We start from the raw sequence: 57,671 nt of genomic DNA on the forward strand, positions 1-57,671 counted from the left end.
TTTGGACTCATCAGTCCGATTTGACGTAGAGCCTAAAAAAGCAGTAGATAACATTTCATTAGATATTGAATCTGGTGAATTTATTGCCTTTATTGGGACAAGCGGTAGCGGTAAAACGACAGCTTTACGAATGATTAACCGAATGATTGAAGCCACTGACGGCACAATTGAAATGAATGGGAAGAATGTTCGAAATATGAATCCAGTTGAATTACGTAGAAGTATTGGCTATGTTATTCAACAAATTGGATTGATGCCTCATATGACCATTAGAGAAAATATTGTCTTGGTACCAAAGTTGCTTAAATGGTCTAAAGAGAAGAAGGATGCTAAAGCAAAAGAATTAATCAAGTTAGTAGACTTACCTGAAGACTATTTAGATCGTTATCCATCAGAATTATCAGGTGGTCAACAACAACGTATTGGTGTCGTGCGTGCATTAGCTGCAGAGCAAGATATCATCTTAATGGATGAACCTTTTGGTGCATTGGATCCAATTACGAGAGACACTTTACAGGATTTAGTTAAAGATCTTCAAAAGAAATTAGGGAAAACATTTATTTTCGTGACACATGATATGGACGAAGCGATAAAGCTCGCAGACCGAATTTGTATCATGTCTAAAGGGAAAGTTGTTCAATACGATACACCGGATAATATTCTTAGAAATCCTGCCAATGATTTCGTTAGAGAATTTATTGGACAAAATAGATTGATTCAAGATCGTCCGAATATGAGAACGGTTGAAGATGCGATGATTAAGCCTGTTACGGTAAATGCCAACGACACGCTCAATAACGCAGTCAACGTTATGCGACACAGACGTGTCGACACAATATTTGTTGTTAACAATCATCATCATTTACTTGGATTCCTAGATATTGAAGATATTAACCAAGGGTTACGTCAACGTAAGGAATTAATCGATACAATGCAACGAGATGTTTACAAAGTCCATATTGATTCTAAATTACAAGACTCCGTACGTACGATATTAAAGAGAAATGTTAGAAACGTACCAGTCGTTGATAATGACAACGCACTTATAGGTCTAATTACACGTGCTAATCTTGTCGACATTGTCTATGACTCTATTTGGGGTAAAGAAGATGATGAGATGACATTGTCTGATTCGCACATGAATGATGTCGAACGCGAAAATGAGTTAGGTAACATCGAAAAAAATGAACATGCCGAAGACCGTCCAAATGACGCTACAACAAAGCAAAAAGATGTTACAGATAGATTAGATACGCATGATGTGAAGAATTCTGATCATTCGGGAGTTGATCGTTAATGCGCCAATTTTTCCAAGAATATGGAAGCCAACTTGTATCGAAAACGATAGAACACTTTTACATATCAATTATCGCGTTATTAATTGCGATTGTAGTTGCGGTTCCGTTAGGCATTTTATTATCTAAGACGAAACGTACTGCAAATGTAGTGTTAACGATAGCGGGTGTGCTTCAAACGATTCCGACGTTAGCAGTATTAGCCATTATGATTCCAATCTTTGGTGTAGGTAAGACGCCAGCGATTGTCGCATTATTCATTTATGTATTGTTACCAATTTTAAACAACACAGTTCTAGGAGTACAAAATATTGATAAGAATATCATCCAAGCTGGAACAAGTATGGGTATGACAAAGATGCAGTTAATGAAAGATGTCGAATTGCCATTAGCCTTACCACTTATACTTAGTGGTATACGTTTATCAAGTGTATACGTAATCAGCTGGGCTACATTAGCTAGTTACGTTGGCGCTGGTGGACTCGGTGATTTAGTCTTTAACGGATTAAATTTATATCAGCCACCAATGATTATTAGTGCTGCAATTCTTGTAACGTGTCTAGCTTTACTTGTCGATTTCATACTTTCTTTTATTGAAAAGTGGGCCGTGCCTAAAGGGCTTAAAGTATCTAGATAAATACAAAGGGAGGATTTTAAAATTATGAAAAAGTTAAAACTTACTTTCATACTTCTTACTATGTCTCTCATCGTATTATCTGGATGTAGTTTACCAGGTTTAGGCGATGGTGACGGTAAAGATAGTGTGAAAATTACTGCCACAGAAACTAGTGAAACAAAAATTATGGCAAATATTGAAAAATTAATGATAGAACATTATACAAATGGCAAAATTAAACCTACTATTGTTGGTAATTTAGGTTCCAGTATTATTCAACATAATGCATTACAACGTGGAGATGTGAATATGTCAGCAGTAAGATATACTGGAACAGAATTGACGAGTGTACTTGATGCCCCACCAACAAAAGATACTAAAAAAGCAATGTCAGAGTCACAAAGATTATTTAAAGAAAAATATAATCAGAAATATTATGACTCATTTGGGTTTGAAAATACGTATGCATTCATGGTTACTAAAGAAGTAGCTGAGAAATATCATTTAGAAAAAGTTTCAGACTTAAAAAGATATAAAGATGAATTACGTTTAGGTATGGATACACAATGGATGAACCGTGCTGGTGATGGATATCCAGCTTTCCAAAAAGACTATGGGTTTAAATTTGCGAGTGCACGCCCAATGCAAATTGGTTTGGTGTACGATGCTTTGAAAAATAAAAAATTAGATGTTGCTGTTGGTTATTCAACAGATGGACGTATCGCTGCTTACGATTTGAAAATCTTAAAAGATGATCGTAAATTCTTCCCACCATATGATGGAAGTCCATTAGCCACTGAAAAATTAATCAAAGATCACCCTGAAATTGATAAAGCACTGAAAAAATTACAGGGACAAATTAGTACTAAAGAAATGCAGAAATTAAACTATGAAGCGGATGGAAAAGGTAAAGAACCTGCCGTTATTGCAGAAGAATATTTGAAGAAACATAATTATTTTGAAGATGACAGTAAGAAAGGTGGTCAAAAATAATGAAAGGTAACTTGTTAAGCTCACTTTATGAATACTATACCTTGAACTTTGGCTATCTTATGGAACTCTTTTTCAAACATTTATTAATGTCTATTTATGGTGTGTTATTCGCTTGTATTATTGGCATTCCGATAGGGATATTAATTTCAAGATATACGAAGTTATCATGGCCTATTATTACTATCGCGAATATTATCCAGACAGTTCCAGCAATCGCAATGTTAGCAATACTTATGCTAGCACTTGGGTTAGGTCCTAATACTGTAGTGTTTGCAGTATTCTTATATGCGTTACTTCCAATTATTAAGAATACGTACACTGGCATTACCGAAGTAGACTACAATATTAAAGATGCAGGCAAGGGGATGGGAATGACTAAGAATCAAGTCATGCGTATGATTGAATTGCCATTGTCATTATCAGTGATTATTGGTGGTATCCGTATTGCTCTAGTTGTAGCGATTGGTATCGTGGCAATTGGCTCATTTATTGGAGCTTCAACACTAGGGGATATTATTATACGTGGTACAAACTCTACTGATGGTACGGTTTATATACTTGCTGGTGCCATTCCAATTGCGTTAATTGCGATTATTATAGATTTAGGATTGCGCTTCTTAGAAAAGAAACTTGATCCAACAAGTAATAGTAAGAAACGAGACAATAAAGTTCAAAGCATCAATTAATGATTGCAAACCGAAAAAAACCTGAACACAACATTGTGTTCAGGTTCTTTTTAAAATGTTTAGAATAAAATTGAAGCTAATGGTGGAACAATGGCAACGATAATTACGCCAACGATAACAACGGCGATACTACCCATTGACTCTTCAGTTTCACCAAGTTCTTTGGCTGAAGCTACGCCAAGTGTATGTCCACTCGTACCAAGTGCTAAACCACGAGCAATTGGATTTGAAATTTTAAACCACTTAACAATTTTAGTGCCTAATGCAGAAATAACAACGGCATTTAGAATAACGGCTAATGACGTTAACTCTTTAACGCCGCCAATACCTTGTGATACTGGAAGGGCGATCGCAGTTGTAGCAGCTTGTGGTAGCATTGAAGCACCAATTTGATTGCCTAATTGGAATACAATAGCTACTAAGTAAATTAAGATAAGTGCGATTAACGTTCCAATTGCGATACCACCAAAAATCTGTAGCCAATATTTTTTGAGTACATCACGTTTTTTATATAAAGGGATGGCGAAACTAATTGTTGCTGGCTCTAAGAAGAAGTTAATAATGTCTCCACCTATTTTGTAATTTTCATAACTAATACCTGTTACTTTTAAAAATACGATCCCCGCAACCATTGCTACAAAAAGTGGTGCTAGTAAGAAGAAACCGTTCGTTTTTTTATAGAAATATTGTGCAATGACAAATGGTATTAATGAGACTAATATACCAAAATACGGTGTTGTAATTCCTAAATGATCTACCATTAGTTACCCTCCCCAAGTTTAGTTTGTTCATTTTGTTCTTTAGATGGGAATAATGTTTTTGTTACGAACAATTGTGAGACAAATCCTACACAGATAAGTAGTAATAACGTTGAAATAATAATTAATAACAATATTAAAATTGGGTGTTGGCTTAATATTGGTAAAGAATTGATAACCGAAATTCCGGCCGGTACGAATAAGAAACTAATATTATTCGTTAATGCTGTGCCGACACCTTCAACTTGACCCAATTTGACAACACCAGTGCATAATAGGATGAATAGTAATACGAGTCCTATTACTGACGCTGGCATAGGAAATGGTATGAAACTTTCAATAATTTTAGATATAAATAGTACGATAGCAATCGTTAATGCTTGCTGAAAGAAATTATACGTTTTTGCTAACTTATGATTTCCTTTATGAGCATTACTTTGTGATTGTTTATTTGCCATATTTTAACGCTCCCTTTCTCTTTCCCTTACAAATAGAATATTATGGAAACGCTTACTATTGTGAGTTTTGTCTGTGACTTACAAAAATTAGGACGTGAGTTACAATATATTCAAGTTGAAAATCAAATAGACAAAATAATAGCAAATGGTACGGCGTTTTTCTATAAATAAAAAGTATTTAACCTAAACTTGCATAACGAAAAATGTTATTAGCAAGTGGCTAAATACTCATTAATGAAATTATATATAAGTTAATTATTCGTTCGTTTATGCAAGGCCAATTTCATGTTTAAATGCTTTCATAAATGAACGACTGACTTGAAATTTGTCTCCAGAAGTCATGGTTACTTGATAAGTATAATTGAACCAATGTTCAACGCTATCGATATGCGTTTTATTAATAATAGTCGCACGATGGATTTTAATAAATATGTTATTCGATAATTTCTTTTCATAATAGTTAAGTGGTTCATTTGTTTGGTATGTGCGATTGATAGTATTTATCGTTGTTATCCCATTGTTGACTGAAACTGCCGTGATGTCGTCTTTTTGGATTACATAGATACGTTCATTCATTTCAATTGGCAGTACGGTTTGGTCTCCGTTATCATGACGTTCATCTCGTTGCATTGATTGAGTAGATGATTCACTTGTTGCATGATCTATCTCATTACTATTAGATAGTTGATGCTTAACTTTATTTACTGCTTGCTCTATACGCTCAAGTTCAAAAGGCTTGAGTATATAATCAATTGCATCAAGTTCAAAGGCTTTAACTGCAAATGTATCGTGTGCAGTGGCAAAAATAATATGTGGTGGCTGTTTCATTTTCTTTATCTTTTGTGCTAAATCTATACCACTCTCATCCATAAGATTGATATCTAAAAAGACTAAATCATATGTTTCTGATAAAAGTCTTTCTAACGTTTCTTCAATGTTTTCAGCCTCATCAATTACGTTAAATCCTGAGATCTCATTTAATAAGTAATGAAGCTCATTTCGAGCTAATGGTTCATCATCAACGATTAACGTCTTCACCTAAATATCCTCCTTTATTGTATATGATGGTATATGACAACTTACCGTCGTTCCTATTTCTGTTGATTCAAAATGTAAAGCGGCCTTAGTGCCGTAAAGTCCTATTAACCGTCTGTTTAAATTTTCTAAGGCACTACCAGTTCCTGTCTCTGAATCAACACTCATTTGTCCAATCAATGGTAACTTATCATCATCAATTCCACTTCCATTATCACGAACGGTTAGTGCTAATTCTTCGTTGTCATGATGTGCAGTCACATCAATAATATTATCTTTACGGCGATGTTTAAAGGCGTGTTTAATAGCATTCTCAACTAGGATTTGAATGACGAAAGGTGGGATGAGCACATGTTTACAAGATGAATCAATATGATATTCAATTGTGAATCGATCAGGGAAGCGTGCTTGTTCTAATGCTAAGTAGGCCTCAACTTGTTGCAACTCTTTCTCCAAAGTAATGGTGTTATTTCGAGCACCTTGCAGATTTGATCTAAAGAATTGGCTTAACTGCAATAATAACTTTCTTGCCTTTTCACTATCAATACGTACGAGGGCTGAAATGGTATTAATCGCATTAAAGAAGAAGTGCGGATTAACTTGTGCTTGTAATGATTTGATTTCAGCATCTTTTAAAAGTTTACTTTGCATTTCGGCCTGACCCAATTCTAATTGACTTGAGAAGATATCTGCTAAGCCACGTGCGAGTTGTTTCGTTGATGTCGTATTATCATATTCATTTGTAAAATAAAATTTTAATGTGCCGGCTACTTCTTGATTAATCATTAAAGGAATGACGATTGCAGATGTTAAAGTACAATTTGGATTGTTGCATCCGATTTCTTCTTTAGAGTGTGCCTCTTTTAATTGACCAGTTTTTATAACATCTTTTGATAAATCAGTAATGATCGCTTTTTTTGCAACATGATGGTCACTTGCAGCACCTACATGCGTTAAAATATCTGTTCTGTTTGTGATAGCAACTGCCGATACGTTCATCAATTTCAGAATGATTTCAGCAACGGAACGTGCAGACTGTTCAGTTAAACCAGACCTAAGATACGGCAACGTTTTATTCGCTATTTCGAAAACATCATGCGTTTGAATAGCACGGGTTTGCTCTTCTTGTTTTAATGTTGAAAGTATTATAGATAAGAAGATAGCTGTCCCAATACTATTGATTAAAATCATAGGTAAAGCGATGAATTGAACAAGCGACCATGCAGACGCTGTATCGTTGGCAAAGAAGAGAATGCATGCCATTTGAATTGCTTCATTAAGTGCACCAATAATGGCACCCATTAAAACGGTTGGGTAAGTATAGTGACGCATTGTACAATAACCATAAAACCCTGATATGAGTGCGATGAAAATAGATGAAATGAGATAGGTGTATGCATTTGCACCGCCAATATAAAGGCGTGACAACCCTGATACAATGCCTACTATAATTGCGACGAAAGGTCCGCCAATTAAACCAGACATCCCTATTGTTAATACACGTGTATTTGCCATAGATGCATCGTCATTAAGGTGGTAATAAATGTTACTAGTTACAATATGTCCATTTTCAATTTCAATTCCAGTGAAATTTGAAGTTATAGCAAATAGAGCGAACAAAATTGTTAATTGCCATTGAGAACGCAATTTTTCGCGTTCACCCATCATCGTTTTAAAGTGATTAATATTCAGTAACATATAGGCGATAATAATGATTAACCCTACACGTTCAAGCAATAATATAAATAAATTAAACATAGTAAGCACCTATTCAATGTAGTTTCAGTTAAAATAATTATCCTTTCTTTAATTATAATATGGATAATTTTAACTTAATAGTTTAAAATTAAAACTTATAATTTGTAGGTATCTAATTATTGATTTATTGCACTTTTGAGTATGTTGTTAAAAATATTTATTGAAAAAGTTAGAGTATATTATTAAGTCATTTCTTCTTAATTATGATAAGGTTTTCAATGTAAACAAATTTCTAAGTGAGTGTCGTATCAAACATAAGCTAACGTCAAATAATGTAAGTCATGATGCACATGTTAATAAATTATAGAAATAAGGGACTAATTGATTAAAGTCATAGACATAAAAGGTATGACACTTATTATGGTTGCTTCATTATGACGTATATCAATTTGAGTAGATTAGTTTTAGGGTAATTTAGGAGGAATTTTTCGAGATGGAGTCATCAAAACAATTTAGGGGAGATAATAAATTACTAATTGGTATTATAATCGGGGTACTTACGTTCTGGTTATTTGCACAATCATTAGTGAACGTTGTTCCAACGTTACAGTCTTCATTTAACACAGACATGGGTACGATTAATATTGCCATTAGTTTAACTGCATTGTTCTCTGGACTATTTATTGTAGGGGCAGGAGATATTGCAGACAAATTAGGCCGAGTAAAAATGACATATATCGGCTTAGCATTAAATATTATTGGATCATTATGTTTAATCATCGCACCTGTCGCATGGTTGTTATTAGTAGGTCGTGCGTTACAAGGTTTATCAGGTGCATTAATTATGCCGTCTACACTTGCAATAATAAATGAATATTACATAGGAAAAGAAAGACAACGCGCTGTCAGTTACTGGTCTATAGGTTCTTGGGGCGGTAGTGGTATTTGTTCATTATTTGGTGGTTTCATGGCCTCAACGATCGGATGGCAGTGGATTTTTATTGTTTCAATTGCACTTTCAATTTTATCCTTTTTCTTAATTAAACATGCACCCGAGACTAAAGTTGAACCGAATGCGAATGAAACTAAAACTAAATTTGACGTTACTGGTTTAATACTATTAGTTATTACACTATTGAGTGTTAACGTGATGGTTACGCAAGCTGCAGATCGTGGACTATTCTCACCAATGATTTTATCACTTGGTGCTGTATTCTTAGTTGCGGGTATCCTGTTTATTATTAGAGAATTAAAAGCAGAGAACCCGTTAGTTGATTTTCATATTTTCAAAAATAAGGGTTACAGCGGTGCGACATTATCAAACTTTATGTTAAATGGTGTTGCCGGTGGTACACTTATTGTTGTTAATACGTATTATCAAAGTCAATTAGGATTTAGTTCACTACAAGCAGGTTTAATTTCAATTACGTACCTTGTAGCTGTGCTAGTCATGATTCGTGTTGGTGAAAAATTATTACAAAAACTTGGTGCTAAAAAGCCATTACTAATAGGTAGTGGATTTGCATTCTTAGGATTATTACTATTATCTTTAACATTTTTACCAAATGTTGCTTATATTATTTCAAGTATTATAGGTTACTTATTATTTGGTATCGGTTTAGGTACATATGCCACACCTTCTACTGATACAGCGGTTGCGGAAGCGCCTGACGACAAAGTAGGGGTAGCATCTGGATTGTATAAAATGGCATCATCTTTAGGTAATGCCTTTGGTGTTGCGATGTCTAGTACCATTTATGGTTTTGGCGCATCATTAATGAATTTACAACTAGGTGGCGCTGCTGGTGTATTATTCAATGCCGGAATTGCTTTAACCGCATTTATAGTTATCTTGATTTTAGTTCCTAAGAAATTAAGAACAAATTAATATAAATATTAGTTTTTAAAAGATAGAGATATCGAATTCAATAAGAGTTCGATATCTTTTTTAATAAATTAAAGAATAATTTATATCAAATTATCTTAAAATTGTGAATATTCCGTTTACAATATTGACTCTATAAATTTAAAGTAGTATTTTAAAAACATCATTAGAAAAAAGGGGTCGTGACTTATGAAAATAGCAATTGCAGGTTCTGGCGCGTTAGGAAGCGGATTTGGTGCGATGTTATACCGTCAAGGTTATGATGTAACGTTAATTGATGGATGGAAGCCACAAGCGAAAGCTGTTAAACAAGAAGGTTTACATATAGACATCAATGGTGAAAATCATCATCTTACCATGACGATGTATCAACATAACGATATTCCTCAAGATGCTCAATTTGATGTTATCTTTTTATTTACTAAAGCGATGCAGTTACAAGATATGCTGGAACATATTAAAGCACACATTCATGACAATACAATTATGGTTTGTACTATGAATGGTTTGAAACACGAGCGTTTAATTCAACATTATGTTGATGAATCACGAATTGTGCGCGGTGTTACTACATGGACTGCAGGATTAGAATCTCCTGGACATACGCATTTAATGGGTTCAGGTCCGGTTGAAATTGGTGCACTTGTATCTGAAGGTCAAGCTAATGTTGATGTCGTGTATGAACTGTTAGATCAATCTGGTCTTAATCCATATAAAAGTGAGCAGTTGCAACAATCAATTTGGAAGAAAATTTGTGTGAATGGTACTGCTAATGCACTTTGTACGATTTTAGAATGTCGTTTATCAAATTTGAATGAGAGTGATTATGCGAAACAGCTTATTTACAAGATTACACAAGAAATTGTACAAGTAGCAACGGTAGATGGCGTACATTTAAATGGAGATGAAGTTTACAATTATCTCATCGATTTAAATGAAAAGGTAGGCCCACATTATCCATCAATGTATCAAGATTTGATTAACAATAATCGACTTACAGAAATTGATTATATTAATGGAGCAGTTGCTCAATTAGGTAAAGAACATCATATAGATGCTCCAGTTAACCAATTTGTAGCGAATCTGGTACATGCGAAAGAACAACAACGACATGCAAAATAATGTCCACTTAGAAGGTGTGAAGGACATGTTTTCATCTAATATGCTAATACAAAGTATGTTAGTTGTGACTTAAGATTGAAATATGAAACCAATTTAATATATAAGGCTTGGAGTGAGATGTTGAATTCAAATTGAATTCGGTCTCGCTCCATTTTGAGTCGAATAATTATATCTTTGTGATTAAAATTGATACGCTAAATCCTTAATTTAATATGAATGATTTTAAATTTTTCATAAAAGGGTAGAAGAAAGTTAAGTGAATTTGAAGGAGCTGTTATTAGAATGAATCGTTCAACGAAACGTGTCATCATTACGAGTATTGTAGGTGGATTGCTAAGTGGTGCAGTTAAGATTGGTTGGGAAGCTATCGTTCCGCCTAGAACACCTGACCGTGAGAAAGAAACCCCTCCAATGACATTATTGAATCAGGTGGGTTTACCAGATTCGATCAAAAAAGCAACCTATCACTATAATGGTAATGATATTCCAATAACGGTTATGGGTATTCATTATGGCTTCTCTGTAGCAAATGCTTTAGCATATGGCTTATTAGCTGAAAAATTCCCAAGAATCACAGCATTGAAAGGATCATTATTTGGCGTTGCTATACATATTGCATTTCATGAATATTTATTGCCAAAGTTGAATTTGACACCTCAGGTTAAAGACTTACCTTATGAAGAACGATTTTCAGAGTTGTTCGGTCATATTGTTTGGATGAATACTATTGATATGATTAGAGATTCAAGTAAGTAGGTTAGATTGAGATATTCATTTTCAGAAAAAGAGAAATAAAAAGGTGAGTACAATAAAGACTAAAATATTAATACAGGCGCAACAGGATTAATCGGAACAAGATTAACACAACGTTTGATTGAAGAAGGACACGAGGTTGCCGGATTTACTACATCTGAGAGAGGTAAAGAGAAATTAGAAGGACTAAACGCTAAAGCGTATATTGGCGATATCTTAAAAGCGGATACTATTGATGTAGCAATTGATGACTTTCGTCCTGAAATTATCATTAATCAAATTACAGATTTAAAAAATGTTGATATGGTAGCAAACTCAAAAGTGCGTATAGAGGGCGGTAAAAACCTAACTGATGCGGCACTTAAATATGATGTTAAAAAAGTAGTAGCTCAAAGTATTGGTTTCATGTATGAACCAGGAGAAGGACTTGCTACTGAAGAAGCACCATTAGATAATCATTCAGATGGTGACAGAAAAATTACGGTAGATGGCGTGATTGGACTTGAAAAAGAAACCGCTCGTATGGACCAATATGTTGTGTTACGTTTCAGTTGGTTATATGGACCAGGTACTTGGTATGGTAAAGACGGTATGATTTATAATCAATTTAAAGATGGAGAAGTAACATTATCAGATGGTGTCACATCATTCATTCATTTAGATGATGCTGTTGAAGTATCTATTCAAGCGATGAACTTTGATACTGGTATTTATAATGTTGCAGATGATGAGCCAGTAAAAGGATCAGACTTTGTAGCATGGTATTCAAAAGAAGTTAGTGCGGATCCTGAAGTCACTATCCAACCTGTACAACCATTTGAACGTGGCATCACCAATGACAAGTTTAAAGAACAAGGTGGTACACTAATCTACAATACATGGAAAGATGGTATGCATCCTTTAAAATAAGATTGTAGAAATGAAATAAAGAGGCTGGGATATTATTCCTATAGAAATAGCTAGTAAATGAGTCTTAAAAACTTCATTTGCTAGTTTCTTTATTTACAATACTTCGAATTATTGGCTCGCTTTCTTAGGAGTTAGCCTCACCCTGTAGTCTTCAGCTTGTCCTATTTTCTCAAGAGTCTCGCCAAAATACTTAGTATTTTTTATTCTTATACAAGAACTTAATATCCCAGTCTCTTTTTAGTATGTTTTGCTCTTTTTTGAGTTAGTCATTGTGATTTGTAGACTTACTTCTACGCTGTTCTTCAATTTGTTTACGTAACTGATCTCCAGCAGCTTTGCCTACTTTTGCATAATGGCTATGTGCAAAATGCATTTGAATAATTAAAAACGTTGCACTTATCGCCCAGTATAAACTTAAGGCTGAAGCAGATTGCAGTGATGCATAAATAATAAATAATGGAGATAACACCATCATGACATAGTATGTGCGGCGTTCTTCTTTTGGATAATGCATTGCATTGACCAAAGGTTGAATGAGGTAAAGTAAAGCTGCTATAAATGTCATGATTAAATCCGTATGCATTAAATTGAACCATAAAAAGTGAGGGTGCTCGATAATACCACCACTCGTTGGATATTTAATACAAGCGTATAAACCTAATAAAATAGGGATTTGGATTAATATTGGCAAAGTTCCAACTAGGCTTTTGAATGGATTAATACCATAGTTGTTGTACTTTTTCATTAATAATTTATTAGCTGCAGTACGTTCTTCTTGTGTATCAGCATTCTTTAGTTTATCTTGCAGTTTCTCAATTTCTGGTTTAACTACCTGAGTTTTACCTCTCATAATGTGAATGTTTTTCACTTGGATAAACATTAGTGGCATTAGTACAAGACGTATGATAAGTACAATGACAATAATGGCTAATCCATAATTCTCATGGAATGTTCGACCTAAGAAGTGAAGTAACATATCCATTGGCTTAACAAATATAGTATAAAAGAACCCATGTTGATCTTCTTTATGAGAATAGTCACATCCACCCAATAATATGACAACACTCATTATGAATAAGGACCATTTTTTTCTCATTTATAATCTCCTATATGCTTGAGGTCTTTAATAATCTTAGTCTTTAATATGTTTAGCTTAACATATTCGCATGATAAGCGTAGCGGTTAATCTCAATTTTATGACTTTGATTTATTTGTAACTGTAATTATTTTTAAAAGAGTCAAACCAAAAAGACTCGTTAATAAAGTGATGAAACCTAGTATAGTGACTTTAGCTGGTGCCGGTAGCCAAGACATAATAAATTGCCAATCAGAGCCATTTAGTAACAATGAAGGCAATACATGTAGAAGACCTAAAATTAAAATAAAGCCGATTGAAAGTATGAGTATTCGATATTTCGTGTTTCTATGTTGAACGCTTAATAGGATCAGTTGATGACTGGTGATATGACGATATAAGTAAATCAAAGTTATAGCAACCATGATCCAAATCACGATTGTAACTACAATAATCATAGTTTTGTATTGATTGATGTAGTATTGTACCGTATCAATATGCTGTCCTTGACTTAATTGCGTATTTAAATGTTTGGCAAGCGTTGGAGTATGACTAGAATAAGCATTTGCGAGAACAACAATGCCATAGTCTTTCTTAGGATTCAAAATAATATAAGAAGAATAGTTCTCAAGCGTACCTGGATGATAGATAAGTGTTTCTTGATTATCCTTAGTGACAAACCAGCCTGTTGCATATTGAGAATCATCATCGTCATTTGTTTTAACCTTTGGTTTGTGTGTAGCTTCAACTAAAGATTTTAAATGTCTTGGGGGATGAAGTTGAAATTTTATCCAAGGTTCTAAGTCATGTGTGCTAGCCATTAAATAGGCTGACGGGTTATCACCGATATTAAACTTTGGATTATCTGAGTATGCTTTATTATGTTGAATATCATACCCCTGAGCATCATCTCCGCCCTTTTTATTACTCTCTTTAGTAGAAATATGTTTCATATTTAAAGGTTTGAAAATATGTTCACTCATATAAGATGAATAGGGAGAATGAGATATATTCTGAACAATTAAACCTAAAATATCGTAATTCATATTAGCATATTCGAACTGTTCTCCTGGTCGATGGTTCAGTGAACGACCATTAATACTGTTAACAATTCCATCTAGACTATCCGTCTTTTTTGTAATTTTATCATTGTCAGTGATATCTCCTGGAATACCACTAGTTTGAGATATTAATTGATTAATAGTGATTTCTACTTTTTTTCCTTTATATTTCATATGAAAGTTAGGTATGTATTTACTTATAGGGTCATTTAATTTGATTTTCCTTTCATTGACGAGTTGCATAATGGCATATCCCGTCATTGCTTTGGAATTAGAAGCAATTTCAAAGCGTGTATTAGAGGTTACTTTTTGTTTATTTTTAATGTTTGCATACCCATAACCTTTATTGAGTAACATTTTATTATCTTTAATAATTAATACAGAGACGCCTGGAATGTGACCATCATTCATTTCGTTTTCGACAATGCTGTCCAAATAATTTTGAGAAGTAGGGCTAATCATTGAATAGTTGGGTTGCCATTTAATCATGATTGAACAAATAAATAAGATAATAACTAATACGACTCCACTGAAAAGAAATGTCTTTTTCATTTTTAATCCTCTAATCATAAGATTTAAGTAGTGAACAATTTATACGTTAACGAAAATAGTATAGCAAGTTTTTTGATAAATTGCTCTTGTGTTTCTTTTGTGTTGCTATCTATTGATTTAAATTATTAATAATAGAAATTTTACAAATAAATATAACTGTAAAATGTAACTTTAATGGTAATAAATCACATTAAAATAGTGGGGCCATCTATACTTTTTATCAAAATGGGAGTATATTTTATCCATTGAATTTGAATATAAAGAGGTAAAGAGTATTATGTTCACTCAATTTAAAAGACTTTTAATTGGTAAACCTAAAAGAAATCGCGATTTGAAAAATGAAAAAATCAGTAATTTCAAGGCTTTAGCAATACTTTCCTCGGATGCATTGTCATCAGTAGCCTATGGTCCGGAGCAAATTTTGATTACACTTGCAGTCGTTGGCGCTATGGCGTCATGGTACACGTTACCAATTGCATGTGCAGTATTAGTACTATTAGCAGCTTTAATCTTATCATACCGCCAAGTCATTTATGCCTATCCTAAGGGCGGCGGTGCTTATATGGTTTCTAAGACTAACTTAGGAGAAAAATGGGGACTAGTAGCTGGTGGTTCATTACTTGTTGATTATATTTTAACTGTAGCGGTAAGTATTGCTTCTGGTGCAGATGCGTTTGTAGCTGCATTTCCGTCACTGTATCATCACAAAGTATTGATTGCATGTTTACTAGTACTATTTATTTTAATAATGAATTTACGTGGATTGACAGAATCTGCTACAGTATTGTCTTATCCAGTCTATTTATTCATTATCGGGTTAATTATTATGATTGTTGTAGGAGTATGGAAAGTTGCAACTGGCCAAGCTGAACCACATATGCACGCAACAGTGGGAACAGCTGTGCCTGGTGTTACGCTATTCCTACTATTAAAAGCATTCTCATCTGGTGCTTCATCTTTAACAGGTGTCGAAGCTATATCTAATGCGGTGACTAATTTCAAAGATCCTGGTCCGAAAAATGCTGTTAAAACATTAGTTACAATGGGTGGCATCCTTGCATTTCTATTAGTAGGCATTGTAGGTTTGGCCTATTGGTACGGCGTAATGCCTGAGACTGAAACGACCGTATTGTCTCAATTAGCAATGAACATTCTAGGACACAATGCTGGTTATTATTTTGTTCAAGCAACAACAGTAATGATTTTAGTTTTAGCAGCGAATACCGGTTTTACCGCATTCCCAATGCTTGCTGCTAGCATGGCAAAAGATAAATATATGCCTCGTATGTTTAGTGTTCGAGGAGATCGCTTAGGTTATTCGAACTCTATCATTACTTTAGGTGTTGGGGCTATCTTGCTTATTATCATTTTTGATGGTAAAACTGAGAACTTAATTCCACTCTATGCTGTAGGTGTATTTATTCCGTTCACATTAGCTCAATATGGCATGGTGCTAAAATGGATTAGAGGCAGAGAAAAAGGGTGGTCTCGTAAATTGATTGCCAACGCGATAGGTGGAACAATTACATTTATCGTATTTATGATCTTCTTGATCACTAAATGTAGCCATGTATGGCCAATATTGATATTTTTACCTTTAATTGTGACTGTATTCCTACGTATCAAAGGTCATTATAAAGATATTGCTAAACAGTTGAAATCGACAGCGATGGTGCAAGATATGCCAATCGTTGATAAAAATTTAGCGATTGTTCCTGTAAGTACGATTACATCAGCCATTGATAAGTCAGTGTATTATGCTCAAATGATTGCTGATGATGTTATAGCAGTACATGTTTCCTTTGGTGATGAAGCGGATAAATGCTTTGCTGAAAAATGGCAACGTCATTATCCAGATGTGCGTTTAGTCATCTTACATTCTGAATATCGTAGTGTCATTAGACCAATTTCAAGATTTATTGATAAGATCAATAAAAAAGCGAATGATAAAAATTATGTCATTACAGTTGTTGTGCCTCAGTTTATTACAAAAAAATCTTGGCATAACTTCTTACACAATCAAACGAGTATTAGATTAAAAATGCACTTGTTCTATCAAAAGAATGTTATTTTGGCAACTGTACCATTTAAATTACACAAATAAACTTATAGAAAAGCCCATAGATAATGCAAGGTTACATTATCTATGGGCTTTAATTGATTTTAGTGAGCGTTGCTTACTTCATGTGCTAGAACGATTTCATTGTAATTGATGTTTTCTCGTAATTGGGTTGCAACTTCATTAGTTACTTTATTTCGTGAAATTAATTCATCTAAAATGGTGCGTTGGATGTATAATGCTTCCAATTTTACATCTTGTTGTTGCTGTGTAGTAAGTTCATATACTTCTTTGTTTTGATTTCTTTGTTGCTTTTTATTCTTATTGTGACGAATCGTACGAGATAGATTGTGATATTGGTTAATAATTAAACTCACTTCTAAGACATTTGAACTATTTTGTTCTTGACGCATTTTCATAATAATATTGTGATTAACAACACGCATTAATTGTTGCACTTTGTTAAAGCTATTTGTAAATTCTTCTCTTTGTGCCTTTTTATCGTCTTTTACTTTTTGACGTTCAGCTTTATATTCTTCACGCTTAGCTTTAATATCCATTTTATTTTGTTCAGATGTAGCATGATGTTCTTCTTTTAATAATGCACGGTTTTCTTTATGAATGCGATGTGCCTCTTTTCGTGATTCTTTACGAGCTTTAAATCGTAAGCCAATCAATTTAAAGAAACGACTTATTTTTCTTAGAATAGACATTTCACGATAAGATTGACTGAATTCCATAATATTGCGATAGTCTGTTAAATCCTTCTTAGTAATTCTTTCTTTTTCGATTAATCGTTCTAGTGTTCTTGTTTCTTCTTCTTCAGCTATTTCTTGAAGGCGACGTAATTCCTTCGTATTTTTATTGTCCGGTTCCATATTGATTAAGAATGATAACTCATTAAAATATTGATTTAATATTGGTCGATAATCCATACTTTTTTCTTCAGAGTTTTTCTTTTTAAAAGTATCAAGTACTTGTTGAACCATAAATATTTTAGCTGATTGATAGGACATACCTTTAAATTCTGAGACCTTTTCAGATGGTGTGATAAACGGTAGAACAACTTGGGCGAGAATTAAGCTAGTTAATACCATAAATGAAGCGATGAATAATAGATCATTACGATATATAAACTCTTGGTTACCATCCATCATATATGGAAGTGTTAATGCCATTGATAAAGAAATGGTACCGTGTATCCCACACATCGTCATAATAAAGGCATAGTGATTACGCTTCGGTGGTCCAGCATCTTCTTCATCATCTAAATAAGATTGAACGTTGTTTGGATAGTAAAAATCTTTAAATAATAAGTACACCCAAACAAATCTAAATACATAAATCGCTAGCGCAATTAATAGAGCGGTTGTAATTAAAAATACAATGTTTTGTGGTTCGTCATGAATAATTTCCATAACTACTTCGGGAACAATATATCCCAACACTACAAATACAAAGCCATTTAATGCATAACTTAGCGTATTCCATATTTGGTTATAGTTCATTTGTAATTCCGTTTGGGCACGAATTAAACGGTCGCGTTCTAAACCATGGATTAAACCAGCGACAACTACAGCTATAATTCCTGATGCGTGAAGCTCCTCGCCAATAAAATAAACGGCGAAAGGAGTAAGTAATTGAATGAATGTTAACGTATTACTATCTTTCATCCCTTTATTGGCAGTTAAATAAACTCTTAAAGTTACGACTAGTGCGCCAACAATGATACCAATTAACACACCTAAAATAGTTGAAATAATAAATTGGCCTATTGCATCAAACGCTGAAAAACTACCAGTTACAAGTGCAGTAACTGCAATTTTAAATGAAATGATACCTGCAGCGTCATTAAGTAACGATTCACCTTCAAGAATTGACATTGACCCTTTAGGTAATATCTTACCTTTAGTAATTGCGGAAACTGCGACTGCATCAGTAGGGCACAGAATTGCAGCAATTGCAAATGCGGCTGGCATTGGTAAATCAGCCCAAATCCAGTGAATAAAGAAACCTACACCAATAACGGTAGTAAATACAAGGGCCATTGCCATAAGAACAATGGGTTTATGATACTCAAGTAACTTTGTTCTGGAAATATGAGTACCTTCCACAAATAGCAGAGGGGCGATAACAGCCATCATAAAGACTTCCGATTCAAATTCAAAGTGCATTGGAATAGGTAGCACAAATAAGCAGACACCCAATGCGATTTGAATAAAAGCAGTAGGAATTTTAGGGAACCTATTATAAATAATAGAACTAATAATAACTGCGAATATAAATAATAAAAATGCTTCTAATAGCTCCATGAATAACTCCTTTATAAAATGAATACTAATAGTTTACCATGTGACATGATAAGCTACCAAAAATGGCAACCTATTTACCATATTTAAGTGTCTATAAACGGATATATGAATTAAAGTGGTTATCAATATAGAGTTGTTTGAAATGTTTAAAAGTGGGAGTAGTTGAATAAAGTTGTATTATAGTGAGAACAGAGTTAAAATCATAAAAATATAAAAACTGAGAAAAGCTTGATTTAAGCATCTTCTCAGTTTAATTTGCTTATATAAATTGAAAAATTTCGTTTATCAATTAATTAATGTGATGATTAATAATTAATTGAATTACGACCTTGACTACGAGTTCGTTCTGCTAAGTCTTCTGCATTAGACTTGTATTTTCTATAAAAGATGAACAAGAAGATAAACCAAATTGGTGAAATGAAAATGGCCGCTCTTGTATCTTCGCTAAAGAATAGTAGTACAAACACAAACGCGAAAAATGCGAGTACGACATATGCTGTCTTAAGTCCGCCAAAGAGTTTAAATTTATTCTTATGGTGTTCTTCTGGATTCTTTTTAACGAAAACAATATAAGAAATGATAATCATTGCCCATACTACTAAAAATAGAACAGTTGACAGTGTTGTAACATAAATAAATAATTTAATGGCATCTGGGAAAATAAAATTAAGCAATGCTGCTGCTAATAAGGTACCAGATGATACTAACATAGATAAGTAGGGAACACTGCTACCATTTGTTTTGCTTAAAACTTTAGGTCCTAAACCTTGTTTAGCAAGTCCGAATAAAATACGACTATTAGAATAAATACCACTGTTTGTTGCTGATGCTGCGGCAGTTAATACTACAAAGTTTACTAGTCCGGCAGCGAATGGTAAGCCGATTAAACTAAACATCGTTACGAATGGACTACTATTTGAGTCTATTTTATTCCAAGGAATAACCGACATGATGACTAATAAACCACCGACGTAAAATAATAAGATACGTATAGGCACGTTATTAATCGCTTTAGGAATTACATTTCTAGGGTCTTTCGTCTCACCAGCAGTTACCCCGATAAGTTCAATACCAATAAATGAATAAACGGCAATTTGGAATGCCATTAAGAATCCAAATGGTCCATTAGGGAAGATACCGCCGTGATTAGTTAAGTTACTAAACGATGCATGACCATAAGATGTTTTAAATGAGAAGAATATCATGACAAGTCCAACGATGATCATCGCAATAATAGTAACAATCTTGATAATTGAGAACCAAAATTCCAATTCACCGAATAATCTTGCACCTAACATGTTAAAAGAGATTAACATTAATACTATGAACAAGACGGTAATCCAATGTGGAACTTGTGGGAACCAAAAACTAAAATATTGTCCCATTGCTGTTAAATCTGACATACTTGAAGCAATCCAAGCGAGCCAATATGTCCAACCAATGACAAATCCGGCAAAGGGACCTATGTATTCGTTCGCAATATCTACAAATGAATTAAAGCGTGTATTACTTAATAACAATTCTCCAAGTGCTCGCATGAATGCAAACATGACCATACCAATAATCATGTATGTTAGTAAAAGGGAAGATCCTGTTAAAGCAATTGTTTGTCCTGAACCTAGGAATAATCCTGTACCAATTGCGCCCCCAATCGCAATTAATTGAATATGCCTGTTGTTTAGTTCTCTTTCCAACTGTCTAGCCATATACTTCCTCCTTAGAAAGCAATGATGCGATTTTTAATTTTTAGTTGTAAACGCTTTCTTTTTATGCAAAAAATTTTTTCTTTTAACAAAGTATAGCGTTTGTTCAATAGCTGTTAAATTTTAGATAAAAAGCGATTTTGATACTAATTGTTCACAAATTATGTAACTTTGCTAAAAGGTAATTTTATTATACTCTTTATTGTATAAAATATAAACAAATTTCTGAAAATTTAATAAACAGATTTATTTATTATTAATAATAAATATGACATAATGATTTCAATTCAAAACAAGTAAGAGGGAAGACATTAATGAAGATAGGTACAATTTCAGATTTACATATCGATCGACATCCTAAACTAGAGCCACAAGCATATCTTGATGCACTCGCCCATATTGTGGAACAAAGAAGTGTTGATTTATTATTAATTGCAGGAGATATGTCTAATCATTTTCAGCAAGGTTATCAATTTATTCAAGACTTAAAAGAAAAATGTCGTATACCAATCTTATTCGTGCCTGGTAATCATGACTATTGGACTTCAGAAGCATCACTCAGTTCAAAGCAAATTTATGAATTTTATGCTAGCAAGCCAGATTGTTTAATCGGAAAACCTTATATTATTAATAATAATTGGGCAATTGTTGGACATACAGCTTGGTATGATTATAGCTATGCGGATAGCAAATTTGATTTGGATCGAATTAAAAGAGGGAAATATTATGGTGCCACATGGCAAGATAAAGTGAAAATTGATTGGGATATTGATGATAGAGTGTTATCTAAAGAGGCGGCTAAACAAATACAAGAAGACTTAGAACAAGTGAAAGATAAACATGTTATTTTAATGACACACATTGTTACGCATCCTCAATTTATAGTACCTATGCCGCATCGCATTTTTGATTTCTTTAATGCTTATATTGGTACTAAGGACTTTGATGAATTTTATTCAACCTATTCCATTCGTTATAGCATTATGGGGCATGTGCATTTTCGCAAGATGATTAGTGAAAATGGCATCACATATATTTGTCCCTGCTTAGGGTATCAACGACAATGGAGAACGAGTGATATTAATCAAGAAATCAATAACGCTTTAGTAACATTTGATATTAGTGATGAATAAAATATATGTGAGATCGGGAAGTGTCTTAAATTATCTCGACCTCACTTAACAGTAACTATTAATCATTGGTGTTTACTTTAAGATAAATACATGTACGACCAGGAGCGTTAAAGCTACGTTCTAATTTCGACTTTGCAATTTTAATAATTTGAAAGCGATTAGGAACTATAGCAGGAAAGATAACAAATTTAAATAAATGACTCCATAAGGGATCTATATAGTAGTAATATTTATCATCATATCCAATTAATAGCGTAACATGAATGTTAGAAACGAGTGCTTTCTCATGATCATCAAATGTAAAGTGTTTTCGAAATGGTTTACGTCCTAAACTCGTGTGGTACATGATGACCGGTTGACCTGAATCGATTACGGTCTCTAACGATGTTAGGTCAGTACCTGTGCCATCAACAATACGTGAATCAATTGTTTGTAAATATGGAACATAAGCATCTGGAAAGATGGTTTGATGATGACCCAATTTGACAAGTAAGTGATGACCCACATAGCCTTTATAGGGATTATTAGGATGTTTGGGCCAATGTTTCATAATTTCAGTTGCTTTAATATTATGACTGTTATATTGAAGTAACATTGCTGCTGAAACACCTTCGCAGCCCATGACCATTGGAATTGGAAATAATTGGCTAATTGGTTTGATTGATAATATCGTTCTTTTCATCCTTATTCTCCTCAAAGACACTTTTATGATTTACATCACTTAATTTAAGTAAATTTATTATATACCTTAGTGGTCATCTCGTATATTAATATGGATTTTGACTTTATTGATATAGAATAAATGAAAAAGGGGACATTTGAATGGCAATACAATATAAATTGGAACAGTTAAATCATGTTCAACTCATCGGTGTCTTAAGAAAGTATGAGAGTGGCGATGAGATGCAAAAAGATATACCGTCATTTTGGCAAAAAGTAAATAATGATGGGGTTGTAGATGATTTAATTGAACTTAGTAATCAAACATTATCAGGATTGTTAGGCGTCATTTTACAGAAAGAAGATAATCATTTCGACTATTTCATTGGTGTACCTTGTGATAATTCGAATAATAATGATTCTCACTTTAATACACTCGAATTGTCAGCTCATAAGTATGTTGTTATAGATGCGAAAGGAAAAGTTCCCGAAGCGATTAAATCGATAATGCCTAAAATCTATCAAGAGTTATTACCTCAAGCTAAATTTAAGACGATTAGAGCACCTATGTTTGAACATTATTTACCAGGAAATACCCAAAGTAGTGATTATATTACGGAAATTTGGATTCCTATAGAGGATCAGACAAAAGATTTAGATAAAATAGGTATTACAAAACTATAAAATACTGTAATTAAAAGAACTGAGGAGGCGCTCTTTTAAGCGTTTCTCAGTTCTTGTTATACTTTCACAATTTATTTTCTAATTGCATGAACGATATAATTCATATTCTTTTTATGTTTACGCATTGTTTTAAACATTTTGATAAACATTTTGCGATTAGTTAATTTTAGAGCGTTTTTAATAATTTTTAACGTACCAAGGAGGCCTTCATCTCGAATCATGCCTATTGGAGTCATTAAAGATAGTGGACCTACTTTAGACTCAATATTTGAAAAACCAGCTTCTTGATAGAGTTGATACCAATCTTCAGGCGATAAAGGTGTAACTTTCATATTGATGGCGTTACTTAATTCATCAATGACCGTTGTTGCCTCTTGTCTATTAATAATTGCAATGTCATGTGTAAGTATAATGCCATTCGGCTTTAATACTCGATAATATTCATTTAGCACTTTTTCCTTAATCTGATAAGGCAACATTGTTAGCATCGCTTCATTTAAAATAATATCAAAACTCTTATCTTCAAAAGGTAATTTCATAGCATTGGCTTGCGTTAAATGAATAAGCTTATCTAAATTGTGTTTCGAAACATTTTGTTTACCTTTTTCTAAAGCGGTTTTATTTAAGTCTACGCCCTCAATGTGGCAATTATATTTTTGAGCTAATTCAATAGAAGTTGTACACATATTACAAGCTACTTCTAAAACACGTTTGCCACTGGTGAAGTGTCTTTTATTTATAAGCCAATTTGTTGCTAACACACCCCCTGGTCGTAAACGTTTCTTTCCTAATTGTGCTAAAAATGTATGGCCGGCTATTTTAGTTACCGTAGTCAACACTTCCTGTTCTAACTGAATTTGTTAAAGAGTACGTGATTTTCTAAATGTACATGTTCATGAGTTTCACGTTCTAAATTCTCTAGACGATGATATACTAACCTCCAAGTTTGGCAAGCTTCACTAGGAGGTTGATATTGGTTAGTTAATTCACGCATGTCTTCAAGTAATTGTCCTGTTTGAGTGTGGTCGTCAACTAAGCTTTGAATGATATCAGATGAATGATCTACTTGTTCACCATGAGAAAGTTTAATTAACGCTGGGAAATCATGTTCATCTTCTTGAGCCATATGCTCAAGCATACCATCTCGATATTGACGATATAAATCTTGTAACTGAATTAGAAATGGATGGTTCGGTCCATGAACTTTAGCAATTTTTGTAACATAAGGGGATAGATTCTTAAATTCTTCACGTATTGTTTCGTGATAGCGAGATTGTATATATTGAATTAATGACGGTGCATCAAGATATTTCACATTAATGTTTCCTTGATCATGGTTTGGAAGTTCATTAATTTCATCTATTAAAGTTTCTGCATCAACTTTTTTATTTTTAACTGCCTCATTTATAGATATATTGCCACCGCAACAAAAGTCGATGCCATATTTTCTGAAAATATCAGCACTTAGTGGGATATCAGTAACAATTTCTGCAACGATAGATTCATTTGTAATCATTAAAACTCCTCCTTTATTTACTTTCATTATAATCGTTAATAATAATTATCAATTAGAAAAAATATAGCTGTCACCTATTTGTTGGAAAGTTATTAAAATATTGTGAACGAGTAACTTTGATTTTAAATTAATGGCCTCATTTTAAAATGAAATGCAAAAAACTGAGAAAAGCTCGATATGAGCATCTTCTCAGTTTAGTCGACTACTGCATGATTTTATGTAGCATTTTAATCCTTTGTCTTAATCTTCTAGTTATATTGAATAAAAGATTTATTATGCTGGGTTACGATGATTTCTAAAATAAATCACTTGTAGTGTTATTAAAATGACTGCTGTTATCATAATAACGAAAATGTATGGGGTTGTGTCATATTGTCCTTTGAGTCCTACAATAGGAGAGATAATACCACCAAGTATAAATTGGAATAGTCCTAATAAACTAGACGCATTACCACTACCACCAGTACGTTCTTCCATTGCCATTGAAAAACCAAGTGGCCCAATAGACGTAACAGGACATACATTTAAGAAAAATGCGATAAGTAAAATCCATAAGGGACCATGAACTGCAAGTGTAATCACAATTAAAATGACACCTACAACTTGTATTAAGGTTAAATAAATCATAAGTTTGAAACGATTAATATAAGCTACAAGAAGTGCGACGATCTGACTCACGATAATTAAACCGACACCATTAACAGCGACCATGATACTGAATTGTTGAGGTGTCATATTATAAATTTTTTGCGTAATAAATGGAGAAGCGGATGAAAAACTAAATAACATTACATACGTTAACCCCTGTAGAAACATTGGAATAATGAATCGTGGTTTTTTCATTAGACTACCGAAATCTAATAAAATGTCTTTAAAGTTAAGTGATTTGTGTTCCGATTTATGTGTCTTTGGCATCATTGTAGCGACGCCTAATAGTACTAATAGACTTATAAATGTTAGGATAATGAATACAATTCTCCATGATCCAAGTGCTAATGATAGTCCACCGAGTAATGGCATGATGATAGTAACAATACCATTCACGACCATTAATGATGCTAGAAATTTTGCTAATAAATCGCCCTCGTATCTATCTCCAGCGAAAGCTTTGGCTATAACGATAATACCACCGGCTGTAAACCCTTGGGTAAAACGAATACATAAAAATAAAATTAGGTTAGTAGCGAATACGCCACTAAGTGTGGCTAAGAAAAATATACATAATATGATAAGACCTATTCTTTTACGACCATATGCATCAGATAATGGGCCAAATAGGAATTGGCCAAGTGCTAAACCTATCATTGCAAATGATAATGTAAGTTGTATTTCAGATGTCGATGACCTAAATTGATGTTGTACTTCAGGTAATGCGGGTAAATACATATCAATAATCATAGGTCCAAATGCAGTCATTACACCTAATACTATTAGAAGCAATAGGGGTAATTTTGTATGAGTTGAAGGTTGCATAATGTTTCTCCTTAAAAAGTTTGCAAACTACATTATAAAGGTTTTTTGTATATTTGTAATTTACAAAATAAAAAAGCGACACAGAATTCATTGTGTCGCCTAATATAGGTTGATTAACTTTCAAAAAGTTTTGAATATAAGCTTTCTCAATCAAGCCAATTATTGTGAATTTGTATCACTTGAATTTCCAAGAATACTATTTAATTTCTCTTTAATTTCATCAAATTTTGTATTTACATCGTTGAGTAAGTCATTAACTTTACTTTGGCTTTCGTTATTTTGTTGAGCATTATTAGCTTCTTTTAATTTATTGACTTGCTCTTGATAAAATTTAGTTAATTTAGAATCTTCACCAGTTTGTTCACTATTTTTTAAGTTATTAACATCCTCTTGAATTTGTTTAATTCTTGAGTCAGTATCTACTTTATCTTTAATGTCATTTTTAGCATCTTCTACTTGTTGTTTGATATTATCAGTTTGATTTTGTACTTCATTTTTATAATCTTTAGATACATTGTTGTCATTAGAAGCATTATTCGTTTGTTGGTTATCACTACTATTGTTATTAAGTATTGCTCTTGTGGCAAATACCGCTACGATAATCAACAATATTGCAATAATAGCAATTAGCCATTTTTTAGATTTCTTATTTTTTTCGTTCTCTTCTTCTAACTGTTGTTCGCGTCTAAAGTCACGATCGTTATAGTATCTATTACCATCTTCATCGTATTCATCATTACGTCGGCGATAATCCTCACGATAATCATAATCATCTTGATATCGATGGTCATCATTACGATATCTCGGATCATCATCTCGATAACGTGAATTGTTACGATTGTATGCTTCTTGACTTTCGCGTCGTTCATGACGCGCACGTCCATCCGCGCTTTGTCGGTTACGTTTGCGATATTGTTCATCATATTTGTAAGAATCTTTATATTTGTCTGTTCGTTTCAAGATAGTCACCTCATATTTTAAATAGTTAGTTTGAATAGTCTTGCAATATTTTCAGCAGTATGTGTCATGTTTCGTTTAGCGTTATTTAATAATGAAGGCAATGATTCTGGTTGCTCAATTAAACTAAATGCACTGTCAATGCCATGCTTATAAACATCTTGGTATCCTTCGGCAAGACTACCACAAATAGCTATAACAGGAACGTGATGTTCTTTTGCTGCTTTAGCTACTCCGATAGGTGTTTTACCAAAGACTGTTTGAGCATCCATCTTTCCTTCACCAGTTATGACAAGATCTGCATCCTGCACTCTTCTCGAAAAGTCAATTTCTTTTAATATAATATCAATACCGTTAGAAAGTGACGCATTGAAGAATGCGAGGATACCTGCACCTAATCCACCAGCAGCACCGGCACCTGGGATATCTTTGACACTTACATTTAGTTCTCGTTCTATCATATCATGATAGGTTGTAAGTGCGGAATCCAACTTTGGTATCATCTTAGCGTCAGCACCTTTTTGAGGACCATAGATTTCAGTTGCGCCATTAGCACCTAATAACGGGTTTGTCACATCACAAGCAACTTCAAATGTGACGTGCTTAAGTCTTTGATCTAAGTTTGAAAAGTCAATTTTTGCTAGCTCAGATAAGTAGCCGCCACCGAGTTTTAAAGGTTGATTTTTAGAATCAAGAAATTGAGCGCCTAATGCACATAACATGCCACTACCGCCATCATTGGTAGCACTTCCTCCAATGCCTAAAATGATCTTAGTAACATGATGATCAAGCGCATCTAATATTATTTCTCCAACACCGTAAGTAGATGTAATAAGTGGATTACGTTCTTCATCTGTCAATAAATCTAGTCCTGATGATGCAGCCATTTCAATGATAGCTACTTGATTATCCTGGGAAAGTGCATATGAAGCTTCAATGTTTCTATGCAATGGGTCATGAACTGGAATGGTGTACGTCTTAGCATTAAGCGCTTCCTTTAGAGCATCTGTTGTACCTTCACCACCATCTGCCATTGGGATAATGTCATAGTGAATATCTTCATGAAATATTTTCTTGAAACCATCTTGTATTGCTAAACCAGCTTCTTTAGCTGACATGCTCTCCTTAAATGAATCAGTGGCAATGACTATTTTTCTAAGATTCATCTTAGTAGACCTCCAATAGTTTATATATTTAAAATTAGTATAAAATAATATTTGAATGTATAATTAATAAAAAAAGAATATAATATAATTAGTTGAGCCAAAACGAGTGCTAATTTAATTAACTTTATGACATAAAGGAGTTCGACATGCATAGACTTAAACATCATGAATTTTACATCTGGATGATTGGATTGATCCTATATTATGGCTATTTAGGCTACATTATCCCTTTACATAGTACAGATTGGTTTTGGGGTAGTGGCCACGGTATGCAAGTGGTCAGAAATGTTTTTAATAATTTTAATGGAAGATACATTAGCAATTTATTAGAATTTGCAAGTGTCCATTCTATATTACTTCGTACATTATCATTTGCGTTTATATCAATCTTTATCGTGGTACTTTTATTAAGATTATTGAATCAGTTTGGTGACACAAATTATTTAATATTAAGCACTGTTTTATTATTTATTATACCCAATTCCTTGTTTGCACAAAGCTATGGTAATTTTGAATTTTTTTATACATATGTTTTTGGCACATGTTTTTCTTTATATATCTTAAGTTTTATAATAAAAGTATTACTTAATAAAGATGAATTTAGTCGTATTGAAGTTTTTATATTTTGGCTAATATGTACATTGGGACAGTGGTTTGCTGAGCCTTTAGCTTTTTATAATGCCAGTATATTACTTGTAGGAATGATTTATTATGCCATACGCAATCATAAGTTTTACTATAGTCTGGTACTTGGTTGGTTGCTTTCATTATGTGGGGCGATGGTGATGCTATTAAATGATAAATATATTTATATCTTCTCAAGTGTTGAGGCATTAAGAGGACACTTAGACATGCTTGGGTTAAACCATAAGTTCGAAATATCACTTCTAAAAGATATTCCAAGATATCTCTTTTTTAATAATATTATTATTTTATCCTTAATAGTGATTATTCTAATGATATTGCTATTAAAAAGTAGCGCGTTCTTAACTTTACCTACAATAAAGCGAATCATTTTACAAATAGGTATTTGTATATTGCCTATATATAAAATCTTTATATATGAACCTTTTAATTTGAAACAATTGTCAGAGACATTTACGTTTGAAATCATTAATACTCTATTGTGTCTTATAATGATGGTTAGCATTGCAATTTCATGTAAGTTAGTCATTCAATTACCATATAATCGATTGTTGGTTTTTATGTCACTTGTTTCTATTACAATTAGTGTGTTACCAGTTATTTTAATTACTGAAGTTTCAGTTCGACAATTTTATTTAGCATATTTACTTTGTATAATTGTACTCATTAGTTTAATTTCAGAATTAGGCATTTTGACGTTGAACCATTATAATCTTTTAAAAAGTTGTATACTTATCTTTGCAATTATAAATATAATTATTTTCACTGATGTACATATTCGTAGTGAACAACGACTAGAAGATGTAAAATCGCAAATTGATAGCAATAAGCGTCACATAACATTATCACATTTACCTTATGAAACTTACCTATTTGAAATTACACCAGCAGATGAAGCAGATTTAACTAACTTCAAAGAGTTTCATCATATTTCAGAAAAATATTCGTTTAAACTACTGCCGTTTGAAAATTAAAAAAGAAAAAATGACGACAAAGGAGAAAGACGATGAAATTGAATCAAACCCACTTTGAGATTATTAAATTTATAATTGTGGGGGGGATTAATACCCTTAATTATTATATTGTGTATTTATTATTATTAAAATTATTTCACGTGAATTATATGATTAGTCATATTGCTGGTTTCTTAGTAAGTTTTGTTATTTCTTATTATTTAAATTGTTATTTCGTTTATAAAGTAAGACCAACGCTTAAGAAATTTTTAAGCTTTCCATTAACTCAAGTTATAAATATGGGTATGCAAACATTATTATTATATGTCTTTGTTAAGTGGTTTCAATTTCCATCTGAAATCGCACCATTTGCAGGTTTAATTATTACTATTCCAATTACATTTATTGTTTCAAAGTGGATTTTAAAGGATTAAATGACGTGCAACTTTAGGTGATTTATTTTTATAATACGAAACTTCAAATGACTTTAAAGAGTGACAATTTTATAGCTTTAGCTAAAGTGAAATTTAGGTTTTGCTAAAAATTTAATTAGATTAATTATACGGATTTTATAGAAATCAAAAAACGTTGTCATTCATATTTTGATAGTACATACTATTGATATTAAAGCATTTAAGGTGGTTAACAAAATGTCTCAAAGTGAAAATCTTAAATTGGCACAAAGAGGCGCTTATTTAAGTTTAGTAGTATACATTATTTTATCTGTTTCTAAATATATTACTGGATTTGTTTTTGATTCAGCAGCTGTTAGAGCAGATGCCTTGAATAATATGACAGATATTATTGTATCTATAGCTGTTATTGTTGGGTTGAAAATTTCAATAAAACCAGCAGATAAAAATCATCCTTATGGTCATTTGAAATCTGAAAATATTTCAACGTTGTTGGTTTCATTTATTATCATGTTCGTGGGTATTCAAGTTGTGATTGAAAATGCACCTAGAATATTTACAAATGAGCACAATACACCAAATGTAGTCACAATATTTGTAAGTTTAATAAGTGGGTTAATTATGATAGTTGTGTTTGCAATAAATCAGAGATTAGCTCATAAAACGATGAGTAGTTCGTTAAAGTCCGCTGCAAAAGATAACTTATCAGATGGATTAGTTAGTATGGGTACGGCAATTGGTCTGGTATTTACTCAACTTGGTTTACCTATTGTCGATGTTATTTTAGCAACGATTCTAGGATTTTTAATTGTTTATACCGGATTTGGTATTTTTAGAGAGTCAATTTTTGCTCTTAGCGATGGATTCAATGAACAGGATCTTGAAGAATATCGTAATGTTGTATTGGAAGTGGATGATGTCAAAGATGTGAACAATCTTAAGGGACGCTACCATGGAAGTAGTATATTTTTAGATGTTACGATTGTTGTTGATGCACATTTGTCTCTTCAACAAGCACATGATATTTGTGATCGAGTGGAAAATCACTTGCATAGTAAAGGTATATCATCAGTATATGTACATCCAGAACCGGATACTTTGTAAAAGTAAGATGAATAGATTCTGAACAAAAGCATTGTTAATCTTAATGATTTTTTTCTGAAAATAGTGATTACGAATAAAGAAGCCAGTAAATGAGTCTTAAAAACTTCATTTACTAGCTTCTTTATTTATAATACTTCGTATTATTGGCTCAATTGCCTAGGGGACTGGGTTGTAAAGAAATTCTTAGATGAATTTTTACTCATTATAGTTGCGACACTTTCTTGCAGGAAAGGCTCGTGCCTGTATTCCTCTAAAGGCGTTCGTTAGATAGATGATTACTCACATAAGCTGCTTCGCGTTCCTGGGATGCCGTCTCAGCCTGTAGTCTTCGACTGGCACTGCTACCCTAGGAGTCTTCGCAACTATGTTTTGTATTCTATCTTAAAACGCCTTATACAAGTGCAACAGCACTTGTGTTCAATAATTAAAACGCCAAGAGTCGCGCCAAAATACTTTGAATTCATATGGAATTCTACATTAAAATAAAAAAGACAATTCCTATATTATTTCAATAGAAATTGTCTGTTATACTTATCCAGAAAATTTATGTCCCGGACGCTTTTCGAGTTATTTAAACATAAATTCTAAGCGTTCTGCCTCAGAACTTAAGCTCTGTTAAATTTTACCACCAACCGTTAGATTCACGGAAACTAATTGCAGCTTCAATTGAACCATAACGTTCTTTAGCATATGAAATCATGCCTTTTGTTTGCGTTTCGACAGAGCCATAGCCCCAAGATTGATTTGTCTGTCCTAAACCATGATATTGTCCATTAGACGCATTAGGATCTCCACCTGATTCAGGTAAGACAATTTTCTCCCATAACTCTTCTGTTCCACCAGCTGCGATAAATTGTTTGTATACTGAAGATGTACTTTCACTTGATGAGCTTTCATTAGATGAATTGTCATCACTTGAAGTGTTACTAGATGAGCTATTATCGGCCGTAGATTCGGAGTTACTTGATGATGTATTAGTAGTAACATTAGTTGTATTAGCTTGTGTAGTTGCAGCTGATGTTACATTAGAATGTTGACTCTGATGAGATGGTTGATTGTGTTGTAATTGTGTATGTTGATTATATTGACAAGATTGATTTTGTTGACCATGTGTCATTTCACTTGCATGTGCTTGACCGGGTTCTAATCCTGCGGCACCTAAAGATACCATTGTCATTAATGCAAAAATTGATTTCTTCATAATAAATAATCTCCTTTAGAAATTGGTTTTTTGTAAGCAATCTAAAATTGCTATTAAATTAAGTAAAGTCATAATTACTTATCTTTTAATATCCTTTTAGATTATGCATCCCAATACGTCTTGCCGTTGATTACGGTAGAATCATTATAACACCTCATTTAATGACATAGGTTACTACAATATCAAAAGATAGTATCAAAAATGAACTGAAGATAACGAACATGACAAACTAACGTCATTTATGCCAAAAATGGCGTGAATTTAAGATATTATGAAATTTAACGAAATAGTTTTATAATAAATGTAATAGAAAAAGAGTAGGTTACTTGTTGCAAAGCATAGGGAAGTAAGTTTAGAGTTAGTGATTGGTTTTAAGTCATTTTAAACAAAATCATTCAATTAAAACTAACGTATAGGAAGGTGTTTTGATATGCCAAAATTAATATTATGTCGTCACGGTCAAAGTGAATGGAATGCTAAAAATTTATTTACAGGATGGGAAGATGTTCAACTATCTGAACAAGGACGAAATGAAGCAATTACTTCAGGACGTAAATTAAAAGAAAATGGTATTGAAATTGATGTGGCGTTTACTTCATTGTTAACGAGAGCATTAGAGACAACTCAATTTTTATTAGCTGAATCAGATCAAGAGTGGATTCCAGTGCATAAAAGTTGGCGTTTAAATGAGCGTCATTATGGTAAATTACAAGGTCTTAATAAAGATGAAGCGCGAAAAGAATTTGGTGAAGAACAAGTGCATCAATGGCGACGTTCATATGACGTTAAGCCACCAGCACAAACTGAAGAACAACGTGAATCATATTTAAAAGATCGTCGTTATAGACATTTAGATCATCGTATGATGCCTTATTCTGAAAGTTTAAAAACAACGTTAGAACGTGTGGTACCTATATGGACAGATAAGATTTCTCAACATCTATTAGATGGAGAAACAGTTCTAGTAGCTGCACACGGTAATTCAATCCGTGCATTAATTAAATATTTAGATAATGTATCTGATGAAGATATCATTGGTTATGAAATTAAAACTGGTGCACCACTTATTTACGAATTAGATGACAATTTAAATGTAATTGATCATTATTATTTATAATTATTAAATTAAAGTAGTGGGAGCGGGGCAGAAATTAAAATAAATTCGTGGTCCCATCCCGACAAGGATGAGTAAGTTTGAAAAAACTTGATTTAAGCGCATTTTCAAATCAATCAACTACTGCCAATATGGTAAAAGAAGGCTGAGACATTTTATTTAGTCACAGCCTTTTTTCTTTGTAGGAGTTATTTATGGAAGAAATAGATAACATTAAGCTGATTTACGATTACGTTTGTATTGTTTAATTATTTTTAATGCACGTTTGCGAGTTTTGATATTAGGACTATTCAAATTTCGACGTGCTGTTTGTAAATCTTGTTTCATATTTGATTCCTCCTTTTTAAAAAGGATAAAGGAAAGTAAGCTAAAAGTAAATAGTAATTATTACGATTTACAAAATAACACAAAAAATTTATATGAAATTTAAAATTATATATGTATAATAGTCAAATGTATCTATTGAAAGCTTAGGTAGATAGGAGGGGAATAATATGTCACATAAACAAAAATTAGCAATGATATTTACGATGTTGTTAGGTGGCTTTTTCGGGTTGTTAAATGAAACGCTACTCACTACAGCGTTGCCGAGAATAATGAAAGATTTTAACATTGAATATTCACAAGTACAATGGCTAACAACTGCATTCTTACTAACTAATGGTGTAGTCATTCCATTATCTGCATTCATTATACAGCGATACTCAACAAGACAAGTGTTCCTAACTGGAATTCTGATATTCTTTATCGGGACGATGTTAGGCGGTTTTAGTCCAAACTTCACAATCCTTTTAATCGCGCGTATTATTCAAGCATTAGGCTCAGGTATTATGATGCCACTGATGATGACAACAATTCTAGATGTCTTTAAACCACATGAACGTGGTAAATATATGGGAATGTTTGGATTGGTCATAGGTCTTGCACCAGCAATTGGTCCTACATTATCGGGTTATTTAGTTGAATATTTTGACTGGAGATCACTTTTCCATGTCGTAGCACCGATTTCAGCAATAACATTTCTTATAGCTTTAAAAATTATTAAAAACGTTGGAACAACAGTTAAAACTCCTATTGACCTCATTTTTATAATATTATCTATATTAGGATTTGGTGGATTATTATACGGTGTTAGTTCTATTTCAAGTGATGGATGGGATGATCCACTAGTATTAATAACGATAATAGGCGGTATACTATTAGTCGGAATATTTATTTGGCGTCAAGAGAGACTTGAAACGCCATTACTAAGTTTCAAAGTATTTAAGAATAAAGAGTTTGCAGTTGGTTTAGCGATTATGGCTGCAACAATGATTTCGATGATTGGTTCTGAAACAGTATTGCCTATGTTTGTACAAAATCTTTTAGGAAGAACGCCTATCGATTCAGGACTCATCTTACTACCTGGAGCAATTGTTATGGCTATCATGTCTGTGATTTCAGGTTGGTTATACGAAACATTTGGTGCTAAAGTGTTAGCAATAATTGGTATGTCTATTGTTCTTATAACTACTTCTTACTTTGTAGTCATGGATGAACATACATCTACGATAATGTTGGCAACTGTTTATGCTATTCGTATGATTGGAATTGCAATGGGCTTGATGCCAATAATGACGCATACAATGAATCAGCTAACACCAGAACTTAATGCTCATGGCTCATCCATGACAAATACCATTCAGCAAATTGCTGGTTCAATTGGAACAGCAGGTTTAATAACAATATTAAGTACAGCAAGTAAGAATTTCCAACCGACGATGAGTGATTATCAAGGTATGGATAAAAAAGAAATGGCAGGACAAATACAAATTGATGCCATGCTTCATGGTTATCATTCAGGATTTTTATTTGCCGTTATTATTACAGTCATCAGTTTATTGCTTACATTTTTAATTAAAAGTAAGAAAAAGGTTAAGGCAGAAGCTAAATTACAAAATAATTAAATGAACTTTATATAGTTAAAATAAGAGATCAAGACGAACGTTGAAAATGTTTAAGCATTTTTTCATAGAAGGGATACCATAGAGGGCTCCTTTAACAAAAACGTTCTATGTCTAGGTCTCTTTTTTATTTTATTAATATCCAAACATTCTGAACACTTAGGCAAATGTAAAATAATGTTGACTATTCCCACCCATGAGATTAGAATTAATTTATTCTGACTAATCTAATAGGAATATGGAGGACAAGGTAGATGAAAAGACTTTTATTTGTTGCTTTAGCACTTATCTTTGTGTTAGCTGCTTGTGGTAATGGAGGATCATCTGATAAAAATAGTGATTCTAAATCAAGTAGTAGTAACAGCGATAGTAAAACACTGAAAGTGGGTACTGAAGGTACATATGCACCATTCACGTTCCACAATAAACAAGACAAATTAACTGGTTACGATATTGATGTAATCAAAGCAGTTGCAAAAGAAAAAGGTTATAAACTTAAATTTAATGAAACATCATGGGATTCAATGTTTGCTGGTTTAGATGCGAAACGTTTTGACGTTATTGCTAACCAAGTTGGTGTAAACAAAGATAGAGAGAAAAAATATAAATTCTCTACACCTTACACTTATTCAAGCGCAGTTTTAGTAGTACGTGAAAATGAAAAGAACATTAAATCATTTAATGACGTCAAAGGTAAAAAAATGGCTCAAACATTCACGTCTAACTATGGTCAATTAGCTAAAGATAAAGGTTCAGATATTACTAAAGTTGATGGCTTTAACCAAGCGATGGACTTATTATTATCTAATCGTGTTGATGGTACATTCAACGATAGCTTATCTTACTTAGATTATAAAAAACAAAAACCAAACGCTAAAATTAAAGCAATCAAAGGAAATGCAGAGCAAAGTAAATCAGCATTCACATTTAACAAAGATGTTGATGATAAAGTTGTATCTGATTTCAACGATGGACTTAAAACATTAAAAGAAAATGGTAAATTAGCGGAAATTGGTAAGAAATGGTTCGGTGAAAATGTTTCTGAGCCTAAATAGTCAACAACAACATGCATTAGATGCGGCAGGGCAAGCATTTGGACCAATGTTGGAAGGTTTATTAAAATATTCTATTCCAATAACAATAGTTACATTTATCTTAGGTTTGATTATTGCTTTATTTACAGCGTTAATGCGTATTTCAACGAGTAAAGTTTTAAAAGGTATCGCAAGAGTATACGTTTCAATTATTCGTGGTACACCGATGATCGTACAGTTATTCATAATCTTTTATGGTATTCCTGAATTAGGACGCTTAGTAACTGGTAATGCTGATGAACAATGGACATTATCATCAGTTGTTTCAGCTATCATCGGTTTGTCACTTAATGTTGGTGCGTATGCATCAGAAATTATCCGTGGTGGTATTATTTCTATACCTAAAGGTCAAACAGAAGCGGCTTATTCTATAGGAATGAACTATAGACAAACGATTCAAAGAATTATTTTACCTCAAGCGATCCGTGTTTCAATACCAGCTTTAGGAAATACATTCTTAAGTTTAATTAAAGATACATCATTACTTGGCTTTATCTTAGTTGCAGAAATGTTCCGTAAAGCTCAAGAGGTAGCGTCTACAACATATGAATATTTCACAATTTATATTCTTGTAGCGGTTATGTATTGGGTAATTTGCTTCATTATCTCAGTTATCCAAAGCTTCTATGAATCATATATTGAAAGAGGGTATAACTCATGATTGAATTAAGTGGTATCCATAAATCATTCAATGATAAAGAAGTCATTAAAGGCATTGATTTAAACGTAGAAAAAGGGGAAGTCATAACACTTATTGGACGATCTGGTTCAGGTAAAACGACATTACTACGTATGATTAATGCTTTAGAAATTCCGACTGAAGGTAATGTTAGTGTTAATGGTGAAAGTTACACCGCTAATAATAAAAAGTCTCAAATGAGCGTACGCAAGCAATCGGGTATGGTATTTCAAAGTTATAATCTATTTCCTCATAAATCTGCATTAGAAAATGTAATGGAAGGATTAGTAACTGTAAAGAAAATGAGTAAAGCAGATGCGAAAGAAAGAGCAATGGGATTACTCGAAAAAGTTGGTTTAACAAGTGTTAAAGATCAACGTCCACATACACTTTCGGGTGGTCAACAACAACGTGTAGCAATTGCTAGAGCACTAGCTATGAATCCGCAAGTAATGTTGTTTGATGAACCTACTTCTGCATTAGATCCAGAATTAGTTAATGACGTATTAAGAGTAATTAAAGAATTAGCTGATGAAGGTATGACAATGGTGATTGTAACGCATGAAATGCGATTTGCACGCCAAGTCTCAAATAAAATCGTCTTTATACACGAAGGACGTATTGGTGAACAAGGTACACCAGACGAAATATTCGAACATCCTAAGACAGAAGAATTACGTCGTTTCTTAAATGTAATTAATGAAGATTAATAATGAAAAACACTTTTCTAAAGTTCATAAAGTTGAACTTAGAAAAGTGTTTTTTGCTTTATAGTTATTTACGTTCTAATAGTTGTTTAACTTTGTATGCAAGTGGGTGTATCGGTTTAATGAAATCTCCAATGTATTCGTAAACATTAGCATTGAAGCCTTTTTTAAATTGTTGCACACCATAATCTTCAGCATCTTCACTAAAGTCACCTGTAATACCGTAGAAATTATAACGATCTACATTATGTTCTTTTGCGAATTTAATCATATCCCATTGTAAACGATATGCGCCCATATACGCATTATATCTAGGATTTGAACCACTGGATAAATAATAAACTTCATGTTCATTATATAAGTATAAAGCCGCAGCTAGATTAAGTGTTTCGCCTTCTTCAGCAATTTTATCTTTCGTTTCATTTAATTTGCGTTCATTACTATCAACTTGTTGTTGTATTTGTGTGCGTTTATTTTTATTTTTCTTAGAGTTAGGGTTTTCCTCTAATACAGCATCGACTTCGGATAATTGTACTGTTAATGAATCGTGTTTTTGTTGGAGAGTAGATAAGTAATCCTTTAAATCAATATAGGCAAGTTTAAGCATTGCATGGTCTTTATACGTTTTTTGCATTTCATAAAAGTATGGTTTGTCTCTAAATTTGAAACCATGTTTTTCTTCGGCCATTTGGAATAATTCAAAGAACGTATCCGTTTCATCCATAGGTAGCGTTCTTACTTTTACGCCCATTTCATACGTTTTTTTAATGTTACGACGTGTTTGATAGTCCATTTCTTTTAATAATTGATCTTCTGACTTGTCTTTTAAATCTAAGACAGATAACCAACGTATTTGACTCATTGTGCTATAACCTACTGTCCATCCTTGATGTTTGTAACCTAAATCTTCCAACGTTTTGATGACTGCTCGGTTATCGTAACTTTCTAAAATTTCTCCATCAGCATTACGTAGGTTCTCCAAAATATAAGGATCAACTAATACATATAAGCAATTATGTTTTTTTAAATAACTTGTTAGTGATTTAAAGAAAAAGTGAACCAATTCAATATTACTGTAGTCCATGACAGGTCCACGATGTGTATAAAAGTATTTGAACACTTTTAAAGCACGTGCCTCAGTCATTAAAGTTGCAGCGATGACATTGTCGCTGTCATCTTTGACACCTACAACATGCACATCACCTTTTAATTCATTTCTGTTTTCAAAGTGAATTCGAGATTGTGTGTAATGAGAGAAATGACTGGATGTAAATTTCCCAAATTCCTCCGGTGATAAAGTTACGAATTTCATATTCATCTACTCCTCTGCGTTTTTAAGAATTATCCTTTATTTTAACAAATAACTACAACTATTACACAAGATAAGTTATTAAATCACACCGTACTTTAGTTGTGGGTTAAAATATATATTTAATTTATAATAATAAATATTTTTAGAAAACTAAATTTTTATGAACTAGCGCATATTTTAAAACCATTGTATGATAGTATTTGCAAAAGAAGTATTATGATAGATAGAGAGAACTGGGCAATAGGAGTGAATATATGAAACGTATATTAGTTATGTTAAGTGTCGGTATATTATTGCTAGCAGCGTGTGGTAACGATAAATATGTCGATAAAATAGATAAAGCTGTAAAAATCCAAGATCAAAAGCAAGAACAAATGTCTAAGAATGATACAGGAGATATGGTTAAACACTTTGATAAAAAAGATGCGAATATTTATGTTTATGAAGATGGAAAGTATGTTGTCTTAGCGTATAAACCTTTAAGTAATAATGAAGAAGTTCATTACTACACTTATCAATTTGATGGTAAAAAAGCGAAACGCATTGATAACTTTGATACAAAACAATATATCGAATCACATGATGCTGATTATAAGGAAGAAAATATGAATTAATATGTTATTACAAAGGAGCATCTATGAAAAAGAGAATTTTGTTAATAAGTATGATGATGGTTTTAATAATCATCATAAGTGCTTGTTCTAATGACAACAAGGAAAAGCAGCCACCTAAAACTGAGAATGGCAAAATTTTAATCGTTGAGTATGGAGACTTTAAATGTCCATACTGTAAAAAAGTGGAAAAGAATGTAATGCCAACAATTAAAAAAGACTATATTGATACGAATAAAGTAGAGTATCAATTTATTAATGCTGGATTTCTTGGTAAAGATTCAATCGTCGGCTCTAGAGCCGGAAACGCAGTGCAAAAAGTTGCACCTAATGAATACTTAACTTTTCAACGTAACGTATTCGCGAATCAAAAAGACGAGGATAAAAAGTGGTTAACAGAACAATTTTTTGATAAAGAAATTGATAAGTTAGATATTACGACGCAACAAAAATCTGACATTAAAAAGCAGTATAAGACTAAGAACAGTGAAGCTTGGAAAAAAGCAGAAAAACAAAAGGAACTAACAGAAGATAATAATATTGATACTGTTCCAACTGTTTTTATAAATGGAAAAAAAGTGAAAGATCCTTATAAAGTCGAAGAATGGAAGAAATACTTATAGTCACGATGTCATAGTGAGTAACGCTGACATTCATTTTGTGTTATATTGTAACCACTAAAGAGAAGTGGAATAAATTTAATAATGTTGATTCAAATAAGAATTGTAGTGTACTTCACTATGATTCTTCTTTTTTTAAAAATTTAGAAAGGTAGTAACTTAATCAATGATAGATATTTTTAATAAAAGATGATTTTTATTAAATTGAAAATAAAAAAATAAAAAACTATTGTAATTTTATACAAATAAAGTTATGCTTTTAAATCGTAAGTATTACTATTTAGGAGGTATAAAATGAAACGCTTTTTAAGTCTTACTGTTTTGATAACTATTATTGTATTTATATTAGTCGCTTGTGGAAAGGAAGATCGTTCTAATAAAGATTCTAAAGGTGATAACAAAATGAATGTGTCTACAACTGTATATCCTTTGCAATCCTTTATAGAGGAAATAGGTGGTAACCATGTCAATGTATCGTCTATTTATCCTGCTGGCACAGACCTACATGATTATGAACCAACTCAGAAAGACATGTTAAAGGTTGATCAATCTGATTTATTTGTATATACAGGTGATGATTTAGATCCAGTCGCTAAGAAAGTTGCAGCCACAATTAAAAATGATAAAAAGAAAGTTTCATTACAAGATAAACTAGATCAATCAACACTACTAACAGACCAACACGAACACGGTGATGAAGAACACGAGGATTCACATGGACACGAACACCATCATCATGGTGGGTATGATCCACATGTATGGTTAGATCCTGAGAAAAATAAGGTGTTTGCTAAAGAAATTAAAGATCAGCTAGTAACTAAAGATCCAGAACATAAAGATGAATACGAGAAAAATTTTAAAAAATTAGAAAAAGAGTTAAATGATATTGATAATAAAATGAACAACATTACTAAAGATAAACAAGGTAATGCTGTATTTATTTCTCATGAATCTCTAGGTTATCTCGCAGATCGCTATGGCTTTGTTCAAAAGGGAATTCAAAATATGAATGCTGAAGATCCTTCTCAAAAAAAACTTACAAACTTAGTAAAAGAGATTAATGAGAAAAATGTTAAATACATATTGTATGAGGATAATGTTGCGAATAAAGTAACTGAAACAATCAGAAAAGAAACAAATGCAAAACCGTTAAAATTCTATAATATGGAATCACTTAATAAAGAACAATCTAAAGATGCATCGATAAATTATCAAACATTGATGAACAAAAATATTGAAGTATTAGATAAAGCATTGAGTTCCAATATAAAAGTACAAGACGAAAAAGCTGAACATAAATATGATAAAGCTATTTCAGATGGTTATTTCAAAGATGAACAAGTTAAAGATCGTGCATTATCAGATTATGAAGGTAAATGGCAATCAGTGTATCCCTATTTAAAAAATGGTGATTTAGATGATGTAATGAAACATAAATCTGAAGAAGATAGCACTATGACAGAAAAAGAGTATAAAAAATACTATGAGAAAGGTTACAAAACTGACGTTTCTAACATAAATATTAAAGGTGACAACATTACTTTTGAAAAAAATGGGAATAAGGTTACTGGAACGTATGAATATGTTGGTAAAAAAATCCTAGATTATAAGAAAGGTAATCGTGGAGTTAGATTTATTTTTAAATTGAAGCACTCTGACAAGCAAACATTACCTAAGTACGTTCAGTTTAGTGATCATAATATCGCACCTAAGAAAGCAGAACACTTCCACATTTTTATGGGTAACAACAATGAAACATTACTTGAAGAAATGGATCATTGGCCAACGTATTATCCTGCCTCATTAGATAAGGACGATATTAAAGAAGAGATGTTAGCACATTAATAAATTTAAAATTTGAGTCTTTTTACTTGTATTTCCATATAAGTTTCTTTATTATATTAAGTATAATAATTATACAAACTATAGTGCTGATTTTCAGTTACGTAGTTTCATAATTTAAATAATGGAGGTATGTACACATGGCTAATTTAAATTTAGATCCAGCACATTCAGGAGTTAACTTTTCTATTCAACATTTAGTTGTATCAAATGTTAAAGGACGTTTTAACGAATTTGACGCTAACATTTCAGGTGATTTCAATGATTTAAGTTCATTGCAAGGTACTTTTACTGTTCAAGCAAATTCAATTGATACTAAAGTAGCAGATCGTGATAATCATCTTAAAAGCGCAGATTTCTTAGACGCTGAAAACTACCCAGAAATTAAATTTGAAATTACTAAAGTAGATGATAAATCAGTTACTGGTAACTTAACTATGAAAGATCAAACACATGAAGAAACTTTTGATTTAGATTATAAAGGTACTAGTTTAAATCCATTAAACGGTAAAAACACTGCTGGTTTAGTAATTACTGGTAGCCTTAACCGTGAAAAATATGGCATTACGTTTAACCAACAACTTGAAACTGGTGGTTTCTTATTAGGAAAAGACTTAAATGTTGAATTTGATTTAGAATTTCCACTTGAAGACTAATCACTAGTTATACTACTTAATAAAAATACTCATATGGCTCCCTACAAAGTAGATATTAATGAATGTAAACTTTGAAGGGAGCTTTTTTGTAATTAAAATCAATAACTGGTAAATTCAGAGAGCATTTAACAAATAGATAGGGGGATTTAAATGTCAATTCAACTAAAAGATAATAAAATTATATTTAATAGAACGTTTGAGGCGCCAATAAATGAAGTTTTCGAGGCATACACTACGGAGACGTTATTCGAACAATGGTTTCATCCTCAAGGAGGTAAAACAAAAGTTTTTCGTTTTAACCCAGTAGTCGGTGGTGATGCCTTCTTTGCGATAGAAATGCCAGAACAAACAAGTTACACATTGACTGAATATAAAAAGGTGGATAAACCTAATCATATTGAATACTTAGATTTCTTTGCTACATCTCAAGGTGAGAAAGATACATCATTACCTGGGATGCAAATTTTGATTGATTTCACTTCAGAATCAGCGCAAAGCACGCTTGTAACGTCAACTTCAATCTTTCCAACAAAAGATGCGGCGCAACAAGCACTTGATATGGGTGTAGAAGCGGGAATGAATTCTACATTGGATCAACTAGAATCACTCTTGGAACAAAAAAAGTCATAGGTATGTCAAAAAATTCAACTATATTTAAGTTATAATGTAGTTGAAATGAGGTTGATGATATGAAAGAAAGATATTTAAAAGTACTAGCTTTATTTTCAGTTAGTACATTAATACCAACAGTACTACTCAATTCAAAGGCAATTGATAATAGTGCAATTAAATATGTTTTAAGAACAGCGCTAGGCTATGGCATTTTTGCTACAGGTTTACGCTATTTATCAAGACTTAAAGCACATAAATAGTGAATTACTAAGTGAGGTAGAATCGTGTCTACATGATACGATTTTACCTCACTTTTTTACCTAAAAAATTTAAGCTATTCATGTTTTTTTATAAAATATATAATTGAAACATAACCTTAAAGGATGCAGGGGGGCATACATATGTTGAAGAACAATAAAACGGTTGAGGACACCCATGCAACGCGTGATATTGTAGAAGCTGCTGTTGGGCAGGTACAGACGAAAGAAATTATGTCTACAAAAACGCCTGGTAGATATGCATTGAAAACAATCATGTCAGGTTTTTTATTAGCAATCGTAACGGTATTTATGTTGGCAATTAAAACACAATTTGCAGCCACTAATGAAGGTTTAGTTAATTTGCTAGGTGCGATTGCATTTAGTTTAGCTTTAGTATTAATTGTGTTGACGAACTCAGAATTACTAACTAGTAATTTCATGTATTTAACGGTCGGCTGGTATTATAGAGCCATTACTATTAATAAGATGTTGTTCATTTTCTTATTCTGTTTTATAGGGAATATTATTGGCGGATTCATATTATTCTTCTTAATGAAAGGGACGCATATTATGACGCCAGAAATGATTGCCAGCTTAAGTAAGACAGTACATATGAAAACGGTAGAATCAACTTGGTTAAATATTTTAGTTAAAGCGATCTTCTGTAATTTCTTTATTAATATTGGTATATACGTGTCTATGTTATTTAAAGAAGGACTGGCAAGAGCATTCTTTATTGCCGTAGGTGTTGTTGTGTTTGTATTCATGGGTTATGAACATGTTGTCTTCAATGCTGGTTTATACGCAGGTATGGTGTTCTATAATTTAGATGCACTATCATGGTTAGGTGTTATTAAAAATATTGTGTTTGCTTTAATTGGTAACTATATCGGTGGTGGTATATTTATTGGTTTAGTATATGCGTATTTAAATGGTTCACGTGATAGTATAAAAGCTAAGTAATCAATAATAGGGTTGTGTTATCACTAAGTTAAATGAGTAAATAGCACAACCTTTTTTATTGAATTAATTCAACCACATTATTGAAAAAAGTTGACTAAATTATGATTAAAACATATCATTTTAATCAACATTAAAGCATTTTATGACCAAATTTTAAAAGCACTAAAGTCTTATATAAAGGGGATGAAGCGATTGGTTGCGAATATATTAGTGGCACACGGCATGAGAAAAGGTGATCAAAATAAAGCATTGGGAGAATTCTTAGATCGTTTATTAAGTGATGAAACGTATGAATATGAATTAGCGTTTATTGAAAGTGAAGAAAAGAGTATTGAAAATACGATTGGTCGTTTAATAAAGCAAGGTGAAACTCAATTTAAAGTTGTACCTCTTTTGATCTTTTCGGCAATGCATTATATCGTCGATGTTCCTGAAATTTTATCAAATATCAAAAAAGATCATCCTGAAATAAGTTACGAAATTAGTGAACCGCTTGGTACGCATGACTATATGGTAGATTTAGTTGAAAAACGTATTCAAGATGTTGAAATTTCTACCTCCTCTAATTATGCGATTGTATTAATCGCACATGGTAGTTTCTCATATACGAAAGCACATGATGAGTTAAAGGAATTTAGTGAAAAAATGAATCAACCTGTACCTATCTTTTGTCGTACGCTATATGGTGACATTACTTTTAGAAATGACTTGGATCAACTTTCGAATGAGTATGATGAACTTATTGTAGTGCCAATGTTTTTATATGATGGGCGACTAGTAAACAAAGTAAAACGACTCATTTCAGAAATGGATATACAGGGTACGCTTCATATTACACCATCTATTAATTTCGATAATATATTGAAGGAAATTATTAGTGAACGTTTAAAGCAATTAACATTTAATTAGGATTTATAAGCTGAGGCACTATGTTGTCTCAGTTTTTTATTGTAATTGGACAAGTTATTAAACGTATTAGGGAATTCCCCGATTTTTAATTAATTTGTGAAAATCATCACATTTGAAGTAGGATCTGTTATAGAATAGCAGTGAAGAAACAAATGTTGAATATCAAACATTTTAAAAAACAAAAAATTGCAAATGGAAAATAAGTAAATTTAAAGTGATAAAAGGGGCATATTTTATGACTAAACAAAAATTAGTGATGATTGGAAACGGTATGGCGGGATTAAGAACGATAGAAGAAATTCTAGAGCGTTCAGATTCACAATTTGACATTACAATTATTGGGAAAGAACCTTATCCAAACTATAACAGAATAATGTTATCAAATATATTACAGAAGAAAATGACTGTAGAAGAAACAATAATGAATCCATATGAATGGTATGAAGAAAATAACATTCAGCTCATCGTCAACGACCCGGTAGAGACGGTTGATCGTTCAGCACAAACAGTAACAACATCAAAAGGTGTTGAAGTGAACTATGATATTTGTATATTTGCAACAGGCTCTAGTGCTTTCGTATTACCGATACCTGGATCAGATTTACCAAGTGTTATAGGTTGGAGAACAATAGAAGATACTGAACGCATGATTGAAATCGCTAAAACGAAAAAGAAAGCTGTCGTTATTGGTGGCGGATTATTAGGACTTGAATGTGCACGTGGTTTAATGGATCAAGGTATGGAAGTAACTGTATTACACTTAGCAGAATGGCTTATGGAAATGCAGTTAGACCGTAAAGCTGGCGGCATGCTTAAAGCGGATTTAGAACGTCAAGGTATGAATATCGAGTTACAAGCGAACTCTAAAGAAATTATTGGTAAAGATGATGTAGAAGCGATTAAATTGGCGGATGGAAGAATAATCGAAACAGATTTAGTGGTCATGGCAGTCGGTATCCGTCCATTTACTCAAGTAGCACGTGATGCAGGTCTAGAAGTAAATAGAGGTATCGTTGTTAATGATTATTTACAAACATCAGACCCTAATATTTATGCTGTTGGCGAATGTTCAGAGCATGACGGCAAAGTATATGGTTTAGTCACACCGCTCTATGAACAAGGTAAAGTGTTAGCTGACTACCTAACTGGAAAAGAAACAGAAGGGTACAAAGGTTCTACAACTTTCACTTCATTAAAAGTGTCTGGTTGTGATTTATATAGTGCGGGACAAATTGTTGAAAATGAAAATGTCCATGGTATTGAAATTTTCAACAGTGTCGATAATATTTATAAAAAAGTCTATTTAAGTGATGGTCAAGTTGTCGGAGCAGTATTATATGGTGATACAGATGATGGCTCAAGATTCTATAATATGATGAAAAAACATGAATCTTTAGAAGACTATACATTAGTATCATTATTGTACAAAGGTGGAGAAGAAGCGGTAACTTCTATCGCTGATATGCCAGACGATGAAACTATTTGTGGCTGTAACGGTGTAGATAAAGGTACGATTGTTAATGCGATTACGACTAAAGGATTAACATCAGTGGAAGAAGTAACGAAAGCAACTAAAGCGGGTAATTCATGTGGTAAATGTAAAGGACAAATTGGCGAGTTATTACAATGCACATTAGGTGATGACTTTGTAGCAGCGAAACCTACCGGAATTTGTGCTTGTACTGATTTAACACGTGATCAAATTGTTACGCAAATAAGAGCTAAAGGTCTAAAAACATCTAAAGAAGTACGTCACGTACTAGACTTTAAAGATAAAAATGGCTGTCCAAAATGTCGTCCAGCAATAAACTACTATTTAAACATGGTATACCCACATGACCATCAAGATGAAAAAGAATCACGCTTCGCAAACGAACGTTATCATGCAAATATTCAAAATGATGGTACATTCTCTGTTATTCCACAAATGCGTGGAGGCGTAACAGATGCTGACCAATTAATAAGATTAGGTGAAGTTGCAAAAAAATACAATGTTCCATTAGTTAAAGTAACAGGTTCTCAACGTGTAGGTTTATATGGATTGAAGAAAGAAGAATTACCTAAAGTATGGGAAGATTTAGGTATGCGTTCAGCTTCAGCATATGGTAAGAAAACACGTTCAGTTAAAAGTTGTGTAGGTAAAGAATTCTGTCGATTCGGTACTCAATACACTACACGCTTAGGTATTCGTTTAGAAAAAACATTCGAATACATTGACACACCACATAAATTCAAAATGGGTGTGTCTGGTTGCCCACGTAGTTGCGTTGAATCAGGAGTTAAAGATTTCGGTGTTATCTCAGTAGAAAACGGTTATCAAATTTACATCGGTGGTAACGGAGGTACAGATGTTACAGTTGGTAAATTATTAACTACCGTTGAAACTGAAGATGAAGTTATTCAATTATGTGGTGCGTTAATGCAGTATTATCGTGAAACTGGCATATATGCAGAAAGAACTGCACCATGGTTAAATCGTTTAGGCTTTGAAAATGTTAAAGAAGTACTACTGGATCCTGAACGTCAAAAAGAATTATTCGATAGAATTATGGATGCTAAAAAAGCGATTGATGGACATGGCGAACCTTGGGAAGCAATCGTTGAAGATAAAGAAGCTCGAAAAATCTTTGAAGTTGAGAGGGTGTAACATATGAAATCTATGGAAAAAGTAAAAGTAACTACAATAGAAGAATTAACACCATTGATTGGGAAAAAAGTGATTGTTGATGGTAAGGAAATTGGCATTTTTTTAACTGAAAGTGGAGACATTCATGCGATTAATAACATTTGTCCTCACAAACAAGGGCCATTATCAGAAGGAACAGTAAGTGGCGACTACGTTTATTGTCCTCTACATGATCAAAAGGTTGATTTGAGAAGTGGTGAGGTACAAGAACCTGATACTGGATGTGTTGAAACATATCCAGTTGAAGTCATCGATGGAGACGTTTATGTATGTCTGTAGATGAAAAATCAAAGGTTTACTTGATAGGTGCTGGACCTGGTAATCCTAATCTTTTAACGAAAAAAGCAGAACGATGTATTAAGAAAGCTGAAGTTATTCTATATGATCGTTTAGTAAACCCACTCATACTTCAATATGCACCCGCTGATGCGGAATTCATTGATGTAGGTAAAAAGCCTTACGCTAAACACATACAACAAGACGAAATTAATTTAAAAATCGTTGAAGCGGCTAAAAAGTATCAAACAGTCATTCGTCTCAAAGGTGGCGATCCAGCAATATTCGGTCGTGTTACTGAAGAAGTCAATACTTTAAAAGACTATGGAATCGAATATGAAATTGTTCCTGGTGTAACTTCGGCAAGTGCCGCTGTTGCAACAATGGATTTAGGATTAACAATGAGATCAGTAGCACCTAGTGTGACCTTTTCAACAGGTCATTTCAAAGATTCAATCAATCAAGAAACAGATATACGTAATTTGATTAATGGTGGGACATTAGCCATCTATATGGGGATAAAGCGATTGGGCCGTATCATTGAGCAAATCACAGCTTATACTTCAGAAAACTATTCGATAGCAATTGTATTTAATGCTACGTGTTATAACCAAAGCGTCATCATTGGTAAATTAAGCACCATTGAGCATCAATTACAACAACATGAACTTGAAGGTGAACCAGGAATTTGTATTTTAGGTGCTATTGTTGACCATATTGATAAAGATAAAGTGTTGAAACAAGAGCATGAAAGAAATTTAGATGATTTATTATATGTTATAAAAGGTTCGAAAGAAGATGCTTTATTAAAAGCTGAAGAATTATCTGAAACAGGATATCGTTGTTTAGTGCAAGTTGATGAAAGTTACCATCCATCACAACAACAATTATATACACAAATAATCAATAACAATAAAATTAAATATATTAATTTATAAGTCATCCTTGCAGGAGTGGTATAACGAATTCTTAGAACGTTATGTACCACTACCTGCTTTTTTGTTTTTTAGGGATTCCCCCATGCGAATTAGGACATTCCCTAATACCTAATGAATGTGAAAAATTGTACAATCATTATAAATTCAAAAGTAAAACGGCAAATCGGAATAAGTTAATACCTTTAACGGTAGGAGGATTCATATAGATGGGAAAATTTGGATTAAACTTTTTCAAACCAACTGAGACATTTAATGGTAATTGGTCAGTTCTTGAGAGCAAAAGTAGAGAATGGGAAAAAATGTACCGTGAAAGATGGAGTCACGATAAGGTAGTTAGAACAACACATGGTGTTAACTGTACAGGGTCATGTTCATGGAAAGTATTTGTTAAAAACGGCGTAATCACTTGGGAAAATCAACAAATCGATTATCCAAGTTGTGGGCCTGATATGCCAGAATTTGAACCTCGTGGATGTCCGCGTGGTGCGTCATTCTCTTGGTATGAATATAGTCCGCTTCGTGTGAAATATCCATACATTAGAGGGAAATTATTAGATTTATGGAATACAGCGTTAGAAGAAAATAATGGAAATCGTATTGCAGCGTGGGCATCTATTGTTGAAGACGAAGAGAAAGCAAAAGCGTATAAACAAGCACGTGGTAAAGGTGGACATGTTCGAGCTAACTGGAAAGATGTAACAGATATTATTGCTGCACAAATTCTTTATACAATTAAAAAGGATGGTCCAGATAGAATCGCAGGATTTACACCAATTCCTGCCATGTCAATGATAAGTTATGCTGCAGGGGCAAGATTTATCAACTTACTCGGTGGAGAAATGTTAAGTTTTTATGATTGGTATGCTGATTTACCGCCTGCGTCACCACAAATTTGGGGTGAACAAACTGACGTACCTGAATCAAGTGATTGGTACAATGCTTCATATATTATTATGTGGGGTTCAAACGTACCACTTACACGTACACCTGATGCTCACTTTATGACTGAAGTGAGATATAAAGGAACTAAAGTTGTTTCAGTAGCACCTGACTATGCAGAAAATGTTAAATTCGCGGATAACTGGTTAGCGCCTAATCCAGGTACTGATGCAGCGGTAGCACAAGCAATGACACATGTTATTTTACAGGAATACTATCAAGATAATCCTAGTGAAATGTTCATTAACTATTCAAAACAATATTCAGATATGCCTTTCGTGATTATGTTAGACGAAGATGACAATGGCTATAAAGCAGGACGATTCTTACGTGCAAGTGATTTAGGTATGGAAAGTGAAAATAGCGAATGGAAACCAGTCATTCACGATATGAATAGTCTTCAGTTTGTAGTACCTAATGGCACAATGGGTCAACGCTGGGAAGAAGGCAAGAAGTGGAACTTAAAATTAGAAAATGAAGATGGTTCTAAGATTGATCCAGCGATGTCAATGGCAGACGACACTTACGAACTAAAAACAATTCAATTCCCTTACTTTGATAGTCAAGGTGACGGTATTTTTGAAAGACCAATAGCAGCTAGAAAAGTAACATTAGCTGATGGAAAAGAAGTGTATGTACCGACAGTATATGACTTAATGACAAGTCAATATGGCATTAAACGATTTAATCATGAATTAGAAGCAACTTCATACAATGATGCTGAATCAAAATATACACCTGCATGGCAACAACGAGTAACTGGTATTAAACCAGAATTAGTAACACAAGTAGCTAGAGAATTTGCGCAAAATGCCATCGATACAAAAGGACGCTCAATGATAATCATGGGTGCTGGTATTAACCACTGGTTCAATTCAGATACGATTTATCGAGCGATTTTAAATCTTGTTCTTTTATGTGGCTGTCAAGGTGTTAACGGTGGTGGATGGGCTCACTATGTTGGACAAGAAAAATGTAGACCAATAGAAGGTTGGAATACGGTAGCCTTTGCCAAAGACTGGCAAGGACCACCACGTCTGCAAAATGGTACAAGTTGGTTCTATTTTGCGACTGATCAATGGAAATATGAGGAATCTAATGTTGATAAATTAAAATCTCCATTAGCTAATAATATTAAACATCAACACCCAGCTGACTATAACGTCACAGCTGCTAGATTAGGTTGGTTGCCGTCATACCCTCAATTCAATAAGAATAGTTTGTTATTCGGAGAAGAGGCAAAAGATGCCGGCGATGACTCTAATGAAGCGATATTAAATAGAGCAATCGAATCAGTTAAAAATAGAGAAACTCAATTTGCGATAGAAGATCCTGATTTAAGAAAGAACCACCCGAAAACATTATTCGTATGGCGTTCAAATTTAATTTCAAGTTCTGCCAAAGGACAAGAGTACTTTATGAAACATTTATTAGGTACACGTTCAGGACTAATGGCTGAACCTAACGAAGAAGACAAACCAGAAGAAATTCAATGGCGTGAAGATACAGAAGGTAAATTAGACTTATTAGTGTCACTAGATTTCAGAATGACTGCGACACCATTGTACTCAGATATCGTATTACCAGCTGCAACATGGTATGAAAAACACGATCTGTCATCAACAGATATGCATCCATTCATTCATCCATTTAATCCAGCGATCGATCCGTTATGGGAATCACGTTCAGACTGGGATATTTATAAAACATTAAGTAAAGCTGTTTCAGAAATGGCGAAAGATTACTTGCCAGGAACATTTAAAGATGTTGTAACGACACCACTTGGCCATGATTCTAAACAGGAATTAGGTTCAGAATACGGTATTGTTAAAGATTGGTCTAAAGGAGAAGTTGAAGCCATTCCAGGTAAAACAATGCCAAACTTCGCAGTTGTAGATAGAGATTACACTAAAATTTACGATAAATATGTGACTTTAGGTCCATTACTTGAAAAAGGAAAAGTTGGTGCACATGGCGTAAGCTTCAGCGTGAAAGATGAATATGAAGAACTTAAAAGTATGATAGGTACTTGGAACGATGAGAACCCTGAATCAGTCAGAAATAATCGTCCACGTATCGATACTGCTAGAAAAGTAGCAGATGCAATCTTAAATGTATCATCAGCTACTAACGGCAAATTATCACAAAAATCATACGAAGATTTAGAAAATCAAACAGGTATGGAATTAAAAGACATTTCAAAAGAACGTGCATCTGAAAAGATTTCATTTTTAAACATTACTTCACAACCACGCGAAGTGATACCGACAGCTGTGTTCCCTGGTTCAAACAAAAATGGACGTAGATATTCTCCATTCACAACTAATGTAGAACGACTCGTACCATTTAGAACATTAACAGGTAGACAAAGTTATTACATCGATCACGAAGTATTCCAACAATTCGGCGAAAGTTTACCAGTATACAAACCAACATTACCACCAATGGTATTTGGTACTAGAGATAAACAAGTTAAAGGTGGACAAGATGCATTAGTATTACGTTATTTAACACCTCATGGTAAATGGAATATACACTCAACATATCAAGATAATGAACGTATGTTGACATTATTTAGAGGTGGTCCAGTCGTTTGGTTATCTAATGAGGATGCTGATGAGCATGGCATCAATGACAACGATTGGTTAGAAGTTTATAACAGAAATGGTGTTGTAACTGCAAGAGCAGTCACATCACACCGTATGCCAAGAGGAACAATGTTTATGTATCATGCACAAGATAAACACATTGAAACACCAGGATCAGAAATTACAGATACTCGTGGCGGTTCACATAATGCACCAACAAGAATTCATTTGAAACCTACCCAACTTGTAGGTGGTTACGCACAAATTAGTTATCACTTTAACTATTATGGACCAATAGGAAATCAACGAGACGTATATGTAGCAGTGAGAAAGATGAAGGAGGTAAATTGGCTTGAAGATTAAAGCGCAAATTGCAATGGTGTTAAATTTAGATAAATGCATAGGTTGCCACACTTGCAGCGTAACATGTAAGAACACTTGGACTAACCGTCCAGGTGCAGAATACATGTGGTTCAACAACGTAGAAACTAAACCAGGTGTAGGATATCCTAAACGATGGGAAGACCAAGAACATTATAAAGGTGGATGGGTCTTAAATAAAAAAGGAAAATTAGAACTTAAATCTGGTAGTCGTTGGACAAAAATGGCGTTAGGTAAAATCTTTTACAACCCAGATATGCCTCTTATTAAAGATTATTATGAACCATGGACATACAATTACGAACATTTAACTACTGCTAAAGAAGGTAAGCATTCTCCTGTTGCTAAAGCGCACTCACTTATCTCAGGTGAGAAACTTAATCTTGAGTGGGGGCCTAACTGGGAAGATGACTTAGCCGGTGCACATATTACTGGTCCAGAAGATCCAAATATTCAAAAAATTGAAGAAGACATTAAATTCCAATTTGATGAAACATTTATGATGTATTTACCTCGTCTATGTGAACATTGTTTAAATCCTAGTTGTGTAGCTTCATGTCCATCTGGTGCAATGTATAAACGTGATGAAGATGGTATTGTTTTAGTTGACCAAGATGCATGTCGTGGTTGGCGCTACTGTATGACTGGTTGCCCTTATAAAAAAGTTTACTTCAACTGGAAAACAAACAAAGCTGAGAAATGTACATTCTGTTTCCCAAGAATTGAAGCTGGATTACCAACTGTTTGTTCTGAAACATGTACAGGTAGAATGAGATATTTAGGTGTATTATTATATGATGCCGATAGAGTTCATGAAGCAGCTTCAGCTGAAAATGAAAAAGATTTATATGAAAAGCAATTAGATATTTTCTTAAATCCATTTGATGAAGAAGTGATTGAACAAGCTGAAAAAGATGGCATTAGCTATGAATGGATTGAAGCAGCTCAAAATTCACCAGTGTATAAACTGGCAATTGAATATAAATTAGCATTTCCTTTACATCCAGAATTTAGAACAATGCCTATGGTTTGGTACTGCCCACCATTAAGTCCTATCATGAGTTATTTTGAAGGTAAAAATGCAGGACAAAACCCAGATATGATTTTCCCAGCTATTGAAGAAATGCGTTTACCAATAGAATACTTAGCTAATTTATTTACTGCCGGTGATGTTCAACCTGTTAAGGAATCTTTACAAAAAATGGCTATGATGAGAAGTTACATGCGCTCACAAGTTACAGGTAAAGAGTTTGATACTTCTAAATTAGAAAGACTTGGATTATCAGAAATTCAAACTAAAGATATGTATCGTTTATTAGGGTTAGCAAAATATGAAGATCGCTTTGTTGTACCAACATCTCATAAAGAAACATATTTAGATACGTATCATGCGCAAGGTAGCCAAGGGTATGGTGGCGAATACTTTGGAAACAATTGTGAAGGCTGTGGTGTTCCAGTAGGTTCAGAAAAAACAGGACAAGAAATTTATAATGAGAATTTCTATGGAGGGATTTTCCGTGATTAATTTACAACAATTTCATAATTATCAAGAAAGTTTTGGTTATATCGCTCAGCAGCTTAATTTTCCGGAGAAATTAACGTTTCATCCAAAAACATTTGAAGAAACGATTGAGCCCTCTCATCCTGGTTATGATGATTTAGTAAAATACAGAGAGATTATGCATCAATTCACATTGTCAGAAATTAAAGCAATATATACAGATACCTTTGATTTTAATAAGAAATCACCGCTTTATATGACTTACAACAAATTTGACACTCAAAAAGAAAGAGGCCAAATGTTGGCTAAACTTAAAGTGTTATATGAAATGTTTGGGTTGAAAATGGTAGATAACGAGTTATCAGATTATCTACCATTGATGCTCCAATTCTTACACGTAGCATCATGGCAAAATGATTCACGAGCAGAAGGTAATATTGAACTAGTTATTATGATTATTGAAGACGGTACGTATGAAATGGCAAATCATTTAGCTCAAGATAACAATCCTTATGCTTATGTGATACGTGCTTTAAGAAATACATTAAAAGCTTGTCTAGAAATTCCAAATGAGGTGACATCTCATGCTTAATCAATTTTTATGGATTATATTTCCATATTTGTGTGTAGCCATTTTCATTGTTGGACACATCGCTCGTTATAAATATGATCAATTCTCATGGACTGCTAAATCGAGTGAATTTTTAGAGAAAAAACAATTAAAATGGGGTAGCTTATTATTCCATTTGGGCATCATCCCGGTGTTTTTTGGTCACGTCGTAGGTCTCGCTATACCAGCTAAATGGATTGATGGATTAGGTGTAAGCGAAGAAATGTATCATTTTGGTGCTGTATACATCGGTAGTATCTTTGGTATAATGACGTTTATTGGTATGTTACTATTAACAGCACGACGAATTACTATTAAAAATGTTAGAAAGCTAAGTTCAGCTTCTGATATATTTGTAAATTTCTTATTAATATTAATTATTTTCATGGGTTGTTATTCAACATTAGTTACGAATGCGATGGTAAGTGATTTTGATTATCGTCAAACGATATCTATATGGTTTAGACACTTATTTACATTTTCACCAGATGCGAGTCTGATGACGAGTGTTCCTTTATCTTTTAAAATTCACATCTTACTTGGGTTTACAATTTTAGCTTGTTGGCCATTCACTCGCTTAGTGCATGTTTGGAGTGTACCGCTATCGTATACTAATCGTAGATATATTGTTTATCGTAAACATAAAACACGTTCATGAGTATGAGAGGAGATTCAAATGTGATTACGAATCCAGTATTTGAAAAACAGGATTTCCAACAACAATTGAATAATCTAAGGGTCAGTGAAGGGTATGATTTTGCAGGGGTTGCACTTTATGAGCATCATATGACTTCAGCACCGATTAAATGGCATTATGTCTCAGGTAACTTGAATGATCGCTATAAAATGATTATCTTGCGTAAAGGGCGAGGTCTAGCCGGTATGGTTATGAAGACTGGAAAACGCATGATCATTGCCGACGTAGTAGCAAGTTTATCACCAGAAGATAAGATTAAATATCCAATCTTAATTGCCGAAAATCTAACTGCAATGGTAGCTATCCCATTGTGTTACAAAAATCAGGTGTATGGTGTATTACTCTTAGGTCAGAGAGATGGCAAGCCTCTTCCTGATTATGAAACTTTGGATATTAGTGGCAAGCTTTGGACATTTTCAGAAGAAATGTAGGTGTTTAAAATGTTGGATGTTGATAATCTTGATTTAGAGAACTTACTAAAAAAATATTACGAAAAGACGAATGAAAAAATCGTATTTGTAAATAATGATGGTAAGGTTATCGCGATGAATGACGCAGCACAAGAGATAATTTCAAAGGATAATAATTATAGTGCGATGACCAATGCGATATGTAATCGCTGTGAAGGTTACTCTAACGAATTTGCATTACAAAGTTGCATTAACTGTTATCTTGATACGACAAAGCCTAATGATATGAACTTCCAAGTATTCATGAAGACGGTAGATAATAAAATTCAACCATTTACTGCTTCGTATCAATGTATTGATGATGAGGCACAAATCTACGCTTTTACATTACAAGATATATCTCCACAAATAGAGCGACAAGAAAAGATGTATCAACGTCAGATGTTAC

Annotated in this window: 53 protein-coding genes (1 of these 53 running past the window's edge); 36 read left to right on the forward strand and 17 right to left on the reverse strand. The window is 33.2% G+C overall.

Going from position 1 to position 57,671, the window contains the following annotated elements:
- Window position 1 precedes the first annotated feature (1 nt).
- From HMPREF2715_RS04230 to HMPREF2715_RS04245, 4 genes are read left to right on the forward strand one after another with little or no spacing between them, the layout of a single operon-like run.
- Window positions 2–1,297 (forward strand): betaine/proline/choline family ABC transporter ATP-binding protein, encoded by a 1,296-nt coding sequence (locus HMPREF2715_RS04230; RefSeq protein ID WP_070839501.1) that lies wholly within the window; start codon window positions 2–4, stop codon window positions 1,295–1,297.
- Window positions 1,297–1,932: an ABC transporter permease gene (locus HMPREF2715_RS04235; RefSeq protein WP_053025076.1), complete on the forward strand. Its 636-nt coding sequence runs from the start codon at window positions 1,297–1,299 to the stop codon at window positions 1,930–1,932. Before HMPREF2715_RS04230 ends, HMPREF2715_RS04235 begins: the two co-directional genes overlap by 1 nt.
- A gap of 24 nt (window positions 1,933–1,956) precedes the next feature.
- On the forward strand, window positions 1,957–2,904 hold the full coding sequence (locus HMPREF2715_RS04240) for an osmoprotectant ABC transporter substrate-binding protein (RefSeq protein ID WP_070581930.1): 948 nt from the start codon (window positions 1,957–1,959) through the stop codon (window positions 2,902–2,904).
- Window positions 2,904–3,590 carry an ABC transporter permease gene (locus HMPREF2715_RS04245; protein WP_037550177.1) on the forward strand — a complete coding sequence of 229 codons (687 nt, stop codon included), beginning with the start codon at window positions 2,904–2,906 and terminating at the stop codon, window positions 3,588–3,590. Before HMPREF2715_RS04240 ends, HMPREF2715_RS04245 begins: the two co-directional genes overlap by 1 nt.
- 59 nt (window positions 3,591–3,649) lie before the next feature.
- On the opposite strand, the gene lrgB is transcribed toward HMPREF2715_RS04245, so the two are convergent.
- From lrgB to HMPREF2715_RS04265, 4 genes are all read right to left on the reverse strand, one after another.
- Complete coding sequence (gene lrgB, locus HMPREF2715_RS04250; RefSeq protein ID WP_053025074.1) at window positions 3,650–4,351, reverse strand: antiholin-like protein LrgB; 702 nt, start codon at window positions 4,349–4,351, stop codon at window positions 3,650–3,652.
- Entirely contained in the window at window positions 4,351–4,806 is a 456-nt protein-coding gene (gene lrgA / locus HMPREF2715_RS04255; protein WP_037550173.1) for an antiholin-like murein hydrolase modulator LrgA, read from the reverse strand. The genes lrgB and lrgA overlap by 1 nt, the downstream gene beginning before the upstream one ends.
- Before the next feature lie 267 nt (window positions 4,807–5,073).
- Window positions 5,074–5,844 carry a response regulator transcription factor LytR gene (locus HMPREF2715_RS04260; protein WP_053025073.1) on the reverse strand — a complete coding sequence of 257 codons (771 nt, stop codon included), beginning with the start codon at window positions 5,842–5,844 and terminating at the stop codon, window positions 5,074–5,076.
- Entirely contained in the window at window positions 5,845–7,599 is a 1,755-nt protein-coding gene (locus HMPREF2715_RS04265; protein WP_070839505.1) for a sensor histidine kinase, read from the reverse strand.
- A 433-nt stretch (window positions 7,600–8,032) separates the two neighbouring features.
- Here HMPREF2715_RS04265 and HMPREF2715_RS04270 point away from each other — a divergent pair, with 433 nt between their 5' ends.
- The 4 genes from HMPREF2715_RS04270 (at window position 8,033) to HMPREF2715_RS04285 (ending at window position 12,208) form a co-directional block, all read left to right on the forward strand.
- The gene (locus HMPREF2715_RS04270; protein WP_070581934.1) at window positions 8,033–9,427 is read left to right on the forward strand and encodes an MFS transporter; all 1,395 of its coding nucleotides are present in this window, start codon (window positions 8,033–8,035) and stop codon (window positions 9,425–9,427) included.
- A 186-nt stretch (window positions 9,428–9,613) separates the two neighbouring features.
- Window positions 9,614–10,546 carry a 2-dehydropantoate 2-reductase gene (locus HMPREF2715_RS04275; protein WP_053025070.1) on the forward strand — a complete coding sequence of 311 codons (933 nt, stop codon included), beginning with the start codon at window positions 9,614–9,616 and terminating at the stop codon, window positions 10,544–10,546.
- A 282-nt stretch (window positions 10,547–10,828) separates the two neighbouring features.
- Window positions 10,829–11,302, forward strand: coding sequence for a DUF1440 domain-containing protein (locus HMPREF2715_RS04280; protein WP_037550159.1), 474 nt, complete (start codon window positions 10,829–10,831; stop codon window positions 11,300–11,302).
- 66 nt (window positions 11,303–11,368) lie between these two features.
- Window positions 11,369–12,208, forward strand: a complete 840-nt coding sequence (locus tag HMPREF2715_RS04285) for an NAD-dependent epimerase/dehydratase family protein (protein ID WP_070581936.1) — start codon at window positions 11,369–11,371, stop codon at window positions 12,206–12,208.
- 262 nt (window positions 12,209–12,470) lie between these two features.
- Here the strand turns inward: HMPREF2715_RS04285 and yidC are convergent, their stop codons facing one another.
- Both yidC and HMPREF2715_RS04295 read right to left on the reverse strand, forming a co-directional pair.
- Window positions 12,471–13,304, reverse strand: coding sequence for a membrane protein insertase YidC (gene yidC / locus HMPREF2715_RS04290; protein ID WP_053025067.1), 834 nt, complete (start codon window positions 13,302–13,304; stop codon window positions 12,471–12,473).
- A gap of 98 nt (window positions 13,305–13,402) precedes the next feature.
- Window positions 13,403–14,896: a serine hydrolase domain-containing protein gene (locus tag HMPREF2715_RS04295; protein ID WP_070442634.1), complete on the reverse strand. Its 1,494-nt coding sequence runs from the start codon at window positions 14,894–14,896 to the stop codon at window positions 13,403–13,405.
- Window positions 14,897–15,173: 277 nt separating this feature from the next.
- Between HMPREF2715_RS04295 and HMPREF2715_RS04300 the strand changes: the two genes are divergently transcribed.
- Window positions 15,174–17,000, forward strand: a complete 1,827-nt coding sequence (locus HMPREF2715_RS04300) for an APC family permease (RefSeq protein WP_053025066.1) — start codon at window positions 15,174–15,176, stop codon at window positions 16,998–17,000.
- Between the two features lie 59 nt (window positions 17,001–17,059).
- Here the strand turns inward: HMPREF2715_RS04300 and HMPREF2715_RS04305 are convergent, their stop codons facing one another.
- Both HMPREF2715_RS04305 and HMPREF2715_RS04310 read right to left on the reverse strand, forming a co-directional pair.
- Window positions 17,060–19,267: a cation:proton antiporter domain-containing protein gene (locus tag HMPREF2715_RS04305; RefSeq protein ID WP_070631805.1), complete on the reverse strand. Its 2,208-nt coding sequence runs from the start codon at window positions 19,265–19,267 to the stop codon at window positions 17,060–17,062.
- 305 nt (window positions 19,268–19,572) lie between these two features.
- A complete protein-coding gene (locus tag HMPREF2715_RS04310) occupies window positions 19,573–20,973 on the reverse strand; it encodes an amino acid permease (protein WP_070839508.1) in 1,401 nt (466 codons plus the stop codon).
- Window positions 20,974–21,284: 311 nt separating this feature from the next.
- Between HMPREF2715_RS04310 and HMPREF2715_RS04315 the strand changes: the two genes are divergently transcribed.
- Window positions 21,285–22,103 carry a metallophosphoesterase gene (locus HMPREF2715_RS04315; protein ID WP_053025064.1) on the forward strand — a complete coding sequence of 273 codons (819 nt, stop codon included), beginning with the start codon at window positions 21,285–21,287 and terminating at the stop codon, window positions 22,101–22,103.
- Between the two features lie 58 nt (window positions 22,104–22,161).
- On the opposite strand, the gene HMPREF2715_RS04320 is transcribed toward HMPREF2715_RS04315, so the two are convergent.
- Window positions 22,162–22,785, reverse strand: a complete 624-nt coding sequence (locus HMPREF2715_RS04320; protein WP_070581944.1) for a C39 family peptidase — start codon at window positions 22,783–22,785, stop codon at window positions 22,162–22,164.
- 140 nt (window positions 22,786–22,925) lie between these two features.
- Here HMPREF2715_RS04320 and HMPREF2715_RS04325 point away from each other — a divergent pair, with 140 nt between their 5' ends.
- Window positions 22,926–23,447, forward strand: coding sequence for a GyrI-like domain-containing protein (locus HMPREF2715_RS04325; protein ID WP_053025062.1), 522 nt, complete (start codon window positions 22,926–22,928; stop codon window positions 23,445–23,447).
- A gap of 71 nt (window positions 23,448–23,518) precedes the next feature.
- Here HMPREF2715_RS04325 and HMPREF2715_RS04330 read toward each other — a convergent pair whose 3' ends face one another.
- The 5 genes from HMPREF2715_RS04330 to HMPREF2715_RS04350 form a co-directional block, all read right to left on the reverse strand.
- Window positions 23,519–24,283, reverse strand: a complete 765-nt coding sequence (locus tag HMPREF2715_RS04330; protein ID WP_053025061.1) for a class I SAM-dependent methyltransferase — start codon at window positions 24,281–24,283, stop codon at window positions 23,519–23,521.
- A gap of 11 nt (window positions 24,284–24,294) precedes the next feature.
- Window positions 24,295–24,963, reverse strand: coding sequence for an iron-sulfur cluster repair di-iron protein ScdA (scdA, locus tag HMPREF2715_RS04335; RefSeq protein WP_053025060.1), 669 nt, complete (start codon window positions 24,961–24,963; stop codon window positions 24,295–24,297).
- Window positions 24,964–25,236: 273 nt separating this feature from the next.
- The gene (locus tag HMPREF2715_RS04340; RefSeq protein ID WP_053025059.1) at window positions 25,237–26,436 is read right to left on the reverse strand and encodes a putative multidrug effflux MFS transporter TcaB; all 1,200 of its coding nucleotides are present in this window, start codon (window positions 26,434–26,436) and stop codon (window positions 25,237–25,239) included.
- A 159-nt stretch (window positions 26,437–26,595) separates the two neighbouring features.
- Window positions 26,596–27,396, reverse strand: coding sequence for a hypothetical protein (locus HMPREF2715_RS04345; RefSeq protein WP_070581946.1), 801 nt, complete (start codon window positions 27,394–27,396; stop codon window positions 26,596–26,598).
- A gap of 17 nt (window positions 27,397–27,413) precedes the next feature.
- Window positions 27,414–28,559 (reverse strand): glycerate kinase, encoded by a 1,146-nt coding sequence (locus HMPREF2715_RS04350; protein WP_070581948.1) that lies wholly within the window; start codon window positions 28,557–28,559, stop codon window positions 27,414–27,416.
- 146 nt (window positions 28,560–28,705) lie between these two features.
- Between HMPREF2715_RS04350 and HMPREF2715_RS04355 the strand changes: the two genes are divergently transcribed.
- The 3 genes from HMPREF2715_RS04355 to HMPREF2715_RS04365 all read left to right on the forward strand — a co-directional run bounded on the left by HMPREF2715_RS04355 (window position 28,706) and on the right by HMPREF2715_RS04365 (window position 31,674).
- Window positions 28,706–30,178, forward strand: a complete 1,473-nt coding sequence (locus tag HMPREF2715_RS04355; RefSeq protein ID WP_053025056.1) for a hypothetical protein — start codon at window positions 28,706–28,708, stop codon at window positions 30,176–30,178.
- A gap of 32 nt (window positions 30,179–30,210) precedes the next feature.
- Entirely contained in the window at window positions 30,211–30,591 is a 381-nt protein-coding gene (locus tag HMPREF2715_RS04360) for a GtrA family protein (protein ID WP_011274958.1), read from the forward strand.
- A 216-nt stretch (window positions 30,592–30,807) separates the two neighbouring features.
- A complete protein-coding gene (locus HMPREF2715_RS04365) occupies window positions 30,808–31,674 on the forward strand; it encodes a cation diffusion facilitator family transporter (protein ID WP_070839511.1) in 867 nt (288 codons plus the stop codon).
- A 622-nt stretch (window positions 31,675–32,296) separates the two neighbouring features.
- Here HMPREF2715_RS04365 and HMPREF2715_RS04370 read toward each other — a convergent pair.
- Entirely contained in the window at window positions 32,297–32,875 is a 579-nt protein-coding gene (locus HMPREF2715_RS04370) for an aggregation-promoting factor C-terminal-like domain-containing protein (protein ID WP_049426564.1), read from the reverse strand.
- Between the two features lie 430 nt (window positions 32,876–33,305).
- Here HMPREF2715_RS04370 and HMPREF2715_RS04375 point away from each other — a divergent pair, with 430 nt between their 5' ends.
- Window positions 33,306–33,992 (forward strand): 2,3-diphosphoglycerate-dependent phosphoglycerate mutase, encoded by a 687-nt coding sequence (locus HMPREF2715_RS04375; protein ID WP_011274961.1) that lies wholly within the window; start codon window positions 33,306–33,308, stop codon window positions 33,990–33,992.
- A gap of 210 nt (window positions 33,993–34,202) precedes the next feature.
- Here HMPREF2715_RS04375 and HMPREF2715_RS11855 read toward each other — a convergent pair whose 3' ends face one another.
- The gene (locus HMPREF2715_RS11855; protein ID WP_107609856.1) at window positions 34,203–34,316 is read right to left on the reverse strand and encodes a putative metal homeostasis protein; all 114 of its coding nucleotides are present in this window, start codon (window positions 34,314–34,316) and stop codon (window positions 34,203–34,205) included.
- A gap of 167 nt (window positions 34,317–34,483) precedes the next feature.
- Between HMPREF2715_RS11855 and HMPREF2715_RS04380 the strand changes: the two genes are divergently transcribed.
- The 4 genes from HMPREF2715_RS04380 to HMPREF2715_RS04395 all read left to right on the forward strand — a co-directional run bounded on the left by HMPREF2715_RS04380 (window position 34,484) and on the right by HMPREF2715_RS04395 (window position 38,415).
- The gene (locus HMPREF2715_RS04380) at window positions 34,484–35,935 is read left to right on the forward strand and encodes an MDR family MFS transporter (RefSeq protein ID WP_070839514.1); all 1,452 of its coding nucleotides are present in this window, start codon (window positions 34,484–34,486) and stop codon (window positions 35,933–35,935) included.
- Window positions 35,936–36,186: 251 nt separating this feature from the next.
- On the forward strand, window positions 36,187–36,987 hold the full coding sequence (locus HMPREF2715_RS04385) for a transporter substrate-binding domain-containing protein (RefSeq protein ID WP_037550106.1): 801 nt from the start codon (window positions 36,187–36,189) through the stop codon (window positions 36,985–36,987).
- Window positions 36,968–37,687 carry an amino acid ABC transporter permease gene (locus HMPREF2715_RS04390; protein WP_037550342.1) on the forward strand — a complete coding sequence of 240 codons (720 nt, stop codon included), beginning with the start codon at window positions 36,968–36,970 and terminating at the stop codon, window positions 37,685–37,687. Before HMPREF2715_RS04385 ends, HMPREF2715_RS04390 begins: the two co-directional genes overlap by 20 nt.
- Window positions 37,684–38,415 carry an amino acid ABC transporter ATP-binding protein gene (locus HMPREF2715_RS04395; RefSeq protein WP_070581955.1) on the forward strand — a complete coding sequence of 244 codons (732 nt, stop codon included), beginning with the start codon at window positions 37,684–37,686 and terminating at the stop codon, window positions 38,413–38,415. Before HMPREF2715_RS04390 ends, HMPREF2715_RS04395 begins: the two co-directional genes overlap by 4 nt.
- A 64-nt stretch (window positions 38,416–38,479) precedes the next feature.
- On the opposite strand, the gene HMPREF2715_RS04400 is transcribed toward HMPREF2715_RS04395, so the two are convergent.
- The gene (locus tag HMPREF2715_RS04400; protein ID WP_070839517.1) at window positions 38,480–39,724 is read right to left on the reverse strand and encodes an aminoacyltransferase; all 1,245 of its coding nucleotides are present in this window, start codon (window positions 39,722–39,724) and stop codon (window positions 38,480–38,482) included.
- Window positions 39,725–39,978: 254 nt separating this feature from the next.
- On the opposite strand from HMPREF2715_RS04400, the gene HMPREF2715_RS04405 reads away from it, so the two are divergent.
- From HMPREF2715_RS04405 to nreB, 17 genes are all read left to right on the forward strand, one after another.
- Window positions 39,979–40,338, forward strand: coding sequence for a DUF4467 domain-containing protein (locus HMPREF2715_RS04405; protein WP_053025049.1), 360 nt, complete (start codon window positions 39,979–39,981; stop codon window positions 40,336–40,338).
- Window positions 40,339–40,361: 23 nt separating this feature from the next.
- The gene (locus HMPREF2715_RS04410) at window positions 40,362–40,958 is read left to right on the forward strand and encodes a DsbA family protein (protein WP_070839520.1); all 597 of its coding nucleotides are present in this window, start codon (window positions 40,362–40,364) and stop codon (window positions 40,956–40,958) included.
- Between the two features lie 291 nt (window positions 40,959–41,249).
- Entirely contained in the window at window positions 41,250–42,800 is a 1,551-nt protein-coding gene (adcA, locus tag HMPREF2715_RS04415; protein WP_070839523.1) for a zinc ABC transporter substrate-binding lipoprotein AdcA, read from the forward strand.
- A gap of 137 nt (window positions 42,801–42,937) precedes the next feature.
- Window positions 42,938–43,453, forward strand: coding sequence for a YceI family protein (locus HMPREF2715_RS04420; RefSeq protein WP_053025047.1), 516 nt, complete (start codon window positions 42,938–42,940; stop codon window positions 43,451–43,453).
- 150 nt (window positions 43,454–43,603) lie between these two features.
- A complete protein-coding gene (locus tag HMPREF2715_RS04425; RefSeq protein ID WP_070442581.1) occupies window positions 43,604–44,083 on the forward strand; it encodes an SRPBCC family protein in 480 nt (159 codons plus the stop codon).
- Window positions 44,084–44,142: 59 nt separating this feature from the next.
- Entirely contained in the window at window positions 44,143–44,325 is a 183-nt protein-coding gene (locus tag HMPREF2715_RS04430; RefSeq protein WP_011274973.1) for a hypothetical protein, read from the forward strand.
- Window positions 44,326–44,466: 141 nt separating this feature from the next.
- Window positions 44,467–45,288 (forward strand): formate/nitrite transporter family protein, encoded by an 822-nt coding sequence (locus HMPREF2715_RS04435; protein ID WP_070581957.1) that lies wholly within the window; start codon window positions 44,467–44,469, stop codon window positions 45,286–45,288.
- 192 nt (window positions 45,289–45,480) lie between these two features.
- Window positions 45,481–46,197, forward strand: a complete 717-nt coding sequence (locus HMPREF2715_RS04440) for a sirohydrochlorin chelatase (RefSeq protein WP_053025044.1) — start codon at window positions 45,481–45,483, stop codon at window positions 46,195–46,197.
- Window positions 46,198–46,432: 235 nt separating this feature from the next.
- On the forward strand, window positions 46,433–48,844 hold the full coding sequence (nirB, locus tag HMPREF2715_RS04445; protein ID WP_070839526.1) for a nitrite reductase large subunit NirB: 2,412 nt from the start codon (window positions 46,433–46,435) through the stop codon (window positions 48,842–48,844).
- Between the two features lie 3 nt (window positions 48,845–48,847).
- Complete coding sequence (gene nirD, locus HMPREF2715_RS04450; protein WP_070442574.1) at window positions 48,848–49,162, forward strand: nitrite reductase small subunit NirD; 315 nt, start codon at window positions 48,848–48,850, stop codon at window positions 49,160–49,162.
- Window positions 49,153–50,097, forward strand: a complete 945-nt coding sequence (gene cobA, locus HMPREF2715_RS04455) for a uroporphyrinogen-III C-methyltransferase (protein WP_070442571.1) — start codon at window positions 49,153–49,155, stop codon at window positions 50,095–50,097. The genes nirD and cobA overlap by 10 nt, the downstream gene beginning before the upstream one ends.
- 206 nt (window positions 50,098–50,303) lie before the next feature.
- The gene (locus HMPREF2715_RS04460) at window positions 50,304–53,987 is read left to right on the forward strand and encodes a nitrate reductase subunit alpha (protein WP_070839529.1); all 3,684 of its coding nucleotides are present in this window, start codon (window positions 50,304–50,306) and stop codon (window positions 53,985–53,987) included.
- Window positions 53,977–55,530 (forward strand): nitrate reductase subunit beta, encoded by a 1,554-nt coding sequence (narH, locus tag HMPREF2715_RS04465; protein WP_070581963.1) that lies wholly within the window; start codon window positions 53,977–53,979, stop codon window positions 55,528–55,530. The genes HMPREF2715_RS04460 and narH overlap by 11 nt, the downstream gene beginning before the upstream one ends.
- Window positions 55,523–56,098: a nitrate reductase molybdenum cofactor assembly chaperone gene (gene narJ / locus HMPREF2715_RS04470; RefSeq protein WP_053025040.1), complete on the forward strand. Its 576-nt coding sequence runs from the start codon at window positions 55,523–55,525 to the stop codon at window positions 56,096–56,098. Before narH ends, narJ begins: the two co-directional genes overlap by 8 nt.
- Window positions 56,091–56,774, forward strand: coding sequence for a respiratory nitrate reductase subunit gamma (gene narI / locus HMPREF2715_RS04475; RefSeq protein ID WP_011274982.1), 684 nt, complete (start codon window positions 56,091–56,093; stop codon window positions 56,772–56,774). Before narJ ends, narI begins: the two co-directional genes overlap by 8 nt.
- 20 nt (window positions 56,775–56,794) lie before the next feature.
- Entirely contained in the window at window positions 56,795–57,244 is a 450-nt protein-coding gene (nreA, locus tag HMPREF2715_RS04480; protein WP_053025039.1) for a nitrate respiration regulation accessory nitrate sensor NreA, read from the forward strand.
- Between the two features lie 9 nt (window positions 57,245–57,253).
- Window positions 57,254–57,671, forward strand: the start of a protein-coding gene (gene nreB / locus HMPREF2715_RS04485; RefSeq protein WP_037535780.1) for a nitrate respiration regulation sensor histidine kinase NreB. It continues 617 nt past the right edge of the window; the window shows 418 of its 1,035 coding nt (coding positions 1–418); its start codon is at window positions 57,254–57,256; the stop codon falls past the right edge of the window.

The organism is Staphylococcus sp. HMSC062A01 (genome assembly GCF_001836805.1).
GTDB classification, from domain to species: Bacteria; Bacillota; Bacilli; order Staphylococcales; family Staphylococcaceae; genus Staphylococcus; species Staphylococcus haemolyticus.

Excerpts from the sequence above, each read along its gene's own strand:
- HMPREF2715_RS04235 (WP_053025076.1), top strand. The coding sequence starts at position 1,297 with ATGCGCCAATTTTTCCAAGAATATGGAAGCCAACTTGTATCGAAAACG.
- HMPREF2715_RS04240 (WP_070581930.1), top strand. The coding sequence starts at position 1,957 with ATGAAAAAGTTAAAACTTACTTTCATACTTCTTACTATGTCTCTCATC.
- HMPREF2715_RS04245 (WP_037550177.1), top strand. The coding sequence starts at position 2,904 with ATGAAAGGTAACTTGTTAAGCTCACTTTATGAATACTATACCTTGAAC.
- lrgB (WP_053025074.1), bottom strand. The coding sequence starts at position 4,351 with ATGGTAGATCATTTAGGAATTACAACACCGTATTTTGGTATATTAGTC.
- lrgA (WP_037550173.1), bottom strand. The coding sequence starts at position 4,806 with ATGGCAAATAAACAATCACAAAGTAATGCTCATAAAGGAAATCATAAG.
- HMPREF2715_RS04265 (WP_070839505.1), bottom strand. The coding sequence starts at position 7,599 with ATGTTTAATTTATTTATATTATTGCTTGAACGTGTAGGGTTAATCATT.
- HMPREF2715_RS04270 (WP_070581934.1), top strand. The coding sequence starts at position 8,033 with ATGGAGTCATCAAAACAATTTAGGGGAGATAATAAATTACTAATTGGT.
- HMPREF2715_RS04275 (WP_053025070.1), top strand. The coding sequence starts at position 9,614 with ATGAAAATAGCAATTGCAGGTTCTGGCGCGTTAGGAAGCGGATTTGGT.
- HMPREF2715_RS04280 (WP_037550159.1), top strand. The coding sequence starts at position 10,829 with ATGAATCGTTCAACGAAACGTGTCATCATTACGAGTATTGTAGGTGGA.
- yidC (WP_053025067.1), bottom strand. The coding sequence starts at position 13,304 with ATGAGAAAAAAATGGTCCTTATTCATAATGAGTGTTGTCATATTATTG.
- HMPREF2715_RS04295 (WP_070442634.1), bottom strand. The coding sequence starts at position 14,896 with ATGAAAAAGACATTTCTTTTCAGTGGAGTCGTATTAGTTATTATCTTA.
- HMPREF2715_RS04300 (WP_053025066.1), top strand. The coding sequence starts at position 15,174 with ATGTTCACTCAATTTAAAAGACTTTTAATTGGTAAACCTAAAAGAAAT.
- HMPREF2715_RS04305 (WP_070631805.1), bottom strand. The coding sequence starts at position 19,267 with ATGGAGCTATTAGAAGCATTTTTATTATTTATATTCGCAGTTATTATT.
- HMPREF2715_RS04310 (WP_070839508.1), bottom strand. The coding sequence starts at position 20,973 with ATGGCTAGACAGTTGGAAAGAGAACTAAACAACAGGCATATTCAATTA.
- HMPREF2715_RS04315 (WP_053025064.1), top strand. The coding sequence starts at position 21,285 with ATGAAGATAGGTACAATTTCAGATTTACATATCGATCGACATCCTAAA.
- HMPREF2715_RS04320 (WP_070581944.1), bottom strand. The coding sequence starts at position 22,785 with ATGAAAAGAACGATATTATCAATCAAACCAATTAGCCAATTATTTCCA.
- HMPREF2715_RS04325 (WP_053025062.1), top strand. The coding sequence starts at position 22,926 with ATGGCAATACAATATAAATTGGAACAGTTAAATCATGTTCAACTCATC.
- scdA (WP_053025060.1), bottom strand. The coding sequence starts at position 24,963 with ATGATTACAAATGAATCTATCGTTGCAGAAATTGTTACTGATATCCCA.
- HMPREF2715_RS04340 (WP_053025059.1), bottom strand. The coding sequence starts at position 26,436 with ATGCAACCTTCAACTCATACAAAATTACCCCTATTGCTTCTAATAGTA.
- HMPREF2715_RS04350 (WP_070581948.1), bottom strand. The coding sequence starts at position 28,559 with ATGAATCTTAGAAAAATAGTCATTGCCACTGATTCATTTAAGGAGAGC.
- HMPREF2715_RS04355 (WP_053025056.1), top strand. The coding sequence starts at position 28,706 with ATGCATAGACTTAAACATCATGAATTTTACATCTGGATGATTGGATTG.
- HMPREF2715_RS04360 (WP_011274958.1), top strand. The coding sequence starts at position 30,211 with ATGAAATTGAATCAAACCCACTTTGAGATTATTAAATTTATAATTGTG.
- HMPREF2715_RS04365 (WP_070839511.1), top strand. The coding sequence starts at position 30,808 with ATGTCTCAAAGTGAAAATCTTAAATTGGCACAAAGAGGCGCTTATTTA.
- HMPREF2715_RS04370 (WP_049426564.1), bottom strand. The coding sequence starts at position 32,875 with ATGAAGAAATCAATTTTTGCATTAATGACAATGGTATCTTTAGGTGCC.
- HMPREF2715_RS04375 (WP_011274961.1), top strand. The coding sequence starts at position 33,306 with ATGCCAAAATTAATATTATGTCGTCACGGTCAAAGTGAATGGAATGCT.
- HMPREF2715_RS11855 (WP_107609856.1), bottom strand. The coding sequence starts at position 34,316 with ATGAAACAAGATTTACAAACAGCACGTCGAAATTTGAATAGTCCTAAT.
- HMPREF2715_RS04380 (WP_070839514.1), top strand. The coding sequence starts at position 34,484 with ATGTCACATAAACAAAAATTAGCAATGATATTTACGATGTTGTTAGGT.
- HMPREF2715_RS04385 (WP_037550106.1), top strand. The coding sequence starts at position 36,187 with ATGAAAAGACTTTTATTTGTTGCTTTAGCACTTATCTTTGTGTTAGCT.
- HMPREF2715_RS04390 (WP_037550342.1), top strand. The coding sequence starts at position 36,968 with ATGTTTCTGAGCCTAAATAGTCAACAACAACATGCATTAGATGCGGCA.
- HMPREF2715_RS04395 (WP_070581955.1), top strand. The coding sequence starts at position 37,684 with ATGATTGAATTAAGTGGTATCCATAAATCATTCAATGATAAAGAAGTC.
- HMPREF2715_RS04400 (WP_070839517.1), bottom strand. The coding sequence starts at position 39,724 with ATGAAATTCGTAACTTTATCACCGGAGGAATTTGGGAAATTTACATCC.
- HMPREF2715_RS04405 (WP_053025049.1), top strand. The coding sequence starts at position 39,979 with ATGAAACGTATATTAGTTATGTTAAGTGTCGGTATATTATTGCTAGCA.
- HMPREF2715_RS04410 (WP_070839520.1), top strand. The coding sequence starts at position 40,362 with ATGAAAAAGAGAATTTTGTTAATAAGTATGATGATGGTTTTAATAATC.
- adcA (WP_070839523.1), top strand. The coding sequence starts at position 41,250 with ATGAAACGCTTTTTAAGTCTTACTGTTTTGATAACTATTATTGTATTT.
- HMPREF2715_RS04420 (WP_053025047.1), top strand. The coding sequence starts at position 42,938 with ATGGCTAATTTAAATTTAGATCCAGCACATTCAGGAGTTAACTTTTCT.
- HMPREF2715_RS04425 (WP_070442581.1), top strand. The coding sequence starts at position 43,604 with ATGTCAATTCAACTAAAAGATAATAAAATTATATTTAATAGAACGTTT.
- HMPREF2715_RS04430 (WP_011274973.1), top strand. The coding sequence starts at position 44,143 with ATGAAAGAAAGATATTTAAAAGTACTAGCTTTATTTTCAGTTAGTACA.
- HMPREF2715_RS04435 (WP_070581957.1), top strand. The coding sequence starts at position 44,467 with ATGTTGAAGAACAATAAAACGGTTGAGGACACCCATGCAACGCGTGAT.
- nirB (WP_070839526.1), top strand. The coding sequence starts at position 46,433 with ATGACTAAACAAAAATTAGTGATGATTGGAAACGGTATGGCGGGATTA.
- nirD (WP_070442574.1), top strand. The coding sequence starts at position 48,848 with ATGAAATCTATGGAAAAAGTAAAAGTAACTACAATAGAAGAATTAACA.
- cobA (WP_070442571.1), top strand. The coding sequence starts at position 49,153 with ATGTCTGTAGATGAAAAATCAAAGGTTTACTTGATAGGTGCTGGACCT.
- HMPREF2715_RS04460 (WP_070839529.1), top strand. The coding sequence starts at position 50,304 with ATGGGAAAATTTGGATTAAACTTTTTCAAACCAACTGAGACATTTAAT.
- narI (WP_011274982.1), top strand. The coding sequence starts at position 56,091 with ATGCTTAATCAATTTTTATGGATTATATTTCCATATTTGTGTGTAGCC.